This is a genomic window from Solitalea longa, assembly GCF_002920915.1.
In the GTDB taxonomy this organism is placed as follows: Bacteria; Bacteroidota; Bacteroidia; order Sphingobacteriales; family Sphingobacteriaceae; genus Solitalea; species Solitalea longa.
The window spans coordinates 1-57,671 of record NZ_PQVF01000001.1 but is presented as its reverse complement, the minus strand read 5'-3'; the positions used below and the strand labels follow the sequence as shown (position 1 = coordinate 57,671).

51 protein-coding genes (1 of these 51 running past the window's edge) are annotated in these 57,671 nt (G+C 39.2%); 22 read left to right on the top strand and 29 right to left on the bottom strand.

Annotated features, from left to right (window positions below; translation table 11 throughout):
* The 6 genes in view from C3K47_RS00260 to C3K47_RS00235 are tightly spaced (at most 51 nt apart) and all read right to left on the bottom strand, a layout consistent with a single transcriptional unit that may run on beyond the window.
* Positions 1–275: the 5' end (the start) of a TlpA disulfide reductase family protein gene (locus C3K47_RS00260; protein ID WP_103787073.1), read on the bottom strand. 754 nt of this gene lie to the left of the window's left edge; 275 of the gene's 1,029 nt are visible here — the first part of the coding sequence; it begins with the start codon at positions 273–275; the stop codon falls past the left edge of the window.
* A 13-nt stretch (positions 276–288) separates the two neighbouring features.
* Positions 289–1,320, bottom strand: coding sequence for a TlpA disulfide reductase family protein (locus C3K47_RS00255; protein ID WP_103787072.1), 1,032 nt, complete (start codon positions 1,318–1,320; stop codon positions 289–291).
* A 21-nt stretch (positions 1,321–1,341) separates the two neighbouring features.
* Positions 1,342–2,886: a hypothetical protein gene (locus C3K47_RS00250; RefSeq protein WP_103787071.1), complete on the bottom strand. Its 1,545-nt coding sequence runs from the start codon at positions 2,884–2,886 to the stop codon at positions 1,342–1,344.
* 10 nt (positions 2,887–2,896) lie between these two features.
* Entirely contained in the window at positions 2,897–4,228 is a 1,332-nt protein-coding gene (locus tag C3K47_RS00245; RefSeq protein WP_103787493.1) for a hypothetical protein, read from the bottom strand.
* A 51-nt stretch (positions 4,229–4,279) separates the two neighbouring features.
* A complete protein-coding gene (locus C3K47_RS00240; RefSeq protein WP_103787070.1) occupies positions 4,280–5,620 on the bottom strand; it encodes a RagB/SusD family nutrient uptake outer membrane protein in 1,341 nt (446 codons plus the stop codon).
* A 12-nt stretch (positions 5,621–5,632) separates the two neighbouring features.
* On the bottom strand, positions 5,633–8,728 hold the full coding sequence (locus C3K47_RS00235) for a SusC/RagA family TonB-linked outer membrane protein (protein ID WP_103787069.1): 3,096 nt from the start codon (positions 8,726–8,728) through the stop codon (positions 5,633–5,635).
* Positions 8,729–9,134: 406 nt separating this feature from the next.
* On the opposite strand from C3K47_RS00235, the gene C3K47_RS00230 reads away from it, so the two are divergent.
* On the top strand, positions 9,135–10,994 hold the full coding sequence (locus C3K47_RS00230; RefSeq protein ID WP_103787068.1) for a glycoside hydrolase family 2 protein: 1,860 nt from the start codon (positions 9,135–9,137) through the stop codon (positions 10,992–10,994).
* Positions 10,995–11,110: 116 nt separating this feature from the next.
* On the opposite strand, the gene prfA is transcribed toward C3K47_RS00230, so the two are convergent.
* Complete coding sequence (prfA, locus tag C3K47_RS00225) at positions 11,111–12,184, bottom strand: peptide chain release factor 1 (protein WP_103787067.1); 1,074 nt, start codon at positions 12,182–12,184, stop codon at positions 11,111–11,113.
* An 85-nt stretch (positions 12,185–12,269) separates the two neighbouring features.
* Positions 12,270–13,028, bottom strand: a complete 759-nt coding sequence (locus tag C3K47_RS00220) for a UDP-2,3-diacylglucosamine diphosphatase (RefSeq protein ID WP_103787066.1) — start codon at positions 13,026–13,028, stop codon at positions 12,270–12,272.
* A 125-nt stretch (positions 13,029–13,153) separates the two neighbouring features.
* Between C3K47_RS00220 and C3K47_RS00215 the strand changes: the two genes are divergently transcribed.
* Positions 13,154–15,268 carry a prolyl oligopeptidase family serine peptidase gene (locus C3K47_RS00215; RefSeq protein ID WP_103787065.1) on the top strand — a complete coding sequence of 705 codons (2,115 nt, stop codon included), beginning with the start codon at positions 13,154–13,156 and terminating at the stop codon, positions 15,266–15,268.
* Positions 15,269–15,379: 111 nt separating this feature from the next.
* Here C3K47_RS00215 and C3K47_RS00210 read toward each other — a convergent pair whose 3' ends face one another.
* Positions 15,380–18,103 carry a TonB-dependent receptor plug domain-containing protein gene (locus tag C3K47_RS00210; protein ID WP_103787064.1) on the bottom strand — a complete coding sequence of 908 codons (2,724 nt, stop codon included), beginning with the start codon at positions 18,101–18,103 and terminating at the stop codon, positions 15,380–15,382.
* Positions 18,104–18,327: 224 nt separating this feature from the next.
* Positions 18,328–18,864, bottom strand: coding sequence for a dCTP deaminase (gene dcd, locus C3K47_RS00205; protein ID WP_103787063.1), 537 nt, complete (start codon positions 18,862–18,864; stop codon positions 18,328–18,330).
* Positions 18,865–19,009: 145 nt separating this feature from the next.
* Between dcd and C3K47_RS00200 the strand changes: the two genes are divergently transcribed.
* The 3 genes from C3K47_RS00200 (at position 19,010) to C3K47_RS00190 (ending at position 21,458) form a co-directional block, all read left to right on the top strand.
* The gene (locus C3K47_RS00200; RefSeq protein WP_103787062.1) at positions 19,010–19,657 is read left to right on the top strand and encodes a 4'-phosphopantetheinyl transferase family protein; all 648 of its coding nucleotides are present in this window, start codon (positions 19,010–19,012) and stop codon (positions 19,655–19,657) included.
* 30 nt (positions 19,658–19,687) lie between these two features.
* The gene (locus tag C3K47_RS00195) at positions 19,688–20,497 is read left to right on the top strand and encodes a carbohydrate-binding family 9-like protein (protein WP_103787061.1); all 810 of its coding nucleotides are present in this window, start codon (positions 19,688–19,690) and stop codon (positions 20,495–20,497) included.
* 124 nt (positions 20,498–20,621) lie between these two features.
* The gene (locus C3K47_RS00190; protein WP_103787060.1) at positions 20,622–21,458 is read left to right on the top strand and encodes an alpha/beta hydrolase family protein; all 837 of its coding nucleotides are present in this window, start codon (positions 20,622–20,624) and stop codon (positions 21,456–21,458) included.
* On the opposite strand, the gene C3K47_RS00185 is transcribed toward C3K47_RS00190, so the two are convergent.
* The 9 genes from C3K47_RS00185 to C3K47_RS00145 form a co-directional block, all read right to left on the bottom strand.
* On the bottom strand, positions 21,455–22,435 hold the full coding sequence (locus tag C3K47_RS00185; protein ID WP_103787059.1) for an MBOAT family protein: 981 nt from the start codon (positions 22,433–22,435) through the stop codon (positions 21,455–21,457). The genes C3K47_RS00190 and C3K47_RS00185 overlap by 4 nt on opposite strands.
* A gap of 1 nt (position 22,436) precedes the next feature.
* Entirely contained in the window at positions 22,437–22,868 is a 432-nt protein-coding gene (locus tag C3K47_RS00180; protein ID WP_103787058.1) for a hypothetical protein, read from the bottom strand.
* Entirely contained in the window at positions 22,828–23,253 is a 426-nt protein-coding gene (locus tag C3K47_RS00175) for an alkyl hydroperoxide reductase (RefSeq protein WP_103787057.1), read from the bottom strand. Before C3K47_RS00175 ends, C3K47_RS00180 begins: the two co-directional genes overlap by 41 nt.
* Complete coding sequence (locus C3K47_RS00170; protein ID WP_103787056.1) at positions 23,243–23,746, bottom strand: SRPBCC family protein; 504 nt, start codon at positions 23,744–23,746, stop codon at positions 23,243–23,245. The genes C3K47_RS00175 and C3K47_RS00170 overlap by 11 nt, the downstream gene beginning before the upstream one ends.
* A gap of 1 nt (position 23,747) precedes the next feature.
* On the bottom strand, positions 23,748–24,665 hold the full coding sequence (locus C3K47_RS00165) for a TIGR01777 family oxidoreductase (protein WP_103787055.1): 918 nt from the start codon (positions 24,663–24,665) through the stop codon (positions 23,748–23,750).
* A 4-nt stretch (positions 24,666–24,669) separates the two neighbouring features.
* Positions 24,670–25,518 carry a DCC1-like thiol-disulfide oxidoreductase family protein gene (locus tag C3K47_RS00160; protein WP_103787054.1) on the bottom strand — a complete coding sequence of 283 codons (849 nt, stop codon included), beginning with the start codon at positions 25,516–25,518 and terminating at the stop codon, positions 24,670–24,672.
* A 64-nt stretch (positions 25,519–25,582) separates the two neighbouring features.
* Entirely contained in the window at positions 25,583–26,089 is a 507-nt protein-coding gene (locus tag C3K47_RS00155) for a GbsR/MarR family transcriptional regulator (RefSeq protein WP_103787053.1), read from the bottom strand.
* 132 nt (positions 26,090–26,221) lie between these two features.
* Entirely contained in the window at positions 26,222–26,923 is a 702-nt protein-coding gene (locus C3K47_RS00150; RefSeq protein ID WP_103787052.1) for a DsbA family oxidoreductase, read from the bottom strand.
* Between the two features lie 149 nt (positions 26,924–27,072).
* Complete coding sequence (locus C3K47_RS00145; protein ID WP_103787051.1) at positions 27,073–29,634, bottom strand: family 20 glycosylhydrolase; 2,562 nt, start codon at positions 29,632–29,634, stop codon at positions 27,073–27,075.
* Between the two features lie 353 nt (positions 29,635–29,987).
* Here C3K47_RS00145 and C3K47_RS00140 point away from each other — a divergent pair, with 353 nt between their 5' ends.
* Genes C3K47_RS00140 through C3K47_RS00130 form a run of 3 tightly spaced genes read left to right on the top strand, consistent with a single transcriptional unit; the run spans position 29,988 to position 31,519 of the window.
* The gene (locus C3K47_RS00140) at positions 29,988–30,554 is read left to right on the top strand and encodes an LOG family protein (RefSeq protein ID WP_103787050.1); all 567 of its coding nucleotides are present in this window, start codon (positions 29,988–29,990) and stop codon (positions 30,552–30,554) included.
* An 11-nt stretch (positions 30,555–30,565) separates the two neighbouring features.
* Positions 30,566–30,964: a VOC family protein gene (locus C3K47_RS00135; protein WP_103787049.1), complete on the top strand. Its 399-nt coding sequence runs from the start codon at positions 30,566–30,568 to the stop codon at positions 30,962–30,964.
* Positions 30,965–30,973: 9 nt separating this feature from the next.
* Positions 30,974–31,519 (top strand): YfcE family phosphodiesterase, encoded by a 546-nt coding sequence (locus C3K47_RS00130; RefSeq protein ID WP_103787048.1) that lies wholly within the window; start codon positions 30,974–30,976, stop codon positions 31,517–31,519.
* On the opposite strand, the gene C3K47_RS00125 is transcribed toward C3K47_RS00130, so the two are convergent.
* Entirely contained in the window at positions 31,507–32,076 is a 570-nt protein-coding gene (locus C3K47_RS00125; RefSeq protein ID WP_103787047.1) for a hypothetical protein, read from the bottom strand. The genes C3K47_RS00130 and C3K47_RS00125 overlap by 13 nt on opposite strands.
* Positions 32,077–32,184: 108 nt before the next feature.
* On the opposite strand from C3K47_RS00125, the gene C3K47_RS00120 reads away from it, so the two are divergent.
* Positions 32,185–33,078 (top strand): polyphosphate kinase 2 family protein, encoded by an 894-nt coding sequence (locus tag C3K47_RS00120; protein WP_103787046.1) that lies wholly within the window; start codon positions 32,185–32,187, stop codon positions 33,076–33,078.
* Between the two features lie 43 nt (positions 33,079–33,121).
* Here C3K47_RS00120 and C3K47_RS00115 read toward each other — a convergent pair whose 3' ends face one another.
* Both C3K47_RS00115 and C3K47_RS00110 read right to left on the bottom strand, forming a co-directional pair.
* Positions 33,122–33,637, bottom strand: coding sequence for a DUF192 domain-containing protein (locus C3K47_RS00115; RefSeq protein WP_103787045.1), 516 nt, complete (start codon positions 33,635–33,637; stop codon positions 33,122–33,124).
* Positions 33,638–33,723: 86 nt separating this feature from the next.
* Positions 33,724–34,221 carry a DUF4199 domain-containing protein gene (locus tag C3K47_RS00110; protein ID WP_103787044.1) on the bottom strand — a complete coding sequence of 166 codons (498 nt, stop codon included), beginning with the start codon at positions 34,219–34,221 and terminating at the stop codon, positions 33,724–33,726.
* Positions 34,222–34,342: 121 nt separating this feature from the next.
* Here C3K47_RS00110 and C3K47_RS00105 point away from each other — a divergent pair, with 121 nt between their 5' ends.
* The gene (locus tag C3K47_RS00105; protein WP_103787043.1) at positions 34,343–34,831 is read left to right on the top strand and encodes a Dps family protein; all 489 of its coding nucleotides are present in this window, start codon (positions 34,343–34,345) and stop codon (positions 34,829–34,831) included.
* A gap of 67 nt (positions 34,832–34,898) precedes the next feature.
* On the opposite strand, the gene C3K47_RS00100 is transcribed toward C3K47_RS00105, so the two are convergent.
* Both C3K47_RS00100 and C3K47_RS00095 read right to left on the bottom strand, forming a co-directional pair.
* Positions 34,899–36,452, bottom strand: coding sequence for a C1 family peptidase (locus C3K47_RS00100; protein ID WP_103787042.1), 1,554 nt, complete (start codon positions 36,450–36,452; stop codon positions 34,899–34,901).
* 25 nt (positions 36,453–36,477) lie between these two features.
* Complete coding sequence (locus C3K47_RS00095) at positions 36,478–37,011, bottom strand: YfiT family bacillithiol transferase (RefSeq protein ID WP_103787041.1); 534 nt, start codon at positions 37,009–37,011, stop codon at positions 36,478–36,480.
* A gap of 126 nt (positions 37,012–37,137) precedes the next feature.
* Between C3K47_RS00095 and C3K47_RS00090 the strand changes: the two genes are divergently transcribed.
* Complete coding sequence (locus C3K47_RS00090) at positions 37,138–38,913, top strand: DUF885 domain-containing protein (protein WP_103787040.1); 1,776 nt, start codon at positions 37,138–37,140, stop codon at positions 38,911–38,913.
* A gap of 51 nt (positions 38,914–38,964) precedes the next feature.
* Here C3K47_RS00090 and C3K47_RS00085 read toward each other — a convergent pair whose 3' ends face one another.
* The 3 genes from C3K47_RS00085 to C3K47_RS00075 form a co-directional block, all read right to left on the bottom strand.
* Entirely contained in the window at positions 38,965–40,872 is a 1,908-nt protein-coding gene (locus tag C3K47_RS00085; protein WP_103787039.1) for an alpha/beta hydrolase family protein, read from the bottom strand.
* A 92-nt stretch (positions 40,873–40,964) separates the two neighbouring features.
* A complete protein-coding gene (locus C3K47_RS00080) occupies positions 40,965–41,849 on the bottom strand; it encodes a class I SAM-dependent methyltransferase (RefSeq protein ID WP_103787038.1) in 885 nt (294 codons plus the stop codon).
* Positions 41,850–41,976: 127 nt separating this feature from the next.
* Positions 41,977–44,070, bottom strand: a complete 2,094-nt coding sequence (locus C3K47_RS00075) for a carboxy terminal-processing peptidase (RefSeq protein WP_103787037.1) — start codon at positions 44,068–44,070, stop codon at positions 41,977–41,979.
* Between the two features lie 242 nt (positions 44,071–44,312).
* On the opposite strand from C3K47_RS00075, the gene C3K47_RS00070 reads away from it, so the two are divergent.
* The 4 genes from C3K47_RS00070 to C3K47_RS00055 all read left to right on the top strand — a co-directional run bounded on the left by C3K47_RS00070 (position 44,313) and on the right by C3K47_RS00055 (position 47,234).
* Positions 44,313–44,756 carry a hypothetical protein gene (locus C3K47_RS00070; protein WP_103787036.1) on the top strand — a complete coding sequence of 148 codons (444 nt, stop codon included), beginning with the start codon at positions 44,313–44,315 and terminating at the stop codon, positions 44,754–44,756.
* A 7-nt stretch (positions 44,757–44,763) separates the two neighbouring features.
* Entirely contained in the window at positions 44,764–46,401 is a 1,638-nt protein-coding gene (locus C3K47_RS00065; protein ID WP_103787035.1) for a M1 family metallopeptidase, read from the top strand.
* 13 nt (positions 46,402–46,414) lie between these two features.
* On the top strand, positions 46,415–46,735 hold the full coding sequence (locus C3K47_RS00060; protein WP_207765208.1) for a hypothetical protein: 321 nt from the start codon (positions 46,415–46,417) through the stop codon (positions 46,733–46,735).
* Positions 46,736–47,021: 286 nt separating this feature from the next.
* Entirely contained in the window at positions 47,022–47,234 is a 213-nt protein-coding gene (locus tag C3K47_RS00055) for a hypothetical protein (RefSeq protein WP_133159306.1), read from the top strand.
* An 86-nt stretch (positions 47,235–47,320) separates the two neighbouring features.
* Here C3K47_RS00055 and C3K47_RS00050 read toward each other — a convergent pair whose 3' ends face one another.
* Positions 47,321–48,076, bottom strand: coding sequence for a hypothetical protein (locus C3K47_RS00050; RefSeq protein WP_103787033.1), 756 nt, complete (start codon positions 48,074–48,076; stop codon positions 47,321–47,323).
* A 225-nt stretch (positions 48,077–48,301) separates the two neighbouring features.
* Here C3K47_RS00050 and ffh point away from each other — a divergent pair, with 225 nt between their 5' ends.
* From ffh to C3K47_RS00010, 7 genes are all read left to right on the top strand, one after another.
* Entirely contained in the window at positions 48,302–49,636 is a 1,335-nt protein-coding gene (gene ffh / locus C3K47_RS00045; protein ID WP_103787032.1) for a signal recognition particle protein, read from the top strand.
* A 412-nt stretch (positions 49,637–50,048) separates the two neighbouring features.
* Entirely contained in the window at positions 50,049–50,621 is a 573-nt protein-coding gene (locus C3K47_RS00035; RefSeq protein ID WP_103787030.1) for a pentapeptide repeat-containing protein, read from the top strand.
* A 73-nt stretch (positions 50,622–50,694) separates the two neighbouring features.
* On the top strand, positions 50,695–51,282 hold the full coding sequence (locus C3K47_RS00030; protein ID WP_103787029.1) for an RNA polymerase sigma factor: 588 nt from the start codon (positions 50,695–50,697) through the stop codon (positions 51,280–51,282).
* A complete protein-coding gene (locus tag C3K47_RS00025) occupies positions 51,275–52,501 on the top strand; it encodes a TonB family protein (RefSeq protein WP_103787028.1) in 1,227 nt (408 codons plus the stop codon). Before C3K47_RS00030 ends, C3K47_RS00025 begins: the two co-directional genes overlap by 8 nt.
* Positions 52,502–52,522: 21 nt before the next feature.
* On the top strand, positions 52,523–54,391 hold the full coding sequence (locus tag C3K47_RS00020; RefSeq protein ID WP_103787027.1) for a M1 family metallopeptidase: 1,869 nt from the start codon (positions 52,523–52,525) through the stop codon (positions 54,389–54,391).
* A gap of 36 nt (positions 54,392–54,427) precedes the next feature.
* Positions 54,428–55,225 (top strand): peptidase, encoded by a 798-nt coding sequence (locus C3K47_RS00015; RefSeq protein ID WP_103787026.1) that lies wholly within the window; start codon positions 54,428–54,430, stop codon positions 55,223–55,225.
* Positions 55,226–55,472: 247 nt separating this feature from the next.
* The gene (locus tag C3K47_RS00010; protein WP_317043003.1) at positions 55,473–55,985 is read left to right on the top strand and encodes an REP-associated tyrosine transposase; all 513 of its coding nucleotides are present in this window, start codon (positions 55,473–55,475) and stop codon (positions 55,983–55,985) included.
* 504 nt (positions 55,986–56,489) lie between these two features.
* On the opposite strand, the gene C3K47_RS00005 is transcribed toward C3K47_RS00010, so the two are convergent.
* Positions 56,490–57,305, bottom strand: coding sequence for an ion transporter (locus tag C3K47_RS00005; protein ID WP_103787025.1), 816 nt, complete (start codon positions 57,303–57,305; stop codon positions 56,490–56,492).
* Between the last annotated feature and the right edge of the window lie 366 nt (positions 57,306–57,671).

Genomic DNA, 57,671 nt, shown 5'->3' with positions numbered 1-57,671 from the left:
TGCTGCTGCCCAGTTACCGCTGCCAGAGCCGCTGTGTCAACAGCAAGCCCGTATACTTCAGGGTACTGCAGCTTTCTGGAAAACTGAAATTTACCATCAATTACCTTCGCCGAATCAAGAACATGGAAGGTCCGTAGTCTATAATTCTGCAAATAGATCACTTTAGCGTTCCCTGCAACGGTGCCACTGATAGTTAGCACAGAATTTTGGGTTTGGGCCGAAGCGAAAACAGGGATCAAGCACAACAGCCAGATTAAACTTTTCAGTTTTCTCATTTTTACTAATGATTTAGATTTTTTCAGGCAGTACTTCCTCAAGTTTCTTACTCAATCTATCGCCAAACAGGTTTCTGGCAATAATATTCCCTTGCGGATCAATAAGGACGTTAGAAGGAGTTCCTCTGAAACCATAAAGTTGGATAGCGGTATCATTCCATAATTTGAGATCTGATACTTGTGTCCATTTCAACCCGAAATCTTTAATGGCCTTCTGCCATGCTTCTTTGTTCTTATCCAGCGATACAGCGAAAACATCAAACCCTTTGTCTTTATATTTCAGGTAATTCTTAACCAGGTTTGGATTCTCTTTTCTGCACACCGGGCACCATGATGCCCAGAACTCAAGCAAGACGTAATTTTTTCCAATCTTTTCTGAAAGGCTGATAGGTTTGCCATTTACATCAGGTAATGTAAAATCTATAGCTTTTGTACCCACCTGGGCGGTGTTTACAAGCCTGTTCAGTTGCTGAACATATTGCGTTTTAGTCAGCGATGTGTCCAGCAAAGCAATATTCTTTTGAATTTCGTCTATCGACAGCTGGCCGGTATAATGACGGAATAATGCAAATGCCGAGACAATGGATGCAGGGTGTTCTTTTATAAAATCCTGGATCTTAATAGTGCTGTCTTTACGAAGGCCTCTATACAGATCTGTTGCCGCTGAGCCAGTGATGGTTGAATTTTTAAAGTTATTCAGTGTATCAAATTCAACTGTGATCCGATCTCCTTTCTCAATAAAAAAAGGAAGCGTACCTGTATCCGGATGGCGTTGTCCTGATAATGCAGCCAGAGCCGATGTATCCACTGACAAGCCATAATATTCGGGCACAGGCACATTTAAAGTAAACTGAAACGTTCCATTCCCCACCTTGCTCGAATCAATAACATGGAATACCCTGTTGGCGTAATTTTCTAGATAGATCACTTTGGCATCGCCAGATACCGTGCCCGTAATGGTAACGGTATCTCCTTTTTTCGGTTGCGAACAGCCTGCAATAACTGCTGCAAAAAGTCCACTTAAAACAATAACTGAACGCGTCATGTACGTTTGATTTATGAATGATTAAGGAGTGAATGTTTGTGCGTAACGGCGTCCTTCAACTATCGGATATCGCTTTTCAACTCTGTCAAGAACCACATAAATTGAATCTTTCTTGTCATTTACTCCCGATAATATAATCCTTGAATCGCTTGGTCTGGTATAATGTAAAACCAGTTTTTCTCCTTTGGCATCAGATTGCCTGCGGCCCCTTCCAGCACCAGACGCTCTGCCTCCTGATCTTGCTGAATTTTGATTGGAAGAATTTCCCTCACCTCTGCGGGCATTATTTCTTGCACCTCCGGCAGCCGCGCCGCCTTCCTCAGAAGTTCCCGTATTTTTATCCTGTAAATAGAGAATATGGTTTACCGTATCGGCATCATAATAAAAGAATCTTCTGCCGCCTGCTGAGCCCGAAAGCTCATAATTTCTGTCTATATCTTTCTTTTGAGAGCTTCCATTAGATAGGTCGATCTTTACCGGGCGATTCACTTTAAACGTAAATGTTGACCATTTTTCAAAAATTGCATCCTGCCACCGCAAGGAGTCTAAAGGAGAATAGGGGATGGATACATTGTTGATTTTAAATTCCGTTACATTATAATAACCTGTTGTTCCACTTAATCCGGCTGTTGCAGGCTCTTTATCATAATGGAGATACAAATGATTATACAACCTGAAATAGAAAAACACCACGGTATAACTTAGCACAATTGCATACTTCACACCTAATGAGATATATCGCTGAACTTTAGTTAATGTGGGATAATGTTGTACAGGCACAGTATCACGTTCCTTGATAAGGAGATTCCAGATTGCCGGAAGGTGATCAGCAAGAATAAATAAGGATAACAAGGCAAAAAATGCACTGTAAACATGTACCCCGCCATCGTAAGCATGATTTGCATAGGCAATATTTATGGAGATGCCTCCTATAATAATTGCGCCGAGAGCAGATGTCCTTCTGAAGAATAACAAGGCCCCGCCAAACACTTCAACAAAACCCAGGAAAACTTCGTACGCAGGAACAATACCAACAGAAGCCCAATAAAGTTTTTCGGGCATCAGGTCGCCGAAATTCGTATTAAATACACTGAGTGAAGGATAAGGCATTTGGGTGGGGAACAGTTTGATAAAACCGAAAGCGATAATACCAACAGCGATCCTGTAACGAACAATTACGCGCAACCAGTAATAAAGAACATTATACTGCTTTCTTTTTTTATCGAACAAACCCCAGGTCAGACCTATCACAACAGCGATGATCAGCACGATCAGCCAGTTTACATAACTAGCTATTCCCCATCTGCCGCTTTCTGAACTGACCCTGTAAAAGTTGGTGGAGAAATTGGCAAACTCATAAAAAATACGCCACTGAAAATGAGCAAAATCGATACTAAACAATCGGGTATACCATGCAAGATTCGTTGGCACACACAAAAGAGAAAAGAATACAAATGAAATTCGGAAAGCCACTTTTTGCCATGCTTTCCATTCAGGTGGATTTTTTATATGATGGGCTACATGAGTCTCTTCATGCAAGCCTTCAAGGGTAGTTACTTCTGACATAATTTGATCGTTATAAGGTCAATGGTTTACGACGGCCTTTCAGCTGCAGGTATTGTTTGTTGATCTTGTCGAGCACGATATAAACTGAATCCTGCTTCTCGTTTTTCCCTGACAGGATAATGGTCTTTTCATCCGGGCGTTCATAATGAAGCGACCAGTTTTCTGCAGTACTATTCTTGTTTTGCAGCTTCAATACCTGGTTTACGCTATCAATACCATAATTGAAATAATTTCTTCCTCCGGCACCGGCTAGTTCGTATTTTCTATCGATATCATCTTGGGAGGAGCTTGTCCCGTTGCTAATGTTTACGTTCAGCGGACGGGAAGTTCTAACGCTGATGGTTGCCCATTTTTCAAAAACGACGTTTTGCCATCTTTGTGGATCGGTTAGCGAATAAGGAATAGGCTTTCCGTTAATACTAAACTCTTTCACATTATAGTATCCGTAGGCATTTTTTAATCCGGGTGTCTTTGGATAGATGTATGCATCCTTATTGTAGTTATAGCCTGTTACGCCTACAAATAATAGCGTGAAAAGGAGAAATGCAGTTCTTAATACAGTTCTGATCGACTTCTGTTGATTCGTAAACACAATGTGGAATTTGTTAGCAATGGTCTTTTTTCCAAGAACCAGAAGCTGAAACAAACGCGGAGTATCATAAACAAGAAGAGCTAAGGCGATAAGTAGCAGGTAAGAGCTATAAACCTGGTCTCCGATGTCGTATGCAAAGTTTACTATAACCACATTTACGAGAAATGCAGCTAAAAGTCCGGCGCCGATAGTTACAGTCTTTCTATTTAAAAGCAAAAGTCCGCCGACAATTTCAATCAGCCCTAAAAAGGATTCATACCATGCTGTTGAGATCCCGGTTGTAAGCGCAAATATCTTCCACGTAAAGTAGTCGCCATAAGGTGTATTCAAATCACTCAATGTAGGACCGGGCAGCTGAACCGGGAAGAGTTTTATAATCCCGTATCCGATAACTCCGAAAGCGAGCCTGTAACGAAGCACAACCCGCAGCCAGTAATATAAGGTATCATAATCTGTACGCTCTTTATTCCTGAAAGTCCAGATAGCTGCAACAATTGCAGCTATCCCCAGAACGATCAGCCAGTTGACATATCCAAACTCAGGAGCGGAGGGAGTTATGAATTGCGGATAATAGCGTGTGATATTAATGAGATCATGGTAATTCAGTTGAGACCACTGAATGGAAAATACCGTCTTATAGTATTTCCAGTCGAGCGGTACCGATTGGATTAAAAAGTAGATAAAGGAAATCTGAAAAATCGCTTTTTCATATCCTTTCCACTCGGTTTCGTGTGTATTGTTATGGGCCATATCTTTGTTTTTTATAAATGGCCTTTCCCTTTCAGGAGAGGCCATTTAATCTTAATTATATCCGGGATTTTGCGGGTTATTTGCACTCACCTGATTCAATGGAATTGGCATCAATAGTTTGTTGGCATCTGTAATACCTAAAACTTCATTTGCACGTCCAGTTCTCACTAGGTCAAACCAGCGGTGGGGCTCTTCTGCAAATTCAATTTTTCGCTCATTTTCAATAGCAAGGAGTATAGCGTTTTGTGTATCTGCAGTTGTGGGCAACAATCCGGCGCGGGCCCTAACGGCATTTAGGTCTGATGCTGCACCATTAACAGTACTTAAATTATTCAGCTGTGCTCTTGCTTCAGCACGGATCAGATACAGCTCGGCAGTACGGATCACGTAGGTTGGATCGGTAGCCGGGCTCCTGTAATAAAGATTGCCGTACCATAATCCGCTGCCGGTTTTTGCAACAAGTACATTACGGTTACCGCCAATAAGCGGGTCATTGACTAATGCAACAAATGCATCATTGGGAGCCCATTGCCTTGTGCCGCCATTTTCGCCTGGCTGCCAACTGTTGCGGTGGCCATTGGTGGACGTTGCGCTGTAGTATAGCTCGAATACTGATTCTTTTGTTCCTCTTGCGTTATTCGCAAAAAATGCGCTGAAAGGAGCAAGGAGTTGATAGTTAGAGGCGTCACTTATAACTTTTGCAGCATAAATCTCGGCATCCGCCCATTCTTTCTGGTACAAATGATATCTTGCACGAAGCGCCCATACCGTTTTTTTGGTCGCGTGATAACGATCTACTGTTTCGGGAAGTAATGGTTCAGCTGCCTTCAAGTCATTTAATACTTGAGCATATGTTTGCACTTGTGTGCTTTTTATTAAGCCATTCTTATCCCCCGCAGAAGTGGTCGGGGTAAGAGATATTTGTACTCCTCCCCAGGTTCTTGCTAAATCGAAATAAGATAAAGCTCTTATAAAATAAGCTTCTCCGATAATTCTGTTTTTTTCAGCATCGGTAAGCCCGGTAACAGTTGGTACTTTTTCGATAACGTGATTTGCGCGATTAATTGTCTGGAAAATTGCACTCCAAACGCTTGTCAAAGCTTGGTTATCGGATCTTACATCGTGAAGAATAAATTGATTTAGATAACCCTGTGAACCTGTCCATTTAATATTATCGCCGTTCAGATATCCCAATGACTGGAACGAAGTGCCATAATAATCAGAAGATGCCAGAGCGTTGTAAACACCATTTAGTGCTGTTTTAGCCGATGGTCCGTCAACAATAGTAACTTCATCAGATACTGAGCTGCGCGGTTCAACATCCAGAAACTTTTTGCAGGAAACAGCGCTTATTAAAATGGCAGCAGAAAGTATATATTTTAATATTTTCATATCGATCGAATTTTATAGTGTCAGGTTTAAACCAAATTGTATGGTACGCGGCTGAGGAGGTGTTCCGTAGTCAAGTCCCTGTGCATTCTGATTGCTCGTTACGTTGGTTTCAGGGTCCGCGCCTGAGTATTTAGTGAATAAAAGAAGGTTAGAGCCCACAGCATAAAAGCGAAGTGATTCTACTTTAAAGCGTGAAGTGAGCTTCTTAGGAAGTGTATAGCCAAGGGTCAGGGATTTTAGACGGATGAATGATCCATCTTCAAGCATCCTGCTGTTTTGCTCGATGAGATAATTATTTCCTACTGAAGTAGGTCGTGGTACATTAGTGATCTGACCGGGGGTAGTCCAGTAATTCTTATCAATTGACTGCACAGACCTGTCTGGACGCGTTCCGCTTTCAGCGGCAAAGAAGCGGTTCAGGTTATACACATCATTACCATAAGAATAGCTGAAGAATACATTGGCATCAAATCCTCTATAATTCAGGCTGTTGTTAAAGCCTCCATAGAATTTAGGAGTAGCTGAACCTAAAATCTGACGGTCAGCAACAGTAATCGATCCATCCTTATTTACATCTTCAAAAATTGCATCTCCGTTAGCCGGGTCAACACTTAATTGCTTGTACAACCAGAATGAATACATGGATGATCCTTCCTGCATCCTCACCCAGTCGCGACTATATACAGTAATAGGCGCCGGTAACTTCTCGATCTTGTTTATATTTCCTGAAATATTGAAGCTTGTCTGCCATGAAAAGCCAGGCTTTCTGATGTTATTAGTTACGATAGTTAACTCATAACCCTTGTTGCTCATAGCGCCCAAATTGGTCAGATAAGTATTGAAACCAGTTACCGCTGGAACCGGCAAAGAAAGCAGCAGGTCGCTTGTATATTTATCATACAGATCTACCTGGAGATTAATACGATCATTAAATAATCCTAGCTCTACACCTGCATCGATCTGACGGGTTTTTTCCCATTTCAAATCCGGGTTTCCCAGTTGCTGAGGGGCAGTACCGGCAACATCAAAATAGCTTGCGCCTCCGGTCCAGAGTCCTTGTGATGCGAAATTGTCAATACCCGCCTGGTTTCCGGTGTATCCGGCACTCGCTCTCAGTTTTAAATCACTGATCACCGAGTTGTTTTTCAGAAACTCTTCTTCCTTCAATCTCCAGGCAAGACCTATTGATGGGAAATATCCCCATTGGTTATTTTTACCGAAATTTGAAGCTCCATCAGCACGTGCATCAACTTCTATATAGTATTTGTATGCATAGTTATAATCGAGTCTTGAGAAAAACGAAGCCAGATTTCCTTTTGTCCATGCCTGTGAACTGGTAGTATTAGCCGCAGATGAGATAAGCTCAAATGAGTTATTTGCAAAGCCTGTTCCTACAGCAGACGTACGCTGACGAATATTGCTTTGAAGTGTGTTGCCTATCAGGGCCCCGAAGTTATGCTTAGTTCCAAATCTGTGTCGGAAGGTCAGTGTCTGCTCGTTGATCCAGGTAGTATTGTCGGACAAACCGGAAGTTGCACGCCCGTTTGTCGGGGCAGATCCCTGTACAGTATTTGTGTTCCAGTACTGGGATTCATTATAGTTGTCGTAGTCAACGCTTGCAGAAGTACGGAATTTCAGACCTGGAATGATCTCTGCATCAGCATACAAATTTCCTATATAGCGCAAGCTTTTTGTATTTGTATTATAGTTATCAAGCAATTGCTGAAGATTATCCCAACCGTTCCAGCGGATAGGTGTACCATCTGCAGCATTCTTGGCAAGATAGGTAGCCGAATTTAGTGTGCTCACCATCATGTTACCTGTAGGGCCATCACCTGCCGTCGCTTGATTACGAAAGCTGCGCGACAGGGAATTACTCATCCCTACCGAAATAAAGCTGTTTACCTTCTGGTCCAGATTAGCCTTAAAACTACCGCGTGTAAAATACACAGGGCGCATAATAGATTCCTGATCTGTATAGCTCAAACCAAAATAATATCTTGTTGCAGACGTTCCTCCTTGTAATGAAAAATCATAATTGCTAAGACTAGCTGTTCTGTAAAGATCATTCAGACGGTCATAATCTTGCTGTTCTGATGGCAATCCTTTACCTCCCTCAGAAACCGGCCTGAATGGCCTGTTAGCGAAAGTCTGGTTTGTTGAAGGTTTATCAATGCCTGTGTTGATCCATGCCACGTTCATTACTTCAGCATTGGCTTCAGCAGATTCCAGATCCCACAGCTTAATAGCAGAAGCTACACCCTGATTTATATTAAAACTTACCCTAGCCTTTGTATTAAAATTGCCGCGTTTGGTGGTAACGATAATGACACCGTTCGCACCACGTGCACCGTATATCGCGGTTGCTGTAGCATCTTTCAGAACTTCGATATTTTCAATATCTGCCGGGTTAATATCAGCGATAGGCGAAGTAGCACGGCCACCTGTGTTAAGTGTCTGAAGGCTTGTGTTGTTAATAAATACCCCATCGACAATATACAGAGGGTCGCTGCTTGCATTGATAGAAGTTGTTCCTCTTACTCTTACAAATATTCCATCACCCGGAATACCCGCATTGGAATTGATCTGTACACCGGCAGCTTTACCCTGCAATTGCTCATTAAAACCAGCTACAGGTAAATTCTTAGTTTCGGTAGCACTGACTTTAGAAACAGAGCTTACCAAATTTCTACGCTCTTGGGTGGCGTAACCAACTACAACGATCTCATCAAGCTGGCTGACACTTTCTTCCAGCTCAATGTTAACCGGACTGCCATTCGCTACAATTTCTTTTTTCTTGTAACCAATTAAGCTTACAAAAAGCGTGTAGGGGAATTTTTGTCCTGTTACGAAATTGAACTTTCCCTCACGGTCAGTTACCACTTCGTGAGTGGTGCCGTTAATATGAACTACTGCGCCTTCAACAGGGGACTTAGTCCGGGAGTTAATTACAGTTCCTGTAAGGGTTGAATTAATTATGGGCTTAGTTTGTACTTGTGCCGAAGCGGCCAGAGGGCCCAAAAATGTTACTAAGATCAAACTTAATAACAAGGTAGATCTACCTAAAATTAGCCCATAGCTGGCGCTAATCCTTTTAATTTTTTGCATACTTTTACTTTAAGTTTTATTTAAGTTGAAACAGGTGACAGGTCGAATTGAAGCCTGGTTCATAGATTTAAATCCCGGGGGATACTCTTAGTATTCCCCTTTTTTGTTGTATTTACTGCAATTCTTAATGGTAAAATATTTTCCTTATAATCACGATAATATAATTGTCCACTACGAAGATATAACTATTAAACAACTTACCAAATTTATCCTATAGATTTTGTAGACTATTGTAAAATAAAAGAGAAAATTAATCATACAATAGTTGAGTTTTTTAAAGAGCGCAATTCTTAAAAGGCCCCAGAAGCTATCCATTAAATATCGTTTTTATCTTTTAAGTGGATTTTGATATATTATGCAATTAGAAACCAATAGTATTGGAACATAGTTAAATCAAACACCTCCTATGAAAAAGATCTATTTGCTCTTTACAGCTTTAACTATTGCTTTAACAGTAAATGCCCAGGATAATAAGCTGATCACTACCATTCAAAACCGCCAGGGTTTGAGCTTAAACGGGGCCTGGCAATATATTATTGACCCTTATGAAACCGGGTTTTATGATTATCGTTACAAGGAACTAAGTGAGAAAAGTGGCGACGCTTACTGGAATACCGATAAACAGGTCAACAAAACTGAAAAGAAGGAGCATGGGTATTCCGATAAAAACACATTACAGGTACCCGGCGATTGGAATCACCAGGAGCAGAGGTTTGAATATTATGAGGGTACGGTTTGGTATAAGAAATCATTCGATTATAAAAAACAGGCTGCAAGCAATCGTGTTTTTATTTACTTCGGAGCAGTAAATTATAAAGCGGATGTTTACCTCAATGGTAAAAAACTAGGAGAACATAAGGGCGGTTTTACACCTTTTAATTTTGAAATTCCTGATACGTTGCTAAAAGGAACAGATAATTTTCTGGTGGTAAAAGTTGACAACAAGCGGTATGCCGATGAGGTGCCAACGCTAAATACCGATTGGTGGAATTATGGAGGAATTACAAGAGAAGTAAAATTGGTGGAGGTGCCGAAACTCTTTATTCAGGATTTTATGATCCAGCTTAAAAAGGCTGATCATGGCAAACTTTCGAAACAATCCGAGGTAGAAGGCTGGGTGAAATTAAACAATGTGCCGGCTGATGGCGAAACAATAACGATCAGTATTCCTGAATTAAAGTTCGAAAAACAATTTAAAGCCAATGGATCAGTAGTTCCGCTGAATTTCAGTCTTTCCCGGGTTAAATTATGGTCTCCGGACAGCCCAAAATTGTATACGGTAAATGTTAGTAGTAAAACTGATAAAGCCGAAGATAAAATTGGTTTTCGCACAATTGAAGTTGCCGGTAAACAGGTTTTATTAAATGGAAGTCCTGTTTTTATGCGCGGTATCAGTATTCATGGTGAGATTCCCCAGGAAATTAGACGGGCTTATAGTTATAACGATGCCTTGCAGCTTTTAAACCAGGCAAAGGAGCTTGGCTGCAATATGGTAAGGCTCGCTCATTACCCGCACGATGAGACGATAACACGCATGGCCGACTCGCTGGGCCTACTGGTTTGGTCCGAAATCCCCGTTTATTGGACGATCGACTTTAAAAATCAACAGGTACTTACCAAAGCAAAGGCTCAATTAAACGAAATGATAACGCGCGATCATAATCGGGCTTCGGTAATTATTTGGTCGGTAGGAAATGAAACCCCGGTAAGCTCAACACGAACTGATTTTATGCATAGCTTGATTACAGAAGCTAGAAAGCTGGATCATACACGTCTGATTTCTGCAGCGCTGGAAGTGAATTACAGTGCACTTAATGACCAGAATGTTATTGATGATCCATTGGGTGAGTTTGTCGATCTGGTTGCTTTCAATGAATATCTTGGCTGGTATGGAGGTTTACCTGATAAATGCCGAACCACCAACTGGTCAACTATTTACAATAAACCCTTATTCATTAGTGAAACCGGGGGAGGAGCAAAGGGCGGTTTTCATGCCGATTCGCTAACCCGTTTTAGTGAGGAGTATCAGGAATGGTATTATAAGGAGCAGATTTCGATGTTAAGACGTATGCCCGATAATTTTGTGGGTATTTCGCCATGGGTGCTTAACGATTTCAGATCGCCAAAACGAAATAACCCTATCTATCAGGAAGGCTGGAACCGTAAGGGACTTTATGATGACAAGGGAAACAAAAAGAAAGCATTTTATATTCTTCAGGCATACTATAAGGAGATGCAGGAAAAACAATCCGCAATTGGCAAATAAGTGATCGTTAACTATAGAAACACCCTTTAAATCCAATTACCTGTACTTTAAATCGCCCCTTAGCACATAAAAAAACCGGCCATAAGCCGGTTCTTTAAATATCTGTTTAGAAAAACTTAAACGGTTGTTCCTTCTTTCATTCTTTCCGCGTTTTCCGCCAGTTGCAATGCATCGATGATGCTCTGAATGTCTCCATCCATTACCGCTGATAGATTATGAGATGTTAAGCTAATTCTATGTTCCGTAATACGACTTTGTGGGAAGTTATAGGTACGGATCTTAGCTGACCGATCTCCTGTAGAAACCATTGTTTTACGCTTCTTGGCAGTTTCTTCAAGGTGTTTTTGTAATTCCATCTCATAAATACGAGAACGAAGTACGCCTAAAGCCTTCTCAAAGTTCTTGATCTGCGATTTCTCATCCTGACATTGAGCCACAACTCCTGTAGGAATGTGCGTTAAACGAACAGCCGAATAGGTTGTGTTTACCGATTGTCCGCCCGGACCAGAAGCACAGAACAAATCCTTACGAATATCATTCATGTTAATCTGTACGTCAAACTCATCAGCTTCAGGTAATACTACCACTGATGCGGCTGAAGTATGAACACGTCCCTGAGTTTCTGTTGAAGGTACCCGTTGAACACGGTGAACTCCTGATTCGTATTTCAACTGACCATACACATCTTCACCACTAACGTTAATTACAATTTCTTTGTAACCTCCGGCAGTTCCTTGAGTTTCATCAACCAATTCGGTTTTCCATCCTTTGGCTTCGCAGTAACGCATATACATCCGGTATAAATCGCCGGCAAACAAACTCGCCTCATCACCGCCGGCACCACCACGAATTTCTAACACGGCATTCTTAGCATCTTCAGGATCTTTAGGAATCAGCATTACTCTGATCTCTTCCTCTAGTTCGTCTCTTTGTGGAAGCAATTCATCCAGATCCAGTTTAGCCATTTCTCTCATCTCCGCATCTTTTTCGGTGGCTAACATTTCCTTGTTGGCTTCAATGTTGCTGACCACCTTTTTATAGATCTCAGCCTTTTCCACCACTTTGGTTAATTCTTTATATTCTTTGTTAAGCGCAGCAAAGCGTTTCATATCGCTCATTGCTTCTGGGCTCGACAATTGTTGTTCTACATCTTGCCAGCGTTGTTTGATGGCATCCAGTTTATCAATCATATTCTTAAATCCTTCGGGATTAATTTAGGGCTGCAAAATTAAGCTTTTATACTTAAACAGCGAAATGTATCTGATGTTTAGGCGGTTAAAGATTTTCTTTTTCGAAATACTTAAGCTCCACATTATCACCATCAAACACAGCGTACGAGTTAAAGTGAATCCACTCACCAATATTTATATATCGGCTTGATGCTGAAAGCTTAATATCTAAAGGCAAATGACGATGGCCATAAATAAAGTAATCGAAGTGCTCCTTTTGCAACAATTCCTTTGAATAAATTGCCAGCCATTCATTTTCCTCACCCAAAAACTCTTCTTTTTTATCATTAGCAATACGGCTTCCACGGCTCCATTTATCGGCAATGCCAATCCCTAAATTTGGGTGCAGGCGTGCAAATAACCATTGGCAAACACTACTTCTGAAAAAGTTCTTCAGCATTTTATAAAACGAATCGCCGGGACCAAGCCCGTCACCGTGATGAATGTATAGGCGCTTCCCATTGTGCTCTATAATTTTTTCATTTGAAATAATCGTGGCGCCCAGTTCCTTTTCGAAATAATCGAACATCCACATATCATGATTTCCCTTGAAAAATGTCAGTTTAATTCCACTGTCGGCCAGTTCAGCCAATTTACCCAGTAAGCGTATATAGCCTTTAGGAACCACTGTTTTATATTCGAACCAAAAATCAAAAATATCGCCGATAAGGTAAACCTCAGCGGCATCACTCTTAATAAAATCAAGCCAACGAACCACCCTGTCTTCACGTTCCCTGCTTTTTTCATACGTAGGAACACCCAGGTGAAAATCGGATGCGAAATAGATCTTTTTTCTTTCTTGCAATGGACTATTTTTTTTTGCAAAGGTAAAAAAACATAACACATGCCTTAGCAGATGAATTAGCACCGACTGCCTAAGTTTTAAAGGAAAGTTCTATTTTTAAATCCGCTAATCAAAAAACACTTTTCATGAAAAAGCATTATTTACTCCTGATGGCATTAACTGTGGCTTCCGCGGCTAATGCGCAACAAAAAAACATGATCAAATACCCCGATACCAAAAAAGACAACACCACAGACAATTATTTCGGAACAAATGTGGCAGACCCTTATCGTTGGCTCGAAAACGACACTGCTACTAATGTTAAAGAATGGGTAAAAGCCGAAAACCAGGTTACACAGGGTTATCTTTCTCAAATCCCTTACCGTGAAAAGATCAAACAGCGATTAACCGAACTGTGGAACTATCCTAAATACACAGCGCCTTTTAAAAAAGGGGATAACTACTTTTTCTATAAAAATGATGGTTTACAAAATCAGTCTGTTTTATATTACCAGAAAGGGCTTAACGGAACTCCAAAGGTTTTCCTCGATCCCAATAAGCTTTCTGCCGATGGAACCGTTGCGCTAAACAGTATCAATTTTTCGAAAGAAAATAAATACGCTGCGATAGGAACTTCTGCATCAGGATCAGATTGGGTTGAAATAAAGGTAATTAATGTAGAAACTCAACAACCTACTGGAGATGTAGTTAAATGGGTAAAATTCTCTGGAGCTACCTGGTGTAAAGATGGCTTTTACTACAGCCGCTATGACGAACCAGTTGCCGGTAAAGAGTTTTCGAACCAAAACCAGTTTCAAAAAGTTTACTATCATAAATTGGGCACACCACAATCGGCCGATGAATTGATCTATCAGGACAAAGATCATCCGCTGCGTTACTTTGGTGCAGGAGTTACCGAAGATGAGCGCTTTTTAATTGTAGTTTCTTCGGAAGGAACCCATGGAACCGAGGTTTATTGGAAAGATCTAACAAAAGGTGGTGACTTCAAATTACTATTCAAAGGTTTTGAGTTCGATTACGATGTTATTGATAATGATGGCGACCGTTTGTTGGTAGTAACGAATAATAATGCATCTAACTTCCGTGTTATTTCTGTTGATCCTAATAATCCTGATCAGGCCAACTGGAAAGAAATCATCCCGCAATCAAAAGATCTGTTAAATGGAGCATCAACCGGTGGTGGTAAACTATTCGCCTCTTATCTTAAAGATGCCAGCACCCGTTTATATGAGCACGAATTAAACGGAAAACTGGTTCGTGAAATTAAACTGGAGGGCATTGGTACAGCATCGTTGCCATCAGGCAAAAAAGAAGACAAAGAGTTTTTCTACACCTTCAGCAGCTTTACTAACCCAGGAACAATTTACCGCTATGAGACAGCTTCGGGTAAATCGACAGTGTTCCGTAAAACAGAGATCAACTTCAACATTGCTGATTATGAAACCAAACAGGTGTTTTATACCAGTAAAGATGGAACCAAAGTTCCTATGTTCATTGTGCATAAAAAGGGTTTGAAATTAGATGGAAGCAATCCTACCTATTTATATGCGTATGGAGGCTTTAACATCAGCTTAACTCCTTCGTTCAGTGTGTCGCGATTAGTTTTGCTTGAAAATGGCGGTGTATTCGCACTAGCAAACTTGCGTGGAGGGGGAGAGTACGGCGAAGATTGGCACAAAGGCGGTATGATGGAGAAAAAGCAAAATGTATTTGACGACTTTATCGCTGCGGGCGAATACTTGATCAAGGAAAAATATACTTCATCTTCTCGTTTGGCAATTGCAGGTGGCTCTAACGGAGGTTTATTGGTAGGTGCTTGCGAAGTTCAGCGCCCTGATTTATTTAAAGTCGCTTTCCCTGCTGTTGGCGTTTTAGATATGTTGCGCTACCACAAGTTTACCATTGGCTGGGGTTGGGCGGTTGAATATGGCTCAAGTGATAAAAAAGAGCAATTTGATTACCTGATCAAATATTCTCCCTTACATAATATCAAACCGGGCATAAACTACCCTGCAACTATGATCATTACTGCCGACCATGATGATCGCGTGGTTCCCGCTCACTCATTCAAGTATGCGGCTACTTTACAAGAGAAACATTCAGGTGATAATCCTATTTTAATTCGAATTGAATCAAAAGCAGGTCACGGCGCAGGTAAACCAACTTCTAAAATTATTGAAGAAGCAACGGACCAGTGGTCGTTCATGTTTTGGAATATGAATATTACTCCAAAGTATTAATCCGGATAAATATAATTTGAAAATAAAAGAAGAGCGACCTTTCGGTCGCTCTTCCATTTTTAGCCATAATTTATTTGTAGTAAAAGATTATGCAATTCAAGCGCTAAATCCTTAAGGATTTTTCCCAACCACTTTCATTGTTCCTGTGCCACGGCCAATACCTCCATTGTTAGCCAAACCTTCAATAATGGTTGAATACGTTGTTGGATTGTCCGCCGTGAAGAAAGAAACCTTTGCAATGCCATCGGCATTTGTTCTTACTAAGCCATTCCAGTAAATGGTAGTTCTAAAATCAGGAACGTTTGGTTTGTTTTCCTGATCGTATTTAGGAACATAAAAGGCTTTAGCAACATGGTAGCCTACCGGATAAAAGCTTAACAAGCCTTTTTTATAATAAGCGCCACTTAAAAATCTGCCTCTTTTAGTATAAACAGCAATTACACCGTTTGCACCTCTTGATCCATAAATTGCCGCGCTTGGGCCTTTCAGAAAATCAATAGTCGCCACATCATTTGGGTTGATCATTGATAGCCAACCCACATCTGTTTCGGTTCCATCAAGTACAACAAGCGGACTTGTACTTCCAAAAATAGTATTAGGCCCACGGATAAGAACATCGTTTCCAATTACCTGAACACCGGCAACCCGACCTCTGATAGCATCCAGCAAATTACCTGAGCTAATTGCCGATGACTTTGCAATGTCGTCAGCAGTTAATACGGCATCGGCCTGGGCATAGAGTTTCATCACCGAAGGCTCACTGGTTCTTAACCTTGTGCTCCTTACCACAACCTCGCTCAATAGCACAGTTTTATAACCATATTTATTTCTTTCGTAATCAAAAGGTTTTTTATTTGCCTTTATATAATTAGCCAACTGATTGTTAACATTTTCAGGTGCCACCATATGACTCAGCGGAGCAGGATGAAACTGATCATCAACCTCAATGTCTACAGCTTTTCCGCCTTTTTCATTCCTGGCCTGAAGTATAAAGCGCGTGCTATCAGAAAATTCAATTCCCGCAAATGAAAACTTACCATTTCCATCAGTTTTTGTTGACTCGAAGATCTCTTTGTTTTTAGCACTGAAAAATGTGACAGCCCCATTTTTTATCGGAATATTATCTGACATAGATGTTACTTTACCAGATAATTCCATTCCTACTTCTATTGGATGATTGGTTTCAGGACCATTACCGGCAATTATATCACTCCATTCAAATCTCCTCCAGCCTTGTGTGATCAATAGCAGATCTAAATCCTGGATAGCCTCCGGGTTTTTTGAATCGAAATAATATCCTGGCTGTTCTATGGTTCCTTTTAAATCAGAGGTAAGCAACAAATTAGTAAGAATGTTATGATCATAAGGATCTATCTTAACGGCCTGATCATCTGTAACCGCAATTGAAAAATCACCTTGTACCGGATTTCCATATGAATCCTCAACCAAAATGTTCATATCAACCTTTTCACGTTGATTATAAACCTGCTTATCACTTTTTACATCAACCTTTAAACCATCTTCCTTATTTATAAAAACTAAACGTTCAACAAGTGGAATACCGTCAAGCGTAAAAACAGTTATTTGGGCAATGCCCGTAGGAAATCTTTCTTTGGGAATAGATACCTGGTAGGCTTTGTCTTCCAACCGCTCATTCGCTGTATAATAAATTGTTCCATGCGATTGACCTACTAACACCACTTCTTTACGTGTTGTTTGGAATGCCTTGGAGGCGATCATCATACCTTGGATCTTGTCTTTAGTTTGATTTCTGAAGTTTAACACAATACCATCTGAAATTGCTCCGGGAAGAGTAACCGTTTGTTCTATACCGCCCCTATTTTTAAAGTGGGCTATGTATTTTTTACCAGGAGCAGGAATAAGGGCGATTTTGCCCATCCCCAGATGCTTACTCTTAAAATCAGTAATGTTATTATTATCCTCATCGGTAATGTACCCCTCAACAGCTACTCCTTTTCCATGTACATCAACTGCTTTAAAGGCCACAATATTTGGGATGGTTTCTACCAGGTAACCTCCTTCAGGGAAGAACTGAAGATCCACATCGGGGGAGAAATATGGGAGATAAAAAGACTTTACAAAAGGAAGCCCGTCATAATTTATAGAGGTAACGATGCGTTTATGCGCATAATTAGCATTATTGATATTCTCAACCGGAATACGAATATCACCCTGATCACTGGTTTCTGCTTTACCTTTTGTACCACTCCGGCCGACCATTATTACTTCGTAACTCACATTCTTGCTTTTGATGGGCTGGCCCTTTTCATCCTGAAATTTGATTACAGCTATTACCTCATCATTCTTTCTAGTTTTATCATATTCATAATCAATGGTCGTGTACACATTTGTCAGCCGCGAATTCCCAATCTTAAACTCTTTTGTAAAGAAATAATCTTCATCAAAATTTCGCATCCAGCTGGTATAAGCTCTAAGCCTGTAAGTGCCTTCAGGTAGAGAATCTTGCAGGCCAATGGTTCCATTATATTCTCCCCGGTCTTTCTTCAACATTAGCTGCTTAATAACCTCTTCCTCTCCATTTAGAATATCAACATAAACCAATTTACTAAGCTGAGAGGGGGTGTTGTCATTAGCATTTACAACATATGCCTTAAAAAAGATATTATCTCCGGCAGCATAGTATGGCTTATCGAAATGTATATAGATTTTCTCCTGAGGGGTTTTAAGGTAGAGCTCTTCAAGATTCTTAGAAATTTTCTTTATAAGTGGACTGCCATCGGTCGGAAACCGACCTGATAAGGCGATGATCGCCAGACCTGCAATGGCAATGATAGAGAAGAGGATTTTTTTCATAACCGGGAGAATTAGATTAGGAATAGATTACTACTTAAAAGAACCTGAATCAGAATACATGATTGCCCTTCATGAGCAACTCACAGTTAAATCACTTAAGTAAAATTTACGAAAAATAAGGCGGGAAAGCGTACAGGTAAGTGTAAAAAAAACAATATAAAACCTTAGCAAACAAAGTTTTATAAGTTTATCAATGAAATAATACAGCTTTTAGTGATTTCTCACTAAAAGCTATTTTTCCACATCATTGATTCCACCGGTTTTGCGGTTCTTCCGGTATATTTTGCATTTTGTTTTTTGTTATAAAAGTTCTCCACTTCACCCTCTACCACAAAATAAATCAATTGGCCAATAGGCATTCCGGCATAAATACGAACGGGTTGGGCACATGAAATTTCTAATGTCCAGGTGTTACAGAAACCAACATCCCCTTTTCCTGCCGTTGCATGAATATCAATACCCAAGCGGCCGGTGCTCGACTTTCCTTCCAGGAAGGGTACATGGGCGTGAGTTTCGGTGTATTCTTCAGTTACTCCAAGATATAGTGTATTAGGCTGAAGTAAGAACCCCTCTTCAGGAATTTCAAAATGAATCACCTCATTATGCTTGCGAGCATCCAACTCACGATCTTTATAGGTGGCCAAGTATTTACCCAGATGAACATCATATGAGTTGGTTCCTAAATATTTACGGTCATAAGGCTCAATAACTATTGTTCCTTTTTCAATTTCTTCGAGAATACGCTTATCAGAAAGGATCATTAATGCTGTATTTTGGTCTAAAATATAATTTTTATAAGTCGTTTTAAGAACGATCTTTGACGAAAGTTTATTCAACTTGCGGCGCAAGCTAAGAAACCATTCTTAACTTTTATTAACAAGATACTCACATACAACGCTGTAACCTATGGCCATTGTGCTACATAAAATACTTGATAACGATACGGAATTTGCCATTTGGAAAATTGAAGAACCTGCTGAACTGCTATATTCAAAGCTTCAGCTTGATCAATCGGAAAAAGAAGTTTATGAAAGCCTGAGTAAGGGAAAAAGAGAGCTGCATTGGCTCAGCAGTCGTGTTTTATTAAGAAGTTTGATCAATACTCCTGATTTTATTAAAACCAGCCTCGATGAACATAACAAACCGTATTTGGTAAATCTGCCTCACCATTTTTCCTTAAGTCATTCATTTGATTATGCTGCAGTTATGATCAGTAAAAGCAAAAAAGTAGGCATTGATATCGAATTGATAAAGGATAAGATTATACGCGTTGAAGGCAAATTTTTAAGTGATGAAGAACTAACGTTTATTAATACCGAACATAAAATAAAACATTTGTATGCCTGCTGGGCTGCAAAAGAAGCATTGTATAAACTGTTTGGAAAAAAAACAGTAAGCCTTCAGGACCACATACGATTAAAACCTTTTGACTACAATACAAAAGGTCTTATTCAGGCTAATATCCTCGACCAAAACTGCCCGACTGATTTCTTAATTTACTATCAGGAGTACGCAGAGTATATGATCGCTTATACAAGTTCTGAAGATATTTAATTATCCCTTGCAATTATTTAAGTTTCACCCATGTCCATTTCAAAAACATTTATTTTCTCCCTGTGTTTGTTTTGCAGCTTTTGTGCGTCGCCCGAGGTCACTACTCCTCAATCCATTAAATCGTCCGATCCTGCTTTTTATAGTTGTAAAAAGACAACAGGGGTAATTACAATTGACGGAATGCAAAATGACACAGATTGGGACAAAGCTGAATGGAGTGATTATTTTACCGATATAGAAGGCCCAAAACAACCAGCTCCATTCAATCGCACCCGCATTAAAATGCTTTGGAATAACTCGGGTATGTATGTTTTTGCTGAGCTTGATGAACCCCAATTACAAGCATCGATAACCCAACGTGATGCAGTAATATTCCACGATAATGATTTTGAAGTTTTCATTGATCCGGATAATGACGGACTGAATTATTACGAGATAGAAGTAAATGCCCTTAATACTATTTGGGATCTAATGCTCAACAAGGCTTATAGCAAAGGAGGCAGAGCTAACAATAGCTGGACGGCCACCGGACTTAAAACCGCAGTTGCATTAAACGGCACACTTAATGATCCATCTGATATTGATAAAGGCTGGTCGGTTGAATTGTTTATTCCATGGACTGCATTTAAGGAAAACCGGGTACCACAGTTAGGAGAATCCTGGAAGATGAATTTTTCAAGGGTTCAATGGCGGTTTGATGCGAACCAAGGTGTTTACGTTAAACGCATCGATCCCAAAACAGGCAATCCATTATCGGAATACAATTGGGTTTGGAGCCCAATGGGTGCTATAAACATGCACATTCCTGAACTTTGGAAGCCAGTGAAATTTGAAAACTAATCCATTTAACCACAAAAATTAGCATAAAAGCGCCGATTAAACATCGGTGCTTTTTGCTTTACAAACCCGCATTTAAGTAATTAAATTGCTATTTTCATTAAGCAAGATTAACTAGTTGCAACTAATGAAAACAATACCCTTTACTTTAACTTCTGCTAAGGGCAGACCCATAACCGCAGACATCAGGTATTTATCCAATACTCAAAAAAAGCCCATTATAATATTCTCGCATGGGTTTAAGGGATTTAAAGATTGGGGACATTTTCCAAAGCTTGCGGAAGAGTTTGCTAAAGCCGGTTTTGTGGTAGTTTCTTTCAATTATTCCCATAACGGAACAACGCCCACATCTCTACAGGAATTTGTTGATCTTGAAGCTTTCGGGAAAAATAATTATTCAATTCAACTCGATGATTTAGGGGTTGTGATCGATCATATATTATCAAAAGATGGATTGCCGGACGAAATCGATGCTAACTGTTTATTTCTTTGGGGGCATAGTGTTGGCGCCGGAATTTCCATTTTGAAGGCATGTGAAGACAATCGGGTAAAAAAAGTACTGGCATGGGCCTCTATTGGCGATTTTGAAAAAAGAGTTACTGCGTTTAATGAGGAACATTGGCGTAAAGAAGGAGTGGAGTACATCACCAATGCCCGAACGAAACAGCAGCTACCACTTTATTACCAGTTGTATACTGATTTTTATACACATCGAAATCGCCTTGATCTATTGACAAATGCACAGCATGTTAATGTTCCTGTTCAATTTATCCATGGCAGCAACGATGAGGCTGTAAGTCTCTCAGAAGTAGCGTTGCTCCAAAACAGAATGCCCGGCAGTGACCTTAAAATAATTGATGGCGCCAATCATACCTTTGGTGGCAAGCATCCCTGGACCGATCAGCAGTTGCCGGAACATACCGAAGAAGCCATTGAAATTAGTTTGAGCTTTTTGAAAAGCTAATGAACTCCTATAATAGGCCAAATAATCACTCTTATAAATTCAGGAGGAAAGAGCAACTGAATTGGTAAAATCAACCAGCTAAAAACCCATAGTTTGGCGATAAACTGATTCTTAAAGATGCTTAACCTTTTGATTTCTCCTTCTATGATAATAGCTATTGCTTGCAGTAAAAAATAAATTGTGGGTAAACCAAATCCGGCACCAGCCGGAACAGTAATAGCAAGTTCATGTAAAAAACCTGAAAACAGAAATGAAGTCACCAATGCACACTTCCTACCTAAATTGACTACTAGTGGTCTGTAAACGGCAATTGAGGTCATTTCTGAAAATGCTATATTCCATCTTTTGCTCCAAAACTCAGCTAGACTTCTGGATTTAAGGGGTTCTTTAAAGAGTTTCTGTGTGTTAATTCCAAAACACCTCCAAACTCCTGCACTAATTGTTAATATTCCAAAATGCAGAATGAAACTTAGCCCTGCAAACGTTAATACTGTATATAAGAATTTGAGGTGTTCTGAATTTCCCAAGTTCGCTACGAATCTGCTTAAAAGTAACAAGGAAAAACCAATGACAACCCGTAAAAACCCATCGAAAATTAGCTTCAAGGCTTCGCTGAGCGAGCCCTTTCCTAATGTTTCAAACAATTTCGGACGCATACCAAACCAGCCCAATGCGAAAACCAACCATTTGTGAAGGGCAAGTTTTTTAGTTTGATCCTTATAAGTAGTACAAGTTACAATCACTTTCATACACAATAAAAGCATTGGAATAAGTACTAACATTCTAAATCCATTCCTTTCAAAAAGGACAAAATATAATGTTGCGCCTCCTCCTAAAAAGAACAACAGCCAACTTAAGAATACCGAAAAGCTGCCATTTTTCAGCCTTGTGATAAACGTTCCAATAATTAGAACACTAATAAAAAAGAAGAAGACTATTTTGTAGGATTGCTCAAGATTTGGTAAAAAGGTTTCCATTCTAATTCAGATTATAATAAAATGCATAACCATAAATAATCGTAAGTGCCACAAACAGAATCACTAATACTACTTCTCCATATTTAAAAATCAATCCTGATGGCACACTCTTCCTGTCGAAATAGAAAAACTGAATAAGGATTCGGCTTAGCCAATAAATTAATATGAAGAACGTAATGGACTTCGCCATAAAAGAACCATTTATGAGCTCATTAGCACCCATTACGGAGATAAGACCGAAGGATAAGTTAGTAGCTAAAATATAGGCTGCATAGGTCCAGAAAATCTGGCGAATGAGAGATTTTACTTTGCTTAATTCCTCCTTCCACTTTAATAAAGAAGGAATTAAAAGACTTCCAATTACCAATGCAATTTGAGCAAATCCTGCTATTTCAATTGTCAATTCCAGTTTGTTCATACTGATGATTTTCATTTAATGAATTATTTACCCAAATCAGATAAGCAACAAAAAAAGGAATCCAAACAAGATCATTAAACACATTGATCCACATACTGCGTAGTGGAATATCTCCTAAATAAACATGGTAGAACCAACCGATTGGACCAAGAACTTTTCCCATTAACCCAATAAAAACCAATTGCGGGTATTTCAGCGGTTCTCTCGAAACCACCCAATAACCGTAGCCATACACTCCAACGAACATACCGATGCCACTCATTAAGAATGGATAATTTAAAGGAGGAATTTCGAGCAGGTCAAATAATAAATTTGGAAATAGAATGACAACAATTCCCCAGGCAATATTATAGATAGCTGCACATGCAAATAATTGGTGATAGAACTTATCAGTGTTCATAATAACTCGTTGTTTGTTCATAATTCAAAAGACTTTTCCATTGACCGCCTTCGGCAATCAGTTTAATAAGGGCGTTTCTGTTTTCAAGCAATTGCCTTAAATAATCGTAAAGAATAAGGTTGTTGAATACTTTACCGAAGAACCCATAAGGAGATTCAAACTCAAAAACATCGGTCATGACGGTATGACCATTTTCATTTAAGAACCAGTGTTCGTGATTAATCCGTTTGAAAACCCCTTTGGTCATTTCGTCTCTAAAGAAAACTGGATACGTAAACCCTGTGATCTTTGAGGTTAGTTGCTGCTTAATACCGAAGTGTTTTGCTTGCCAGGTAACACTTTCTCCCAGTTCAATTAACCCGGAGACTCTTCCTGCAATGGCCTTTTCGTTGGTATGCTTCATCGATAATTTGTGCAGATCAATGCTTCGAGCCAGATCAAAACAGATTTGAATTGGTGCTTTTATTTCAGTGCTGAGATATATAATTGGCATTTTAAGCAATCAGATCTTGAAGTGCATGATTTATTTGTGGGTACTTGAATTTAAACCCTTCTGAATCAAGGACGGTTGAAATAACCCTGCGACCAGATAAAACTAATTCAGGTTCTGTACCAATTACCATTGCGCCTAGCCTTACCGCTAAAGCTGGAGTTGGAAGACCAAAGGGAACATGACACGCTTTTTTTAAGGCAATCATAAATTCTTTATTAGTTACTGGTTCTGGGCTAGCACAATGAAGTATTCCATTCATACTTTCATGTTGAATGCTCCAATTAATTATGTTCATAAAGTCTTTTTCATGAATCCAGGTAATGAATTGTTCCCCATTTCCAATTTTTCCACCAAACCCCATCTTTGCCATATTCATAAATGGCTTTATTACCCCTTCTCCCACTTGAAGGACCATGCCTATTCGTAAGAAAATTTTTCGGGTGTTTGGTGTTTCGATCTCAAAAAAAGCATTCTCCCATTTCTTGCAAACATCGGATGAAAAACCATCTCCGTATAAGCATTGTTCGGTTTTAAAATCAGGACCAGAGTTTCCAAATATGGCTGCAGAACCCGCATTGATCCATACCTTTGGTGGATTGTTTAGTTTATCAACAGCCTTTCCAATAGCTAAGGTTGAGAGTGTTCTTGACTCGATTATTTCTCTTTTATTTTTAGCTGTATATCTACAGTTTACTGATTTACCTGTTAGATTAATAATTACGTTTGAGTTCTCTAATTCCTGACTCCAATCCCCATTGTTAACCGCATCCCAATAGACGTATTTAAGATTTGGATTTCCTGATTCTTTCGGATTCCTTGTTAAGACAATAACTTTAGCCCCTTGATTGAGAAACTCTTTTGTTAATAATTTTCCTAAGGCACCTGTACCTCCAGCAATAATGATCTTATTCAATTCCATATGATTAATAATTAAAGTGATAGTAGTAAATCCAAAAAGCAGCTGATGATTGGAGTAGTATAAACCAGCTAATGGTCCAAAACTGTGAGAGAGCTAAATGCTTAATCCTTGTTAAATGCATATAGAACATGTATAAACTGCTGAATAAAACACTTATTAAAGGCAAGTAGTAAAGATTAACTCCTGTAATAAAATGGAAGATCATCCAGGGAACCAGTATCAATAAACCAACTACCATTATACTTGCAAGATGACCGATATAATCAATGGCTTTATCTCTTAAGCATATTGCTGCAAGTCCAATTTGAATAACCCAACCGGTTCCCGCCATCAGTAACATCTGCATTGCAGCTTGTGAATTAGAAAGGGTAGGGAAGAAACCTCTTAGTGAAATGCCAAATAAACAAGTAAGTAAAACAGAAAGGCTAGTCGCTATTAAAATGTAAGCGATTCGGAAACGGATTACCTTGTCAGGAAAACAATCGCATGCAAATTGGCTTTTAGGTGTTGCAATGATGTAACGATTGTAGGCCAATGTTTGATAAAGAAAATTAAACAATCGATAAGCCGGTTTGAGCGATAGCCCTTTTTCGATTAATTGACTTTTGGTAGAAAAGATATAAGCTATAGCCTCGCTTCCGTACATGGTATCACCATTCTGAACGTCTATTAAAGCCATTGCATTTTTAAACCGATCCGGATCAATTTTCCTTATTAACTCATCATTCAAATGTGCAAACGCTACCACTCGTTTTTCATCAATAGAAGTAAGCCGAAGCAACTTGTCTTTTAGCCCTGTGCATACTTTACAGTTGCTGTCATAAACGATGATCTTATTTAAAAGTGTTTTCATTTTTATTTTATATTCAGAACTTTCAATATTTATTGAAATATATATTCAAAAAAAATAGCTCTCGCTATTTAAATAGTTTAAGAATTGCCCCAAAAAACCAGTTTTCTTCTGCTTTGATCATGGTTTCTAAGGTCTTATCGGCATTGGTAGCCATCCGTTTAATCCCAGAAATACCTTCAACAAAAGCTTTAACATTCTTATCGTTTCGGTCTCCTTCTACATTACTTAACTGATCCAACACTTTAAGAACCGGTTCCAACTCACGTTTCTTACGCTCTTTAGCCACCTGGGTAGTTACTTTCCAAATATCCTTTTCGGCCCAAAAGTATTCTTTGCGATCACCCGATTTATGCACTTTCTCTACCAAACCCCAATCAATCAAATCACGAACATTCATATTCGCATTACCCCTGGAGATATTTAGCTCTTGCATAATATCTTCCGTACTTAGTGGATCCGCAGAGATCATTAACAATGCATGGACTTGGGCCATAGTACGGTTAATACCCCATTTAGAGCCTAATGTGCCCCAGGCCTGAATAAATTGTTCTTTGCCTTCAACTAAGTTCATAATTCAAATGTAAAACAATTTTCTAAACTTTCAAATATTATTGAAAGTTTAATAACAATAAAGAACTTACACAAAAAACCCTTTAAAATCATTTCGATAATAAAGGGTTCAACCTAAACTATATCACTTACATTAAACTTCACAAGTTCCATCCGGAGAGCACATTCCTACTCCATTATCATTAACAATTTCAAGAGGATGTTCTTCACTCCAGGCTTTATTCAGCGTATCGGTAAAAACCTCCAAAGGTTGTGCACCTGAAATGCCGTATTTACGATTTACCACAAAGAAAGGAACTCCGCGAACTCCAATATGATTTGCTTCCTGCTCATCAACCCTTACATCATAACCAAACTCATCTGAATCAAGCATCTTTTCAATTTCAATCGTATTCAAACCGATCTCTTCTCCAAGCTTCACCAGCACTTGTTTGCTGTCAACATCCTGTCCTTCGGTAAAATAAGCTTTTAAAAGTCGCTCTTTTGCTTCGTCCTGTTTTCCATGTTTATTGGCCAAATGAATTAAACGATGGGCATTGAATGTATTTGCCGGAACATTTTTACTGAAGTCAAAATCAAGGCCTTCTTCTTTGGCCATAGCACTTACCTGTTCACTCATCTGAATTGCCCAATCGCGATCTCTTCCATACTTTGCTGATAAAATGTCATGGATATCTTTCCCCTCATCGTACTTCGCATTAGGATCAAGTTCAAAGCTATGCCACACTATTTCAACTTGTTCTTTATTCGGAAACTGCTCTAATGCGTTTTCCAGCCTTCTTTTCCCTATATAACAGAACGGACAAGCTATGTCCGACCAGATCTCTACTTTCATAACTAATTTTGTTTACTACCTATTTGGGCAATTATAATACCATCGACAACTTGTCAGATTTAATGTTTAAACATTTAATTAGATAGAAAGTTTTACAAAATAAAAAGGGCCCTTACGGGCCCAATTTTATAATAAACCAATTCAATCCATTATTTATTCAAAACCTCAACAGTTCTGCCACCTCTTCCCTTCACGTCAAAAACCCTTAACTTAATTGTTCCTTTATCACTAAATGGAGCATTATATTGTTTGCTCGTTACTGTAGGTTCCGCACCATTGGTTGTATACCTTACAATAAAACCCGGCAGTTGCACATTAACTCTAACCATTCCATTCTCTACTATGGCGCCGGCTGTTGGAATACGATAACGTAACCCTCCTTTGTAATAGCTTAAGCGTGGAAGTTCTCTTTTTCCAATACGATTTACAAAGTCCGACCATGCTTTAGCATACAAGCCATTTGATTTTGCCTCGTCTTTTTCTGTTGACCATTCAGGATCCTTTGCCCAGGCTCTTTCAGCAAGGCCTAAAAGTTTAGGCATTAACATGTATTCCATTCGCTCGGCTGATGTAATCGTCTCAGCAAACAACAATCCCTGAATACCAACAATGTTTGTTTTGCCTAAATCGGTTAATCGCTCTTTGCCTTGGGTAAAGTTGGAAGCAAGAGTATTGCCCATTTTATCTTGTTTGGTATTTTTCAGATAATCGAACGGGATGAATGAATAAGGTTTATCCACGTCCACAAATCCTCCCCAATAATATCCTTGCTCTTCAAAATCCTTATCGTATGACATATCAAAGTACAAATTGCTCACAGGCGACAAGACAACTTTATATCCAGCATTTGCCAACCGATAAGCCAGATCTTCAGCGCCCCAGCCAATTACATTGTTCCAAACATCTAAATGTACATTCTGGCCTGCAAAATCAGGGTTAGGAATGGCGTGGGCTGCTCCATCGAGCATTGTTTTACGCATACCAACCTCTTCCCAGCCATATAAATAAAGCCCTTTGCTTTTAACGATCTCATTCACTTTCCCATAATAGTAATACCACAGATCATTGGTGTTTTTTATAGCTGGATTTTCTTGCTGCAGTTTAGCAAAGGCCGGAGATTTTTCCCATGAGCCGGAAGGAACTTCATCGCCGCCCATGTGAATGGTTTCTAGTGGAACGCCTGCTTCTTTGTAGGTTGCAATCAATTCATCCACAACCTTTTGAATGAATGTATAAGTTGATGGCATTGAAACATCCATCACATTATCATTCCACCCCTGCACCGAACTGTGAACCGATTTATCATTCAGATCTCTTAAAAGATATTTCTCAGCTTCGGCCTTTTGTCCTTGCTTTATTAATCGATCATAACGAACCTGCATCGACTGAACTGCGGCACGTGCATGCCCCGGACTTTCGATTTCCGGAATAACTTTAATGTGTCGGTCGTTGGCATATTTCAATATCTCAATAAAATCGGCTTTGGTATAAAAACCGCTGCCAGCCGTGGAATTATCGGGACCAGAAGTAAACGACGGAGGCAACTGATCTATATTTGCATTTTTATGACCACGTTTACCACCCACCTCAGTAAGTTCAGGCAGACCAGGTATTTCTATTCTCCAACCCTCATCCTCAGTACAATGAAAATGAAATACATTGATCTTATAAAGTGCTAGCCAATCGAGCGTTTTTAAAACTTCTTCTTTTGTTTGAAAGTTACGGGCAACATCGAGCATAAACGCTCTCCAGCCAAAACGTGGAGCATCCTTAATTTCAACACCGGGTACCACCACTGATTTCTGATTGCCACTCCAAGCTGTAGCAGGCATCAATGTCTTCAATGATTGAATTCCGTAGAAAGCTCCAGCAGGAGTTGAAGCTGTAATAATGATACCGCTCGAAGAAACCGAAAGGGTATAGGCTTCTTTGTCCATTGCAGCTTTCCTAAGTTCTATAGTGCCCTTAGATGTTGATATACTTGGCGCTTTGCCCAAAACCACTTTTAACTCATTGGATAAATAAGTGGCCTCTTTACTGAAATCGGGATCAGCCGAAATGGTTGTTGAAGCAGATAAAAGAAAAGTGCCTGCATTCTCGACATATTCTAACGGAGTGGGAAATACTTTGGTAAGTTTATTTGCCGGAATATCTTCGATTACTTTGTTACGGTTATAAACAACCTCTGGGGTTGCTATAGGTGCAATGTCGGTTTTTGTCCTATTTATTTGTACGGCTTTAGTAGATGCAACAATCTCATAATTTGTTAATGCAATTGCGGTTTGCGGTTCGTCATCCCAAACAAAGTACAGGCCTGAAGGAGCATCAGCTCGGTTTAATGACCAATCACTGGCGATCATTTCTAAATCCATTCCGATCTTAGGTTTTAACCCTATAAAACCTGAAGTTGGCACTATACGATTCAAGTCTCCATTTACATGCTCATATTTAAGACGGTCATAAGCAACTGATGTATCAATTCCCCGGGGTAGATTAAAATAAATACTCCATCCTTTTGCCGGTAACTCGTGTTTCGAATTGTTGATGAAAGTAAATACTGAAAAATATTTCCCCTGGCCTTTATAATTATTCTCCATCATCCCCCATTTAATCTTAATATCATTAGGGTTTAAAGGATGCTTAACCTGCTGAGCATTTGTACTATAGCACAAACCCGCAAAAAGGGCCAAACTTATTACATGTTTATTCATTAAGCTATTATGTTTAAAATTCTTATTGGTCAGAATTGAACTATGAAAATATTGAAAATTAGTTATTAAATGTTTTTTATAACCATGGGCTAAAAACGCAATTATTTTTAATATTAACTAATCATTTGTGATAAAAATATTGAAACAATTGTGTTGCTCCGCCTTAAACACACTCAATAAATATACTTATTTGAGGAAGCATTAAATTGAAAAACTGCTAAAGAAAGGGCGCGTAGGAGTAGAACTCAATTGCATTAATTCCCCATACATTTCAACAATTTACCCATCACTTTAAGGTTAATTGAGTATTTTCACATTACTGTTTGAGATACTTCAGCTAACAATCTTTATTTATGAAAAGTATTTGCGTTTTCTGTGGCTCGAGTTCGGGCAATGACGAAATTTATAAAAAAACAGCCCGTGAATTGGCCATGTTATTAGTCGATAAGCATATAACATTGATTTATGGCGGAGGAAATATAGGGTTAATGGGAGAGCTGGCCAGAACCGTTAGAGATTTAGGAGGCAAAGTAATCGGCATAATTCCGGAGTTTTTAATGATCAAAGAAGTTGGCTTGGTTGAAGGCTGCGAACTGCATGTGGTTCAAAACATGCATGAACGAAAAGCCTTAATGGCCCAACTCGCCGATGCATTTATTGCCATTCCGGGAGGCATTGGCACTTTCGAAGAACTTTTTGAGGTGCTTACCTGGAAACAACTCCACCTGCATGAAAAACCCATCGGTTTATTAAACACCAACGGATACTACGATCACTTACTTAACTTTTTAGAGCATACAAAAACCAATGGCTTTTTTAAGGATAGAGGCTTGATGAAAGTATCAACCCAGACAAGGGAGCTAATTGAACTGTTGACTCATGAGCATTCAGAGATCAGCACAAATTATGATTTGACCTAATATTAATTAAGATGGAAATCGAACTCGGAAGAAGTATCATACTTGTACACGATTATGATGAGGCCTTTGAGTTTTATGAACAAATACTAAATGCCCAGAAGTATGTGGATTATACCACTGACGATGGCCAACGATTTTTACATGTGGTTTTCGAGAGTAAAACTTCCGGAATCTGGTTTTTAAAAGCAGCAGGCAGGGAACAGTTTCAATTAGTAGGAAATCAAACACAAGGCCAACCAACCTTGGTATTTTATACCGATGACATTCAATCATTCTACCGCCGCTTAGTTGAGCACAATGTGCACATAAAGAGAGAAATTGTTTCCGGAAATGGCTATCATTTTCTTCATTTCCTTGACCTTTATGGAAACGAACTGGTTATGGTAGAACTCAAAGCTCAAACTATCTAAATCAACACTATGAAAATTGCTATTTTATCAGATTCGCATGACAATGTATGGAACCTGAATGCAGCATTAGATCATGTTCAACACACGGATGCGCTTATCTTTTGCGGAGATATTTGTGCCCCATTTATGCTGGTTATGCTGGCCAAAAATTATTCAAACCCCATCCATATGGTTTTTGGCAATAATGACGGGGATCGCTTTAACCTACTGGGCAAAACTCTTCAACACCCACATGTAAACTTATATGGCGAAGTAATGAATATTGAACTAGGCGGAAAACGATTTTATGTTAATCATTACCCCGAAATTGCCTTGGAAGTAGCAAGAGCCGGAGAATTTGATGTAATATGTTACGGCCACGATCATGAATATAATATCACTCAGCACGAAGATTACCTGATCATTAATCCGGGTACAATTATGGGTTTTGCCCCCCGAAAACTTGCAGCCTGCGACGCTACCTTTGTTGTTTATGATACGGTAAGCAATCGTATAGAAAGTTTTAAAATTGAAAATGGAGAAGAAAGAAAAGTAGTAAAGCCCTATGGCAACTGAGAGGGTTCGTCGTTATCGGTAAATAATGGTGAAGAACTCTGATATTTTCTGATTATTTGATCAAACCTCCTTATTATAGGATCCCGGTTAAAACGCTTATCGGTTATAAGGGCTATAATCATTCCCATGATCCAAATCGATATAGCTGATAAAAGATTCGTTTTTAAAAACAAAAAGCATAGTGCCGCAACAGTAAAAAAGATAAAACCAATTGTAGCGTAAAAATTTGTTTGCTTAAGCTTAAGGATCGATTTATCTTCCTTAAAGTACATTTTAAAAGGTAAGGTGATTAGGGGGAGCCAGCAAAAGTAGAATATGCTTTTTAGCACCAGCGGCAATTCCTGGTGAATGTTCTTTTCGATAAACAACTCGGCCTGCTTATACTTTTGAGCAATGTATTCTTTTATTTCTTCCTCTCCGAGATTCCTGCCTTTAAGCTCGTTTGATGCAACGTCTATCGCCAATTCGGTATATGCCTCCTGATCGTTCAACAGATCAAGAAGTTCTTCGTTCGAATAAGACGAATAGCGTTTTTCTAACTCGACTTTAGTGGGCATCCGAATAAACTATAGGTTTTAAAACGTTAACCATTAATTTATGAAATATTTTTTACATCTCACTGCACTGCAAAAATTAAATGTTAAATTAATGAAAACACAACCTTTATGATTAAACTTCTTAAAGACGAGCGGGTTACCGTTCGATCAGGCAAAAACTTTAAACTCAGCAAATTCGATCCCGGTTTTTCAATTGATTATGTAGAAAAGGAAGAGGCCCGGGAAATCATGCAGGAGCATATTCAACGCATTACTGCTCTACAGGAAAAACTTTTTGCTGCCGATAATCATGCTATCCTAATGATCTTTCAGGCACGCGATGCGGCCGGAAAAGACAGCACCATAAAACATGTAATGTCAGGAATCAATCCTTCGGGTTGCCAGGTGGTGAGCTTTAAAGCACCTAATACCAATGAACTTGATCATGACTTTTTATGGAGAACTTCCCTGCATCTCCCTGAACGAGGCAGGATCGGCATTTTTAACCGGTCGTACTACGAAGAGGTTATCGTTACCAAGGTGCATCCCGAAATTATCTTTAATCAACGGTTGCCAGATGTATCTTCTCCCAAAGACATCAATAAGGACTTCTGGAAAAACCGATACGAATCAATACGAAACCATGAAAAACATTTGGCACAAAACGGCTACGTGATTTTAAAGTTCTTTCTGAATGTTTCGAAGAAAGAACAGAAAAAGCGCTTTTTAGAACGCATTGATGACCCTGAAAAGCATTGGAAATTTAGCTATGGCGACCTAAAAGAAAGAGGGTTTTGGGACGATTATCAAAATGCATTTGAAGAAATGGTGGAGGAAACTGCAGACAATAACGCTCCTTGGTTTATCATTCCTTCGGATAAAAAGTGGTTCGCCCAGTTGGCTGTAGCTCGTATACTTTTAGAAACACTTGAGTCCCTCGATTTAAAATACCCCTCAATAACCGCGGAAGAAAAAGAGCTACTGGAAAAAGCAAAGAGAGAGCTCGAAGAAGAAAAAGACTAAAAAAACACCCGGTCCAAAATTTCAGCAGACCGGGTGTTTTACTTTATCGTTTAAAGCTGATTTTATCGCCTTCAGCTAGTCCGTATTTATCACTAAATCCACCATTTACCTCGATCACATACTTTGCATTTTTATCAGAACTTAAATTCTGATTTTCATTCAGGGGTTCGGCGTTTTTACAAATTTTAACGATCTCGTTTTTCTCATTCGCATAAATGATATCCAACGAAATAAAAGTATTGTGCATCCAAAAATTGCGCTGATCCGAATCAGGAAAGATAAATAGCATTCCCTGGCTATCGGCCATTGATTTACGGTACATCAGCCCTTGCTCTTGTTGTTGTTGATCATCGGCAATCTCAATATCAATTTTTTTGAGCTCCTTACCGTCCTTAGCTATAAAAGAAAGTTCGCCCTCTCTTAAAAACTTAGGCTCAGGAATTTCGGTAATTTCCTCGTTCGATTTAATGTTTTCTTTCTTGGCTTCAGAACCTCCACCGCAAGAAGTTATACCAACGGCTGTTGCTAAAAGCAGATAAAATGCTGTGTTTTTAATCATTGATTTGAAAAATAAAACTATATAACGCTTGTTTTTCTTTGTTATTGGCTCGTAAAGATAGTTAACAGCTAGAATTTAATCTTTGATCAATTAGTTTTTCTTTTTATTAAGATCGACCAAAATAGAGTAACCAATAATCCGATAAGCATAGTTCCACCAAAAGCTTTCTGCATGTAACTTTTCATGCTAAAGTAAATACGGGCGCGTTCGCTCGCCTGAGCAATATTTTCCCCGTTGTCGGCAGCCTTCTTCGCCACATATTCAACCATAAAATCGGTGAACTGAGGATTGATCAGTTTAAAATAAATCATCATACTAAACACGCTAATAACTGAACAGACAACTGTAATAAAGGATCCGCTTAGCATTGATTGCCAAAAAGATATGTTTTTCAGGTACTCGTTTTCTCTTTTTTCTACAAGTGCTTTACGGATAAAAACGACTGGAATAATAATTGAAAATAGAGTAACATAAGGCAGAACAGATAAATACCGATCGTGTAAACCAACGGCATATTCAAGCAAAAGCCATATAAAGTTTAGTAAACTGATAACTAAAGCCCATTTAAACTCTGTTCTTATCATTACAATTCTTTCATTTGATTAAAACCATTTAAGAGTTTTTCGTAGATTGGTACATTCTCAGGGACATAAGCTCCTATATAAATTACCAAACAATCTGCTATTAACTTAAAGTTTTTGAAGTATGTCAAAAAAAGAAAAAAGCACTAATGCAATTGGTCTGGATGCCGGCAAAACCAAAGAGCTGGCTGATAAATTAAATGGCCTTTTAGCCAACTATCAGATTTTTTACCAAAACGCGCGCGGTTTCCATTGGAACATAAAAGGTCAAAAATTCTTTGAACTACATGTTAAGTTTGAAGAAATTTACACCGATTCACTGTTAAAGATTGATGAGATTGCTGAACGTGTCAGAACTTTAGGAGCAACGCCAATGCACTCGTTCAGCGATTATGTTAAAAATTCATCCATTAAAGAAATTAAAGACGTTTCAGACGGACTTTTAGCCGTTGAAGAAGTACTTAAGGGTTTTAAAGTTTTACTGGAAAAAGAGAGGGTGATACTTGACCTTTCGGCGGATGCCGATGACGAAGGCACTAATTCATTAATGAGTGATTATATTTCGCAACAGGAAAAACTGGTTTGGATGTATTCAGCCTATCTGGCAAAATAAAAAGCATAAATTCTTGCGGACAACTTGTATATAGAAAACTCCCGAAATAGCGCTCGGGAGTTTTTTCTTATTTAAGGATCTCAACTATTACAGCCACTGCGGCATCAGCCTTCTCTACCGGGGCTTCAAAAGAGATCTTTTGCCCTGCAGAGAAATTAATACCATCAATATTCATTGTCCCTAATGCCATCCTTACCTTTTCAGCATATGAACTTCCCTGGGCCTTATTTATTTGCTGGTTAAATGATTGAAAATCGAGTGGTTTTTTAGTGACTACTACTGCCATCAAATCCTTTCCTCCAACTTCATCAATTTGCATTGAGTAGTCTTTTGGAAACAAACGGGCCCCGGTTATACCGCAATAGGGTGAATGTTTGGACGTGTACGGAAATAAAACCGTGCTTTTACCCAAAGAATCCTGAAAAACGTAGGTATAACATTCAAGACTGTTATTTACCTCTATTTTAAACTTAGTGCCTTTCTTTACGGGAGAGCTCGTGGTAAAAATATTATTGCCTTTAGCATTTAGGTTGATATAATTTTTTGAAGAATTCTCTACTAAACCAACGCTAACTTTAAATTCATTGGGTTTTACCTGCCCTTTTTCGCCCATCGGGTAAACCCCATACGCTTCTTTCGCAAAGTGAACAAAGTCGTTATATCTAACCCATCCAAAGCCATTTTCACCCCATTCCGGCCCCCAGCTATTCATAATTTGAAATGCGCCACCCTCAAGGTAATCGTCATAGCCCACTATGCACATAGCGTGGCCACCGAAACCCCTCATTGAATAATCGGAATTGGTAGGGTGCCATACTTTTTGACCCATCATTTCCTGCATAAAGGATCCGCCAACCATCATACCTATCACTACCGGTGCACCCTGAGCAAGATTCTGCCGCATGGCATTCAAATCGATAGTATAATCATCACCTCCCACAGTAAGCCGGTTATAACCCAGCATGGCATATTCTTCGGCATTTGCCAACTGAGATGAATTAGGCATACGACTGCAATCCTGATCAGTGTAAGGAAACTCACTAAAAGGCAATGCCCCGGTTTCCTTCATTGATTTCATGGCCCTGATAATGTAAGAGCCCTGACAACCATCCATTTTAATCTGGTTATATAAAAACGCAGGACTAAAAGCCACTTGATTGGGGTCAGCTCCAGTTCTACGGGCTTCCAAAACGGTTCTTGCACCATATGCACTTGACCAGGCTACGCATGAACCTTGCTCGCCCTGACTTAAGCGATTAGGGCAATACTGTTGCAAAGAAACACGCTCGGGAAGCGGATTTTTGTTTTTGTCGTAGGCTAAAGGTTCAAACACTTCGGCCTTATCATACTGTTTCTGATCGAAGTTGGCACCGGTACTTAAAACTTTGGCCGCTATTTGAGCCAAATTGCCTCCACCGGAACAACCGCCTTTAAAAAAATAGAAGGCTCCTCCAATAACAATTACTACTAGTAAAAGCTTGGGGTTTCGAAGCAACAAACCGAGCAGCAGTGCAATGAAACCTCCGCCGCCACCACCGCCGCCGGAAAAGCCACCTCCGCCGCCGCCGGGAGGCCCGCCTTGTGAGGAACCACCCTCATCTTTAACCATTCTGATTGGCATGATCTGAATATTGATTCTTTCTAATTTATCGATTTTTTACCAGTAAAACATGGCCGAGATGATGTTTCCCATGCCATGCATACAATAGCACAACTTCTGCAAGACTTAATGAAATTTTCCTTTCGGGATGAAAAAATGTTCGGTTAAAATCATCTTCACTCATCGACTTTAGTAAAACCACCCATCGCTGATGCAAAGCAGCAAGTAATTCAATAGAAGTTCCAATGGGAGTAAGAGTAGAGTCGGGCAGCTCGGCCCATTTATCTTCGGCATAAGGCTTTATAGTTGGATTGTTTTCTGTTAAAGCGAGCTTAAAGCGTACATAAGCATTAAGATGACTATCGGGTATATGATGCACAACCTGTCTAATGGTCCAGCCGTTGAGCCGGTAGGCCGAATCCAACTGCGCCGGAGACATTCCATCTAAAGCCACTTGTAATTGTTGAGGCAATAGTTCAATTTCTTTAATCGCCCCTTCAATTTCTTCCACAGAAATTATAGTAGGTTTTGCAAAGCGTCCAATAGGATATTGCAAAATTTCAAGCGCTGTTGCAGTCATTATATTCGTTTTAGATTTAAACAATTGCTTTATGGCTCAAAGAAACGCTGATTCGCTCTTCAATTATTCATTATAATATTTTTAAATTCGATAATCAGAGAAATATTTACAAACACCAATCTTAGTATGAAGAAATCAACCTTGTTAATTTACTTAACATTTATTGCAGTTGCTTGCAGTGGCCCATCAAAAAAGGGGGAGGCTCCAAGCGACAATAAGGCATTTCATAAAATGCTCGACAATTACTGGGACGAACGTATGAAGCTGTTTCCGCTAGAAGCAACTACTTATGGCGATAACCGGTATAACGACTTATTACCCAATGATGGCAGTCAGGCTTATATAGCCGAAGCAAAGGCCTTTTTCAACAAGTATAACAATGAATGCAATGGCTTCGACAGGGAACAACTCAATGAAAATGATAAGATAAGCTACGATATCTTTCATCGTGAAATGAGCATGTCGCTTGAAGGATTCAGCTATCATACCGAATATTTACCGATCAACCAATTCTGGAGCTTACCCTTAACGTTCCCTCAACTTGGTTCAGGTTCCGGCAACCAACCTTTTGCCACTGTTAAAGATTACGATAATTTCTTAAGCCGGATAAATGGCTTTACTGTTTGGGCAGACACAGCAGTAGCGAATATGCGTACAGGTATTGCCAAAGGTTATATTTTACCGAAAGCATTGGTGGTTAAAATTATCCCTCAAATGACGGCTATTGCTAATATAGATGCTTCGAAAAGTATTTTCTACGGACCAATAACAAAGTTTCCAAACGATTTTAATGAAGCTGACAAGAAAAGACTGACCGAGGCTTATACAAAAGCTATTGTTGAACAGATAAATCCAACTTATCAAAAGCTTGGCGACTTTTTTAAAAATGAATACTTGCCAAAAGCACGTACCAATTCAGGAATAGATGCAATTCCACAGGGAAAAGATCTTTACCAATATTTGATCCGATACTGGACCACCACTCAAAAAACGCCACAAGAGGTATATGATTTGGGATTGGAGCAAGTGGCCGCAATACGCAGTGATATGGAAAAGGTGAAAGCTGAAGTGAAATTTAACGGAGACTTAAAAGCCTTTTTCCATTTTGCTAATAACGATAAGCAGTTTATGCCTTTTAAAACTCCAAAAGAGATAATTGATGCTTTTTGGGCAATAAAGGCAAAAGAGGACCCGCAGCTGAAAAAGCTGTTCAACCATACCCCAAAAATGAAGTTCGAGATCCGTCAGACAGAGGCATTCAGAGCAGCGTCAGCAAGTCCTGAATATAACCAAGGCTCGCCGGATGGTAAACGTCCCGGGATTTTTTATGTGCCTATTTTAGATGCCACAAAATTCAACACGGTTGGAATGGAAACTTTGTTTTTACACGAGGCCATCCCCGGGCATCATTATCAAAATTCTTTGCAGATCGAAAACACCACTTTGCCAACTTTCCGCCGCTTTGCCTGGTACGGAGCATATGGTGAAGGCTGGGCCTTATATGCCGAAAGCCTGGGCAAAGAACTCGGACTATTTACCGATCCGTATCAATACCTGGGGCATTTAAGTGATGCCATGCTGCGTGCCATTCGGCTGGTGGTTGATGCCGGTCTTCATACGCAGGGCTGGAGCAGGGAAAAAGCTATTCAATACATGATGGAAAATATGCGGATCTCTGAAGCAGAAGCCACATCTGAGATCGAACGTTATATGGCCATTCCCGGTCAGGCTTTATCTTATAAAATAGGTCAGTTGAAGATCCGTGAATTGCGGAACAAATACGAGAATCAATTGGGCAATAAATTTAATATCGCCGAATTTCATAACCAGGTATTAAATGAGGGTTGTTTACCATTGGATGTTCTTGAATCGAAAATGGATGCCTGGGCAGCAAAACAATGATCCTAATGTATACAAATAAAAAAGAGGCTTGTCTAAGCCTCTTTTTTTTATTTAGTTCTTACCCACTTCCGGCTTTAAATGTTTCGCGAAAAATTTCTCCATTGTTCTATAAAAGTCCATTTTGTTTTCTTGGTTAGAAAAACCATGCCCTTCATTGTCCTTTACCATATACTCAACCTCAATACCCCGTTTACGCAAGGCTTCCACCATCTGGTCCGACTCGTTTTTGTTTACTCTTGGATCATTAGCTCCTTGTGCAATAAACAATGGTGCTTTAATTTTATCAGCATGTAAAACAGGCGAAACCTCTGCCAGCATCAAACTATCCGCCTTCGGATCGCCCACCATCTCATAAAACATTTTACGATAGGGCTCCCAATAAGGAGGTATTGTTTTCATGAAGGTAAACATATTGGCAACGCCCACATAATCAACCGCGCAAGCGTATAGATCAGGAGTAAGGGTGATGCCCGCAAGCGTAGTATAACCTCCATAGCTACCACCATAAATTGCGACCCGGCTTTTATCGGCAATACCCTCCTTGATCAACCAGGCAACGCCATCACTTACATCGTTTTGCATGGTCCGTCCCCATTGCCTGAACGACTTGGTCCAAAACTCTTTACCATATCCAGTGGAACCTCTGAAGTTCATCTGCAAAACAGCATAACCGCGATTTGCTAAAAACTGAACTTCAGGATTCAGCCTCCACTCATCCCTTGCCCATGGACCACCATGTGGATTGATAATAACTGGCAAATTTTTAGGCTCAACCCCAACAGGGAGGGTGAGATACCCATTAATGGTTAAGCCATCTCTTGAAGTATATTTTATTGGCTTCATTTCTGCCAAATGTTCTTCTTTTAACCATGGACGAGTGTTCGCTAACAAGTCGAGTTTCCCATTTTTAACATCATAGAAATAAAACTTATTAAACCGATCGGCACCAACGTAGAAAATGATTTTATCCTCATTCTTACTGATTGACATAACGCCGATATTCTTTTCTCCCACTTTTGATTTTAGGTCGTCGAGAATTTTCTTGGCCTCATCATCCATCGCTACCAGTTCACTTTTCCACGATGTATAGCCCACCGCCACTAACTTGTTCCTTTTCCGGGAATAACTGGCGAATTCAACATCATAGTCGGGATTTGCATAAACTGTTTTTAGCTCTTTTCCTTGTTCGAGATCAAAAATAACCAGCTCATTTTTATCATGGTTTAGGCTTGAAATAGCATACACATATTTATTATCGGATGTAAAAAACTGTGGAGCTACAGTTTCTTTAAAATCGGTGGTAATCGAAGTTTTAAATTTATCCGTTTCGCTATTACGGTATAGTATTGAAGAGTTAACACCGTCTGTAACCAAAGCTACTCTCAATTTTCCCTCATGATCAACCATCCAGCCGGTGATATTGCCAGGGTTCTCATACAGCATTGTTGCCTTTCCTGTGGCCAAATCAATTTTATAGGGGTCGAACACTTCCGCGTTTCGCTTATTCGTTTGGATGACCACATGCTGATCATCAGACGAAAGATCGTCGATCAATTCAGTCCGGTAACCCGCTTGAGTAATTTCCATGGGTTTGGTTCCATCGGCATTAACAGCAAAAAGCTGAAAGTTTTCATTTCCGCCTGCATCCTGCAAATACATTATCTTATTTGCTTTCCAAAAGTAGTTCCTGATATCGCGTTTTAGGTCACTTGTAACCCGTACGGCTTTATCAACCCCTATCTTTTGTACAAAAATATTAAGCCTATTTTGGTAGGGCGCCAGGTATGAAATGTAATTCCCATCAGGAGAAATTTGAAAGTTCGTTTTTTCCGGATTTTTAAAAAAGTCCTCTAGCGGAATTTGCTGCGCTTTAGCAAGAGGTTGTTGTCTTTGGGAAAAAGACAAAAGCAGCACTACCACGATAGGAAGCACTGCTTTTAAAGTTGTTCTAATTTTCATAGATAACCAAAGTTAGTTTTCTATGAAGTTAATGATTTTATGTCTGATTATTAGCCTATTACAACTGTATCGTCATCAGTATTTTAATCGTCTTATCCTTTCATTTTATTAAACACATAGATAAGAGAAGAGTATTCACCGGTTTGCTGAGCTTTAATATTGGATTCGAGACCCATTAAAAATGCTGAAAACCACTTTTTTCTGCCAGTCTTATATTGCTCGCTTAATAGACTTATATAAAATGAATCAAAGACCATGGAGTTGGTCTCTTTTAGCTCAAAATCATGATTGCCAAAAAGTGCTTTAATTGATGGCTGAGAGAAATGATAAAGGTGACGAGGAACATCATAGGCTGCCCAAAAACGACCATAATGCAACGCATCATAAGAATTATAATTGGGAACCGCTATTATTAAAACACCTTGGGGAGAAAGCAGGCTTTTTAATCGATCAATGGTATGATTCAAATCAGGAACATGTTCCAAAACATGCCACATAGTTATCACATCAAATTGTTTGCCGTCCAAGGCTATTTCAAACAGAGAAGAATGTATTGGTACAGTAACCTTAGCCTTAGCTAATGTTGCTGCTTTACTATCAGGCTCAACTCCGGTTACATCCCATTTTGCTAACAGGCAGGTTTGTAGAAAGGCACCTGTACCACAACCTACATCTAGCAGTGCGCCTTTAGCATGTTTAGACGCAACCAATTTTAATTTCTTTTTAAGTGTGTAGTTTCTAACCTGATTATAGATCTTCTCAAAAAAACTCTCATTCCCATCGGTATGCGATATATAATCTTTGCTGTCGTAATATTTCCCCAGCTCCTCTTCCTTTGGGCGGGGAGTGGTTACCAGCAAGCCTGTTTCTTCGTCAATCTTGATGGAAAAGTCGTTACCGCTTACCATATAATCAGTAGCGGTAATAAATTCGGCTAACTCGTTATTATTGATAGGCGACCTTAAAATCTCTTCCATTTATAGGTTTAATTACAGGTATAACAAAGAAAATCAAAATTTATGTTACCGTACAGAAATGAGGATAAAACAAACGGACAGAGCTTTAAAACCCTGTCCGCTTAATATTTATACTTCACACGGAAGACTAAAATTTATTAGGAACTTTTTCAACAATGGTGTTTGGCATTGTTTTGTTAATCAACTCAGCCGTAATCTGCAGGCTTTCGTCTTTTACAAAATCGTTATTCAAAGGAGTAAGACTAGTGCCTTTGGCTACCGGTTTTTCACCTAAAGCCTTTCTGCGGGCGTTGAATCTAACAAGGTCTTCATCTTCTTTTGCTTCACGCTCTTTCTTCAGTTCATCAATGTTTAATACGACCGTTTTCCGGCTCTCATTTTGCTCAAACTCTTTGATATCTTCTAACAGGTATTTGTACTCTGGACTTCCCTCCATCCGTTTCACATGATCAGTGCTCAATGATGGTTTTAGATTCACCAATTTACCAACCGGTGAATACTGTGCAGGATTGATCTGATCCCAAGGTAAAGCGGTTGGCTCAGAGCTTTCGCCGAATTTATCAGCAGGGAACATACTTGGAAACGAAATATCAGGAATTACGCCTTTATGTTGGGTACTTCCACCACTAATGCGATAAAACTTGGCAACAGTTAAATTCAATTGTCCCAGGTTATCCTGTTTATTGATTAATTCGTTGATGGCTGCGGCTGTTTGTACGGTTCCTTTGCCGTAGGTTTGTTCGCCAATAACCAAACCGCGTTGGTAATCCTGCATTGCCGCAGCAAAAATTTCTGAAGCTGATGCGCTAAAGCGGTTTACCAAAACAGTAAGCGGCCCGCTGTAGGTAATGTCCGGATCATTATCTTCATTAACAGTCACGCTGCCTCCAGCCTCTCTTACCTGTACTACCGGCCCTGTTTTAATAAACAATCCACTTAATTCGATCGCCTCTTTCAATGATCCACCGCCATTATTTCGCAGATCCATTACAACGCCGTCTACACCTTGGGCTTTAAATTTAATTAAGGCATTTTTAACGTCACGGGTTGTTGAAGTATAGTTCGGATCTTTTTTGCGCATCGCATCCCAATCAATATAGAAGGCCGGAACACTAATAACCCCGATCTTATACACCTTGCCGTTAAAGTTTACCTGTTTAACTTCACTTTGAGCCTGTTGATCGCTCAAAACAACTTTATCACGAACCAGTACCACCGTTTTAGGCGTAGAATTTACATCAGCACCCGATGGAATGATCTGCAAACGAACCACGGTTCCTTTTGGACCGCGAATTTTACCTACAACATCATCAATTCTCCATCCTACTACATCTTCAAACTCTCCATCTTTACCTTGTGCCACAGCGATGATGCGGTCATTTGGCTGCACCTGCTTGCTTTTTTCAGCCGGGCCTGCTTTGGTAAGCTGCACAATTTTGGTGTATCCATCTTCAGAACGAAGTGTTGCCCCAATGCCCTCTAAAGCACGTGACATATCAATTTTAAAATCGGCAGAATTCTTTGGAGAAAGATAAACCGTATGCGGCTCAACTGTTGAAGAAAACGCATTCATATACGTTTCAAACACATCTTCACTTTTCAGTTTCTCTAAGGTCGATTTTAAATTCTGGTATCGTTTCTTAATAATATCATATGCCTTTTGTTCGTCTTTACTAATTAACTTTTGGCTTATTAATTCGTACCGAACTCGTTTACTCCAATAGGTATTAAGATCTGCAGTAGAAGCAAACCAAGGTTCTTTTTCCCGGTCCAGCTCATAGGTGTCCGTAGAGTCCAGGTTCTGCTTTCCATTAAGCAATGAAAGGGCGTAGTCAACCCGCTGACTTAGCCTGTCGGCATAACGGTTATATATATAATAACCCGCAGTAAGATCAGCTGCTTCCAACTGATTATCAATTACGTAGCGGTATTGCTCAAAGTCCTTTACATCCGATGCTAATAAGGTACTTCTCGATCCATCAAGGTCCTTTAAGTACCTGTTGAAAATCTGAGAAGACAATGAGTCATTAAGTTTAACTTTTTTGTAGTGGTACTCTTCAATTGCACCGGTAATCACTTTGGCTACCATAAAGTGCTTCGGCTCGGGTTGCAAGTTAAATTTGCCCGAACCCACATCAGTAGTAAGGCGCGAAGGAGTTGCTGAACATGAACTAACTATGAACGAAAAGGCCATAGCTTCCAGCATCAATTTTTTAATCATTCTCTTGAGGGTTAGGGTATTCTTTTTAATAATTTATGCAATAATATTCATAAGAACGAATATGCTTGCAATTTCAACATATAAACAAACAAAGTACCGAAAAGTAAGGATCATTTTTACTTATTTATGGCTGTTTAAGTAACGATATTGATGTAAATAATTTGTATCAACAAATTGCTTCCGGTTTTTTTTAATATTACCACGACTTTGTTTTTGTTTGTTATGTTTATTGCTATTGTTAAATGACTCAAAAACCTTTAAAACGCCATTCATCGCTTATTCCAATTTCACAAAAGCACCATGATATTCTGGTCCTTGCACAATTGATCAGCAGCAAGATGCCTGTTTATAAGGGAAAGCCTTCATCATTTGAAGAACGTAAACAATATGCTTTAAGTTTTTACACCGGTCACTTAAAATCATATTTCAAAAATGAGCAGTTTAAAGTGTTCAGCTACTTTTCAGGACACGATTCGGAAATTGACAAACTCATACAAGAGATCTCTGCCGAACAGGAAAAGATCATTCAGCTTTTTGAACAACTGTCGGAAAACGAAAATGCTTCCGAAGTAATGAATCAGATCAGTACATTACTCATTCACAACATTCGACTTCAGGAGCGCAAGCTCTTTCAACTAATTCAGCAAAGATTCTCAGACCAGCACCTTTCAGATTTTAAACCTTAATCAATCAATGAATCTTAAAAAAACCTTGTTTCTTACTTCCTTTCTTAGCTGTGGCGCGCTTTTTTCAAATGCCCAGTTAATGGATAATCACCGGCATTTCACGCGCGCCGATACCTTAAGGGGTACCTTAAGTCCCGAACGCACCTGTTATGATGTGTCTTTTTATCACCTCGACATAAAAATCGACCCTGTTAATAAGTCAATTAACGGCTATAACGACATTCGGTTTAAAACAGTTAAAGAGTTTAAACGGATGCAAGTAGATCTTTTCGAAAATATGAAAGTAGAAAAGATCGTTTGGAACGACCTCGAACTTAAATACAAGCGCGAATTTGGAGCCGTATTTATTGATTTTCCTGAAAAAGTTAAGACTGGAACTACTCAAACCCTCCGTTTTTATTATTCGGGAAAACCCATTGTTGCGAAAAGAGCGCCGTGGGATGGCGGCTTTGTTTGGACCAGGGATAAACAGGGAGATACCTGGGCGGGTGTGGCTTGCCAGGGAACTGGAGCCAGCCTTTGGTGGCCCAATAAAGAACACCAAAGTGATGAACCCGACAGCATGATGATCAGCGTTGCCGTACCGAGCAGCTTGATGAATGTTTCCAACGGTCGCTTACGCTCAACTGTTGATCTGAAAAATGGCTTTACCCAATACAATTGGTTTGTTAGCAACCCCATCAATAATTACGATGTAACAGTAAACATTGGCAAGTATGAACACCTAAAAGATAAGTTTAACGATCTGGACCTGGATTACTATGTGCTGCGCGAAAATGTTGAAAAGGCAAAAGAACAGTTTAAACAGGTAAAGCCTATGCTTGCCTGTTTTGAAAAGCGTTTTGGTCCTTATCCGTTTTATGAAGATGGTTATAAGTTAGTTGATGCCCCTTACCTGGGTATGGAGCATCAAAGTGCGGTGGCCTATGGCAACAAATACAAAAATGGATACCTGGGTAATGATCTTACCGGTAGCGGTATTGGTAATAAATTCGACTTTATAATTATTCATGAAAGCGGACATGAATGGTTTGGCAATAATGTTACCGCAAAAGACATTGCCGATATGTGGATACACGAAGGGTTTACCAATTACTCAGAGGCGCTTTATGTTGAATGCGAGTTTGGCTATGCCGATTACCTGGCTTATGAGAATGGCTATAAGCATAAAGTAGCCAATGACAAACCTATCATTGGTCCTTATGGAGTAAATGAAGAAGGCTCAGGAGATATGTATTACAAAGGCGGCCTAATGTTGCATACCATCAGAAGCATTGTAGGCGATGATATTTTCTTTGATATTTTAAAGGGAATTCAAACTAAATTTAAACAGCAAACCGTTACTACTGAAGATATTATAGATTTCATCAATAAGAAGTCGGGCAGAGATTTAACTAAAGTGTTTTACCAATATCTTAAATATACCCATATTCCTTTGCTGGAGCTTAAGGAAGAAAACGGTGATCTGTTGTATAGATGGAAAGCGGATGTTGCCGGATTTGATATGCCAATAAAAATAGCCCAAGCAGCTAACAACTGGCAATTCATTTATCCAACTACCAGCTGGCAGAGGCTATCGGCAACACGACTTTCAGAAATTAAGGTTGCTGAGGACCTTTTTTACATTGACATAAAGAAGTATTGATTTAGAAAACGAAATGAAAGCCTCCAATAAGAAATATACGGACCTTGCCATTTGTCTTGTTATGGATTTTTTAGGCATGGGCACTTATTCCATTCCGATTTTGGGCGAGCTGGGCGATCTGTTTTGGGCGCCCTTTTCAGCCATCGTCTTTTTTTTCTTATTCAGAAGAAAAATGGGCCTTATTGGGGGTGCTTTTAATTTCCTGGAAGAAATACTGCCTGGAACTGATGTAATACCAACTTTTACTTTGGCCTGGATTGGTAAATACCTGGTCTATAAAGAAAAAGATGAGATTATACCCATTGAAAAAGAAGGACTGAAAAAACTACCATAGCATAATATGTGTCTACCAAACAGCGTTATAGAGGCAGATTGTTTTTAGAATCAGGAAAAGATTATGGTAGCAGAATTTCAGAAATTGGTATGGCCCGTAAAAACTCTTTTTAACCGTTTTTACAGATGGATGAATAAGTAATCGATCCTATTTAAACCCTATTTTTTAAAAGAGATTAATTTTCAGTTTGAATTGCTTTTTGGGTAATTTTTATATTTTTGTCGATGAAATACAGAAAAACTGATTTCAGAATTAAATAACAAGATATAGAGAAATTAATACTCTGATGAAAAGAAAAGATAATTTGATACCAAAACTGATGACATTTAATTTAATACTTGCCATCATTTTACTTATCAGTGCATTAGCAGTTTTCAATATGGGCGACAAAGTTGCTCAAACTACATTCATTGAAACCTTAGGTAAAATTTACTTAACAATGTTTGGAATTGAGCCGTTTTTTATAGCTTTTTATTTATACTGGCCAAAAGGAGAATAAATCTTCAACCCATCATATTAAGGAAAAAACCGCTAAGAAACGATTCTTAGCGGTTTTTTATTTTATATAGTATCCTGAACTCCCTTTTAGTACTCGATCTCCACATTCATAATGGAAGGGGTTTTAATCGCCTCCTTCATCGAATATTTGAGAGTGGCTACCTTTTTATCGCTGCTTAGTGTAAGCAATGTCGACTTATATTTTTTTACTGATTTAGGGAACATCATTTCCAGTACAAAGTTCGCGTCTAAGCCTGAGCCCTGCATCATTTCATAAATTGCCGAATTTTGCGCAAGACTCCTGTTGAACGCAGCCGTATCTACCGTGCGTTTAAAGTAGCCTTTCTTGTATTCATAAATAAAATAGTCAGTATTTAATCCTGATGAAGCGCCGCCAGCAAGGCCTTTCGCGCCGCCAGCAATATTATCAGTAGCCGAAAGTTCCTTGTCAAGGTTTTGAAGGCGATACCGAAGCTCTGCTTCATTGTTGGAAGTGCCTTTAAACTCAACCTTAAACTGGTTGCTCGCCATATCCATATTCATATTTATTATAGTGGCAGATAACATGCGTAATGCTTCTTCACTTTTTGTTTTTTTCAAGCTATCCGGCATTACATCAATAAGTGTAAAAGTGGTGTCAACTTTCTTCGAAAAATCTGGAGATTGCTGAATTGAATCAGGGATAAAGGCTTTAACCATTGCAAGGCCCTTGCTAAAATCAATACTGTATGACGTGTTTCCGCCGCCATTTTCGGTAAACTGTATTTTTTGAACAGCATCATAGCACGACGTCAATAAAAAAGAAATAGCAAAAAGAAATGTAAGTAACCGTGAGTATTTCATAAAGAAGAGAATTTGTTTTTGGTAAATGTGCACAAAAAAGAGGAAAAAATAAGTCTCGGTTAATCATTAACCAAGTGATATCAGCCTTTGTTAAACGGCGTTTTAACCTGGCATGAACGATCGGAACATTATCGCTTTTCTATTCTTGCAGGCGAATAAAAACCATTAGACTTCCATAAAAAATACTAAATTTGCAGCCCTTGAAATCAGATTGTTACTGAAATTATGTTTGATAATTTATCCGATAAGCTCGACCGGGCGTTTAAAGTTCTGAAGGGCCACGGCAGCATTACAGAAATTAACGTGGCTGAAACCGTTAAAGAAGTTCGTAAAGCGCTTCTTGATGCCGACGTAAACTATAAAACTGCAAAAACCTTTACCGACACCGTAAAAGAAAGAGCCTTAGGCATGAACGTGCTTACCTCGGTTTCTCCGGGTCAGTTAATGATTAAGGTGGTTAACGATGAGTTAGTGGAGTTGATGGGAGGAAATGCTTCCGAGCTCGACCTTAAACAAAATCCATCAATTATCCTTATTGCGGGTTTAAACGGTGCGGGTAAAACCACCTTTACCGGAAAGCTTGCTAACTTCTTAAAAACGCAAAAAGGCAAAAAGCCTTTCCTGGTAGCAGCCGACGTTTATCGTCCGGCGGCTATTGATCAGTTGAAAGTGCTTTCGGATCAAATTGGCGTTCCTGTTCATACCGATTACGAATCGAAAAATCCGGTTAAAATTGCGGAAGCAGGTATTGCCCAGGCAAAAGCAAGCGGATGCAACGTGGTGATCATCGATACCGCCGGTCGTTTAGCGATCGACGAGCAAATGATGAACGAGATCGCTGAAGTGAAAGACGCTACCCAGCCACACGAGATCTTATTTGTGGTTGACTCCATGACCGGTCAGGATGCAGTTAATACAGCCAAGGCTTTCAACGATCGTCTCGACTTTACCGGTGTTGTTCTTACAAAACTCGATGGTGATACTCGTGGTGGTGCGGCCCTTTCTATCAAATCAGTTGTAAATAAGCCTATCAAATTTATCGGTACCGGCGAAAAGATGGACGCGATCGACGTGTTCTATCCAGATCGTATGGCTTCCCGTATTTTAGGAATGGGTGACGTGGTTTCATTAGTTGAACGTGCACAACAGCAGTTCGATGAGAAACAAGCGGCTGAACTTCAAAAGAAGATCCGTAAAAACAAATTCGACTTTAACGATTTTCTTTCGCAGCTTAATCAAATCAAGAAAATGGGTAACATTAAAGATTTGATGGGCATGATACCTGGCGTTGGCAAAGCCATTAAAGATGTTGACATTGATGACAACGCATTCAAACATATTGAAGCGATCATCCAGTCAATGACGCCATTGGAACGCGAAAACCCTGAATTAATTAGTGGTACCCGCAGAAATAGAATTGCTGCCGGAAGTGGCACTTCAGCCACCGAAGTGAGCAAACTCCTAAAACAGTTTGAAGATATGCGCAAAATGATGAAGGTATTCGCCGACCCAGGTCAGGCAGCCAAAATGATGCGTAATATGCCACGAATGAAAAGATAAGCGTTTATATAAATACTGAACAAAGCGCCTGCAATGATGTTTGCAGGCGCTTTGTTGTTTTATATGAGATAATTTTCTATTTCTCTGCTTAACAATAGTTAAATATTTTATATTGCGAAAACCAATTTAAATTTTAGCCCGGCTAAAACCAACCAATTTTAGATCAAGAATGAAATTTGTACATACGTTTGTTCTCTGGATGGGAACACTAAGTTTCGGTGTATTAATAGGCTGCATTATTTTAAAATCATTCCAAACCGAGTCGGAGTTTATGACACTGATCAGTTTAATAAGCTTATTCACTTTTTTCTTTAGTGGCTTATTTTTACTGTGCCGAAGTTTATATGCCAAGGCCAATAGTTCCATAAAATGATTTTCTTTGCATTTCGGTAAAATTTAAGCCCTGCCTGAAATGAACAAAACTTATATTGAGGATAAAGTATTTGAAAAAGTAGATTTTTCTGTTGAACCCTTTACAAAAGGAGAATACGAAAACTGTTCTTTCGTTAATTGCAATTTCTCAAATGTTAACCTCACCGATATAACCTTTTCCGATTGCGCATTCACCGGCAGCAACCTAAGCATGGCCAAACTGCAAAATACTGCTTTCAGAGATGTGCGTTTTAAACAATGCAAACTATTGGGCCTCCATTTTGATAGCTGTTCCGCTTTTCTTTTTGCTGTTTATTTTGAAGGCTGTAACCTGAGTCTTTCATCATTTTATAAAAGAAACCTGAAAAAAACCTCTTTTAAAGATTGTAACCTGAACCAGGTGGACTTCACAGAAGCTGAACTTACAGAAGCCCTTTTTGACACGTGCGATCTTTTAGGAACCATATTTGACCATACAAACCTGGAAAAAGCTGATTTCAGAACCTCATTCAACTATTCCTTCGACCCGGAAATAAACAAAATCAAAAAAGCCCGGTTTTCTATTCATGGCATTGCAGGCTTATTAAGCAAATACAACATTACCATTGAATAATGCTGCTATAAGCTCCGTTTACACTTATTGCTGTTTATCTTAAAATTTTTAACTTACCCGGAAGTTTGTATTCATGTTTATAAAGCTTTTCAATAAACCCAAGCCGAAAGATGATTCGGAACTGCTTACGCTTTATCGCCGTAGTGGTGACATAGCGCGTTTGGGAGAATTGTATGGCCGTTACATGGAACTAATTTTTGCGGTGTGCTTCAAGTACTTTAAAGACGAGGAAGAAAGCAAAGATGCTGTAATGCATATCTTCGAGAAAATATCTAAAGACCTTCTTCATCAACATGTAACCAACTGGAAATCGTGGATCCACGTGGTGGCAAAAAACTATTGTTTAATGCAGCTTCGTTCTAAAAAATACCACGTTGAGCAAAGCATGGTTTCATTAAAAGATGAAGAGGAGGATATGGAATTTATGGATGATGAGCATCATTATGGAAACAATGATAAAGAGTTAACCCTGCAGGCAATGGAGCGCTGTATTCATAAACTGCCTGAAGAACAAAAAATATGTATAAATCTGTTTTATATCGAACAAAGAAGTTATAAGGAGATTATAGAGATAACCGGTTTTGATGCGTCGAAAGTGAAGAGCTATATTCAAAACGGGAAACGGAACCTGAAAATTTGCGTGGAGAAGAACAATGGCTAAGTTGCATAAAAATAAGGACCCTGAGCTTTTGGTCAAAGAGCTGAAAGAACTCGCCGGCATTGAATTATCGCCGGAAGAATTGCAGCTCTTGCTCCAATCGGATCTGGAACGCGATGCGCTCGAAGGTTTTGCGGCCATGAAAAAAGCAGGTGTTAATGGCGACAAAGCCTTGGTTGATCTGCAACATCAGCTTAACCAAAAAATTAAGGACCGTAGCAAACAGTCTGAACTTCGCTGGCATAAACTAAGTATTGCCGCAACAGTAGCTGCGGTGGTTTGCATTGGTGCGTTTTACATTGTGAAAAAACAAAGGCATGATCGCGAGCAAATTGCTAAAATGGCCGACATGCCAATTATCTGGACCAAAAACGACACCCTGGTAATTTATCTTCCAAAAGAAGAAGCCATAGCACAAAACTTAGCTAAACCTCCAAGCCCTGTTTCAGCTCCAATTGCTCCGACGGCTCCTTCAGTTGAGTCTCCCACTGTAGCAGCAGCTACAGCGCTTTCGGCCCCCGCCCTTAATGAAGTTGTTATTGTTCAGGATACAACCGCACCTAAAAATGCTTTTGCCGAAAACACCTTCGCCAAAAGAAGTGCAGTCGCAAGCGTTGCAAAAGCAAAGGCTGAAGAAAAGCATGTAATTAAACTGATTGATATTTTAACTGCCAAACCTTTAACAGCGGTTGATTTAAAAATTAAGGGGACAACCATTATTGGGGAAACAGATGAGAATGGCGAGTTCAATATTCCTCTTTCCTCAAATAAACCAACAATACAGGCGGCAAAACAAGGATATCTTCCATTGGAAACCAGCCTAAACTTTGAGGAGCATAAAACGCTAACGTATGGTTTAATGCCCGACGTTAAGCAACAGGCCGAAGTGAGTGTAAAAGAGTTCCTAAAATCGACAAAAGTTAATACCGCCGACGCCACCTTTGCGGTCTCAGAATCGGCTTACCGTATCTACATTAATAAAAACATTAATTATCCTAAAGCATTTACTGAGATGGGCAGGGAAGGAACTGTTCAGGTCGACTTTACCGTTTTACCCGATGGCTCTTTGACCCAGTTTAAGATTCGCCAAAGCATGGGTGCTGATTTTGATAAAGCTTCCATCGAGGTTTTAAAAAACGGACCTAAATGGTTACCAGCCATAAGGAATGGAAAACCGGTAAGTGGCAAAGCCCATTATTTTGTAAATTTCATCCAGCTTTAATCTTCCATAAACCAACATGTTATGAAATTTAGGTACATCGCATTGCTTTGTTTAAGTCTATTGGCTTGCAAACAAGAGAAAAAAGCACCTGAGACAAAGAAAAAAGAAGTTCAGATAGTGGTACGTCCTGCTGATGTTCACAGTTTTTCAAAGCCAAAAGAAGCGGTGGTTACTCATCTGGATTTGAGTATCAAAGTTGATTTTGACAATAAAATTATAACAGGACTGGCGATTTGGGATATTACAGCCAATAAAAAAACTGACAATATAATTTTTGATTCGAATGGGCTTTTAATTGATAGTGTTAAGGTTGATGATAGCCTTGCGGTATTTGTTTTAGGTCATGAAAAAAAATACATGGGCCGCCCCTTAGAAATTACAATAAGCCCCCAGGCAAAAAAAGTGGCCATCTGGTATAAAACCTCTCCTGAAGCAGAAGCTTTACAGTGGCTTAGTCCACAGCAAACCACTGATAAAAAACACCCTTTCTTATATACTCAATCCGAAGCTATTTTAGCCCGCACCTGGATTCCTTGTCAGGATAGCCCTGCTATTCGCTTTACTTATGACGCAACGGTAACTGTCCCCTCAAACCTGCTGGCGGTAATGAGTGCAACTAATCCAACTCATAAAAACCCTGAAGGTCATTATACTTTCAGTCAGAAAAACCGCATTTCTTCTTACTTAATGGCTTTAGCCGTAGGCGATTTGGAATACCGAAGCCTTGGAAAAAACACCGGCGTGTATGCTGAAAAAAGTATGATCAAGAAATGCGCATGGGAGTTTGAGAGTTTGCCTAAAATGATGACAACTGCAGAGCAGTTATACGGCCCTTATCAATGGGGGAGATATGATTTGTTGGTGCTTCCTGCCAGTTTTCCCTTCGGAGGAATGGAAAATCCCGAGTTAACGTTTGCCACCCCAACCATTGTTGCCGGCGACCGATCACTGGTAACTTTGGTGGCACATGAACTGGCTCACTCATGGAGCGGCAATTTGGTGACCAATGCCAGCTGGAACGACATGTGGCTGAATGAAGGTTTTACCGTTTATTTCGAACGGAGAATTATGGAGGCAATGGAAGGAAAGGATTATGCTGATATGCTCGCTGTTTTAGGCTTCCAGGAACTGCAATTGACATTGACCGATTTGGGTCCAACGAATCCTGACACTAAACTAAAACTCAATTTAAAAGATCGTAACCCAGATGATGCCACAGGTGACGTTGCTTACGAAAAAGGCTTTTGCCTACTGAAGACCATTGAAGAGGCTGTTGGTCGTGCAAAATTCGATGCCTTTTTAAATCAATATTTTAAAAGACATGCCTTTAAGACCATCAACTCCGAAGAGTTTATTGATTATTACTACAAGGAGCTTATAAAGAATGATAAAGTTTTAGCCGAAAAAATAGGAATAGAGAAGTGGGTTTTCGAACCGGGATTACCCGCCAATTGTCCAAAGTTCACCTCCATTCGTTTTAACAATGTCGACTCGGTACTTAATCAATGGATTAATGGGAAGGCTGCAAAAGCACTTCCTTTTAAGAAATGGAGTTCTCATGAGCTGCTGCATTTTGTCAGGCATTTACCTAATACTCTTTCAATAGATCAAATGAAAGAGCTTGATAAGGTATTTGGATTTACTAAAACCGGCAATAGTGAAGTTTTAACAGCATGGTTAACATTGGCTATTAACAATCATTATGTAGATGCATACCCTTCGTTAAATAATTTTTTAACGCATGTTGGCCGGAGAAGATTCCTGCTTCCATTGTATAAGGCGATGGCCTCAACGGAAGAAGGAAAGAAAATGGCTGAAGACATTTACCTAAAAGCCCGACCTAATTATCATTTTGTAAGTCAGCAAAGTATTGATGAACTGTTGAAATAGCGATAAACCTAAAAAACAACTCATAAACAATTGCCCATGAAACCTAAAAGCCTAGTTAAATTAAGTAACCTAATAGGTATAATTTCTATCATTATGCTCATCTATTGGGTTTTCATTTTTATTTCAGTAACCGTTTTTGGATTGAAGATTTTCAAAGAAAACATAACTGAAACATTTATAATGAGCATAATGGGAATACTTGCATTATTGGCAGGTGCGCTATTCATAAATATAATGTTTAACCTTACCCGAATTGCTGAAAAAGAGTCTGAGGAAAAAAAGGAACTATCAAAAAGCACTAGCAAACGTTTAAGCTATTTATTCATAGCTAGTTTCCCTGTCATTTTGGGATTGTTAATAGCCGGCGATTACATTACATCACAGAAGAAAGAAAAGTTGCTTATTAAAGCCGCAGAATCAGCAATTCAGTTTAATGAAAAAAGAACTGATTCCTTTTTTTCTTATTCTTTCAATAGAAAATGGATTACTAAAACAACCGAAACATTAGAAATATTATCCAACTCTGATAAAAACTTCCCTTATGTTCGAATAATAATTAAGGATTCTATTGATAAGTCTCCCGTATTCTTATCGTTCGGTAATTCATACATGCCAGAATCAGACACAATTGCTCCTGCAAAAAAAGACTTTATAATGCCAACCTCAGTTCAGGAACGAGCTTATTTAAACATGATCTTTGATAAAGGTGATTCGAATATACAGTTCGCTGCAAAAGATGGACGCTACGAGCTTTTTTATCCTGTAATTAGAAATGGCAAAAGAATCGTCGTTTATTTTTCTGAATATCAGCGTTATGGCAAAATAGGGAGTTAATTGTCAATGAAATATAATGAGAAATGCCCTTCTCCTGGGTTGTCGTAAGTCTTAGCGTAGCGGGGACTTACGACTGCAAATGAAACATAGGTCTTCAGACCGGGATAAATAGGAAAATAAACAACAAGACCACTTTACTAAAAAAGGAGGTCTTGTTGTTTTTAAAAACGACTGTAATTATCTTCGGAATACATCAGCATCTATCTAAATGAGTAAATCTGGCTATACCATTTAGAATGAGGAAAGTATCTATTTCATCACCTTTTCAGTTGTAGAATGGGTAGATGTGTTCTCCAGAAGTTTATATGCCGACATAGTAATTGAAAGTTTATGTTATTGTCAACAATATAAGGGATTGGTGATTTATGCTTATTGCATAATGAGCAACCATGTCCATTTGATTGTAAGCAGAAGCGGTGAGCAAACACTATCAGAAATTCTACAGGATTTTAAGAAATATACTGCCGTTAAAATATTGAAGGAAATAGATCATGTAGCAGAAAGCAGGAAGAGCTGGTTTCTTTGGATATTTAAAAGCACAGGAAAAAGAAACAGCAATAATAAGGTTTATCAGTTTTGGCAACAGGACAATCATCCTGAAGAATTGATAAGTAATCAGTTTATGGATCAGAAATTAGATTACCTTCACAACAATCCAGTTGTAGCAGGAATAGTGGATGAACCAGAGCATTATCGTTATAGCCGTGCAAGAAACTATGCAGGTCAAAAAGGATTGTTAGCAGTAGCGTTTTTGGAATGATTTGGTGGTATCGGCCGGACCGAGTCCTCTGTTTCATTTGCAGTGGAAAATTAGGAAGTTAATTGTCAATGAAATATAATGAGAAGTCGAATTACCCCACTGAAAAACAAAAGGTCTTACAATTAAGTGACCTGATGTAAATTCTACTTTTTTTATATACGTACTTTATTACTTACTACTAATAGTTTTATGTCTTATTTATAGCATTGATAAATATGAAGTTAGTACTGCAGGATGCAAAGTGATCTATCTGAAGGAAAGATTCTCAGCAATAAAATCTCTTGCAGAAAGAAACTTTGTCATCTTCCCATATAGAGGAACAAGAGCAAAGAATTATCAATACCAAATAGAAAATTTCATAGTCAATTAAAACTTGTTGGTTTCCCCCCGCTCGCGCGCGTTTGCAACGCGTGCGAAAACCTGCAAAGTGTTTGAAACACTTTATTTGTAATAGTTAAGAGGAACTCTATATAAAGTAAAATGGATGCTAAAGCGTAGCTAAGCCTATAGTTTTTCGCCACAAAACTTGCAAAACACAGCATCGGCATCATGGCCTTCTTTGCCGCAACCAGGGCAAGTATCCCCACTATGTTTTTTTAATCTAGCTAAAGAAACCATCTCCGTGGTTACAATTCCCGTAGGAACAGCTATAATTCCATATCCCAGCAACATCATAATACTGGCAATAAACTTTCCCATGGGGGATACGGGAGAAATGTCGCCATAGCCAACTGTTGTAATAGTTACAATAGCCCAATAAATACTATCAGGAATACTGCCAAAGCCGCTTTCTTCACTTTCAACAAGATACATCACCGAGCCTAGTATAATAACAAGGGTAAGAACGACCAGCATAAAAATGCATATTTTTTTAATGCTTGATCTTAAGGCGGAGCCCAGAAAACTCATTTCAGACAAGAAATGCGTCAATTTAAAAATCCGGAAAATACGGAGTAACCGCAGGGCTCTAAGCACCAGCAGCGATTGCGCACCTACAAATATTACACTCAGATACATCGGAACGATGGCCAATAAGTCTATTATTCCAAAAAAACTAAAGGCATACCGAAGCGGCTGTTTAACGGCAATTAGTCGCAGGATAAATTCAATGGTGAATAAAAAAGTAAAGACCCATTCGATGATATAAAAGAAATGGCCATAGCGTAGATGAATTGTTGCTACACTATCGAGCATCACCGCCAAAATGCTTATGATGATGCAAACAAGTAATGCGACGTCAAATATTTTACCCCCTAAGGTATTTGATTCAAAAATTACCTCCTGCAGTTTTGTCCGCCAGCTTTTTGTTTGAAATGACATGAACTAGAATTTCACAGTATTTTAAATATAATCAAAGATTTTTCCTTTGGCGATAAACTCCAGGCAATTGAAAAGAGCTTAAGTAAAAATCTGTTCTTTTAACCTTTCCTCCTTGAGAAATTTAAAAACCCTCAAATATTTAAAAGAGAGGGGAATAAAAATCGGGACGCTGCAAACCAATATAAAAGTAAATTTCAGGACCGGGTATAGCCAATTGTCGGAGGAAGCCAAAGCGTATCAACGCTGTCTCGTCCTATTATAACTATACATCAAAAAAAGATGTATGGAAAAAAAGTTAGAACAAGACCAGTATTTAATTAGATTGCACAAGAAGAGTCGTTACGACAAGCGGCTGATTGCAAAAAT

Excerpts from the sequence above, each read along its gene's own strand:
- C3K47_RS00255 (WP_103787072.1), bottom strand. The coding sequence starts at position 1,320 with ATGACGCGTTCAGTTATTGTTTTAAGTGGACTTTTTGCAGCAGTTATT.
- C3K47_RS00250 (WP_103787071.1), bottom strand. The coding sequence starts at position 2,886 with ATGTCAGAAGTAACTACCCTTGAAGGCTTGCATGAAGAGACTCATGTA.
- C3K47_RS00245 (WP_103787493.1), bottom strand. The coding sequence starts at position 4,228 with ATGGCCCATAACAATACACACGAAACCGAGTGGAAAGGATATGAAAAA.
- C3K47_RS00240 (WP_103787070.1), bottom strand. The coding sequence starts at position 5,620 with ATGAAAATATTAAAATATATACTTTCTGCTGCCATTTTAATAAGCGCT.
- C3K47_RS00235 (WP_103787069.1), bottom strand. The coding sequence starts at position 8,728 with ATGCAAAAAATTAAAAGGATTAGCGCCAGCTATGGGCTAATTTTAGGT.
- C3K47_RS00230 (WP_103787068.1), top strand. The coding sequence starts at position 9,135 with ATGAAAAAGATCTATTTGCTCTTTACAGCTTTAACTATTGCTTTAACA.
- prfA (WP_103787067.1), bottom strand. The coding sequence starts at position 12,184 with ATGATTGATAAACTGGATGCCATCAAACAACGCTGGCAAGATGTAGAA.
- C3K47_RS00215 (WP_103787065.1), top strand. The coding sequence starts at position 13,154 with ATGAAAAAGCATTATTTACTCCTGATGGCATTAACTGTGGCTTCCGCG.
- C3K47_RS00210 (WP_103787064.1), bottom strand. The coding sequence starts at position 18,103 with ATGAAAAAAATCCTCTTCTCTATCATTGCCATTGCAGGTCTGGCGATC.
- dcd (WP_103787063.1), bottom strand. The coding sequence starts at position 18,864 with ATGATCCTTTCTGATAAGCGTATTCTCGAAGAAATTGAAAAAGGAACA.
- C3K47_RS00200 (WP_103787062.1), top strand. The coding sequence starts at position 19,010 with ATGGCCATTGTGCTACATAAAATACTTGATAACGATACGGAATTTGCC.
- C3K47_RS00195 (WP_103787061.1), top strand. The coding sequence starts at position 19,688 with ATGTCCATTTCAAAAACATTTATTTTCTCCCTGTGTTTGTTTTGCAGC.
- C3K47_RS00190 (WP_103787060.1), top strand. The coding sequence starts at position 20,622 with ATGAAAACAATACCCTTTACTTTAACTTCTGCTAAGGGCAGACCCATA.
- C3K47_RS00185 (WP_103787059.1), bottom strand. The coding sequence starts at position 22,435 with ATGGAAACCTTTTTACCAAATCTTGAGCAATCCTACAAAATAGTCTTC.
- C3K47_RS00180 (WP_103787058.1), bottom strand. The coding sequence starts at position 22,868 with ATGAAAATCATCAGTATGAACAAACTGGAATTGACAATTGAAATAGCA.
- C3K47_RS00175 (WP_103787057.1), bottom strand. The coding sequence starts at position 23,253 with ATGAACACTGATAAGTTCTATCACCAATTATTTGCATGTGCAGCTATC.
- C3K47_RS00170 (WP_103787056.1), bottom strand. The coding sequence starts at position 23,746 with ATGCCAATTATATATCTCAGCACTGAAATAAAAGCACCAATTCAAATC.
- C3K47_RS00165 (WP_103787055.1), bottom strand. The coding sequence starts at position 24,665 with ATGGAATTGAATAAGATCATTATTGCTGGAGGTACAGGTGCCTTAGGA.
- C3K47_RS00160 (WP_103787054.1), bottom strand. The coding sequence starts at position 25,518 with ATGAAAACACTTTTAAATAAGATCATCGTTTATGACAGCAACTGTAAA.
- C3K47_RS00155 (WP_103787053.1), bottom strand. The coding sequence starts at position 26,089 with ATGAACTTAGTTGAAGGCAAAGAACAATTTATTCAGGCCTGGGGCACA.
- C3K47_RS00150 (WP_103787052.1), bottom strand. The coding sequence starts at position 26,923 with ATGAAAGTAGAGATCTGGTCGGACATAGCTTGTCCGTTCTGTTATATA.
- C3K47_RS00145 (WP_103787051.1), bottom strand. The coding sequence starts at position 29,634 with ATGAATAAACATGTAATAAGTTTGGCCCTTTTTGCGGGTTTGTGCTAT.
- C3K47_RS00140 (WP_103787050.1), top strand. The coding sequence starts at position 29,988 with ATGAAAAGTATTTGCGTTTTCTGTGGCTCGAGTTCGGGCAATGACGAA.
- C3K47_RS00135 (WP_103787049.1), top strand. The coding sequence starts at position 30,566 with ATGGAAATCGAACTCGGAAGAAGTATCATACTTGTACACGATTATGAT.
- C3K47_RS00130 (WP_103787048.1), top strand. The coding sequence starts at position 30,974 with ATGAAAATTGCTATTTTATCAGATTCGCATGACAATGTATGGAACCTG.
- C3K47_RS00125 (WP_103787047.1), bottom strand. The coding sequence starts at position 32,076 with ATGCCCACTAAAGTCGAGTTAGAAAAACGCTATTCGTCTTATTCGAAC.
- C3K47_RS00120 (WP_103787046.1), top strand. The coding sequence starts at position 32,185 with ATGATTAAACTTCTTAAAGACGAGCGGGTTACCGTTCGATCAGGCAAA.
- C3K47_RS00115 (WP_103787045.1), bottom strand. The coding sequence starts at position 33,637 with ATGATTAAAAACACAGCATTTTATCTGCTTTTAGCAACAGCCGTTGGT.
- C3K47_RS00110 (WP_103787044.1), bottom strand. The coding sequence starts at position 34,221 with ATGATAAGAACAGAGTTTAAATGGGCTTTAGTTATCAGTTTACTAAAC.
- C3K47_RS00105 (WP_103787043.1), top strand. The coding sequence starts at position 34,343 with ATGTCAAAAAAAGAAAAAAGCACTAATGCAATTGGTCTGGATGCCGGC.
- C3K47_RS00100 (WP_103787042.1), bottom strand. The coding sequence starts at position 36,452 with ATGCCAATCAGAATGGTTAAAGATGAGGGTGGTTCCTCACAAGGCGGG.
- C3K47_RS00095 (WP_103787041.1), bottom strand. The coding sequence starts at position 37,011 with ATGACTGCAACAGCGCTTGAAATTTTGCAATATCCTATTGGACGCTTT.
- C3K47_RS00090 (WP_103787040.1), top strand. The coding sequence starts at position 37,138 with ATGAAGAAATCAACCTTGTTAATTTACTTAACATTTATTGCAGTTGCT.
- C3K47_RS00085 (WP_103787039.1), bottom strand. The coding sequence starts at position 40,872 with ATGAAAATTAGAACAACTTTAAAAGCAGTGCTTCCTATCGTGGTAGTG.
- C3K47_RS00080 (WP_103787038.1), bottom strand. The coding sequence starts at position 41,849 with ATGGAAGAGATTTTAAGGTCGCCTATCAATAATAACGAGTTAGCCGAA.
- C3K47_RS00075 (WP_103787037.1), bottom strand. The coding sequence starts at position 44,070 with ATGATTAAAAAATTGATGCTGGAAGCTATGGCCTTTTCGTTCATAGTT.
- C3K47_RS00070 (WP_103787036.1), top strand. The coding sequence starts at position 44,313 with ATGACTCAAAAACCTTTAAAACGCCATTCATCGCTTATTCCAATTTCA.
- C3K47_RS00065 (WP_103787035.1), top strand. The coding sequence starts at position 44,764 with ATGAATCTTAAAAAAACCTTGTTTCTTACTTCCTTTCTTAGCTGTGGC.
- C3K47_RS00060 (WP_207765208.1), top strand. The coding sequence starts at position 46,415 with ATGAAAGCCTCCAATAAGAAATATACGGACCTTGCCATTTGTCTTGTT.
- C3K47_RS00055 (WP_133159306.1), top strand. The coding sequence starts at position 47,022 with ATGAAAAGAAAAGATAATTTGATACCAAAACTGATGACATTTAATTTA.
- C3K47_RS00050 (WP_103787033.1), bottom strand. The coding sequence starts at position 48,076 with ATGAAATACTCACGGTTACTTACATTTCTTTTTGCTATTTCTTTTTTA.
- ffh (WP_103787032.1), top strand. The coding sequence starts at position 48,302 with ATGTTTGATAATTTATCCGATAAGCTCGACCGGGCGTTTAAAGTTCTG.
- C3K47_RS00035 (WP_103787030.1), top strand. The coding sequence starts at position 50,049 with ATGAACAAAACTTATATTGAGGATAAAGTATTTGAAAAAGTAGATTTT.
- C3K47_RS00030 (WP_103787029.1), top strand. The coding sequence starts at position 50,695 with ATGTTTATAAAGCTTTTCAATAAACCCAAGCCGAAAGATGATTCGGAA.
- C3K47_RS00025 (WP_103787028.1), top strand. The coding sequence starts at position 51,275 with ATGGCTAAGTTGCATAAAAATAAGGACCCTGAGCTTTTGGTCAAAGAG.
- C3K47_RS00020 (WP_103787027.1), top strand. The coding sequence starts at position 52,523 with ATGAAATTTAGGTACATCGCATTGCTTTGTTTAAGTCTATTGGCTTGC.
- C3K47_RS00015 (WP_103787026.1), top strand. The coding sequence starts at position 54,428 with ATGAAACCTAAAAGCCTAGTTAAATTAAGTAACCTAATAGGTATAATT.
- C3K47_RS00005 (WP_103787025.1), bottom strand. The coding sequence starts at position 57,305 with ATGTCATTTCAAACAAAAAGCTGGCGGACAAAACTGCAGGAGGTAATT.